The organism is Amycolatopsis albidoflavus (assembly GCF_039525725.1).
GTDB classification, from domain to species: Bacteria; Actinomycetota; Actinomycetes; order Mycobacteriales; family Pseudonocardiaceae; genus Amycolatopsis; species Amycolatopsis albidoflava.
In genome coordinates this window covers 56568-108620 of record NZ_BAAAHV010000022.1, presented here as the reverse complement: position 1 = coordinate 108620, position 52053 = coordinate 56568, and the positions used below count along the sequence as shown (strand labels likewise).

The window sequence follows — 52053 nt, the reverse complement described above, 5'->3', positions numbered from 1 at the left end:
AGTCGTGGTCGCTGTCGTAGAGGACCGTGACCGTGGTCGCGCCAGCCGGGACGTCCATCGGGCCCGGCCGGTTGGACACCCAGTCCCAATGGCCTCCGGCGTATCCGCCGCCGACGCCGGTTCCGTTCTGGTCCGCTCCGGTGTCGCCGTAGAAGAGGATGTCGTGGACGTGGACGGTGTGCCCGAAGCTGTCGTGAATGCGGAGCTTGCTGCAGCCGACGACAGCCATGTCGGCGTGCTCGTTGGTTCCTGCGGCGCAGGTGCGGCCGAACGCCATTTCGTCCTCCTGGTGTGGGATGGGTGCGGGTCCGGGGTCGATGCCCGGCCAGTGGTCGGCGACGCAGGTCAGGTCGTAGTGGCCGCCGCTGGCCGGGTCGTTGATGTACTGCTTCGCACAAGCGCCGGCGGGGATGTTCGCGACGCCGTCGTAGTGGGCCACCATGTAATGCGGCTCAGGGATGCCGGCCGCGGTGAACGCGGCGCGGACGGCCGGCCAGTCGGAGGTGCTGCAGTAGACGGACGGGTCGACGCCTGCGGCGCGGCGCATCGCGACCCAGCCGGGTGCTTCGTCCGGGGTGGCGTCGCCCTTTTCGACGTCGAGGACGTTGCCGTCGTTGACGTTGGCGCGGGTGGCGAAGCGGACGTGCACGGCGTTCGGGAACCGCGCCCAGTCGGCTGCGGACCAGGCGAACGTGCCGTTGACGTAGCCGCCGACAATCGTTGCGGTGGCGGGGATGTCGGCGGCGGTGATGCTGTCGTACATGGTGCGCACGGACGGCCTCCGTTCAGTGGTGGGTGAGCAGCTGGACGATGAGCAGGACGACGGAGCCGACGAACCCGGCTCCTCCGGCGGCGATCGCGCCTTTGACGGCGACGCGCATGCTCGACGCGTGCTGTGCGGCGGCGGCCCGGTCGGCGATCTTCTCGGCCTTGAGTTCGCGGATGTCCCGCTCGGCAGTGGTCATCCGCTCGACGGTCGACGCGAGGGTGAGTCCTTGGCCGTCGAGCTTGTCGTCCATGTGCCGGACCTGGTCGCCGAGCCCGTCGACGGACTTTTCGACGCGGCCTATCGCGCGGAGGATCTCGCCGCCGGTGGGCTGCTCTGGCAGCGGGGACACGGTCACGACTTCGGTCCGAGCTGCTGCCGGACCTCGTCGACCACGGTCGCGATGTGCACGAGGGCCTGGTGGTCGGCATCGGCTTTCGCCGCGCGCTGCAGGTCGGCTTGCGCCTGCCCCTTCTGCAGCACCGGCAACGCCCATGCCTGGAACCAGTTGCTGAACACCAACCCGACGATCAGTTTCGCGGTGTCGCTGGCCGGGATCACTGCGAGCGGCACGATGAAACAGGCGAGGAACACGAGGTTGTGGCCGAGCACCGAGGTCAGGACTCGGTTCATCCACGCCCAGAACTTCCGTTCGATGGCGAGGAATTCGGACGGGTGCGGGACTTTTGGGTGCGTCACGGGATACTCGCCTCCTATGTGGACGGTGTGAGGAACACTGCGGCGAGGTAGGTGCCGCCGTACGCGGTGTCGAGGGTGATCGCGCCGCCGGTCGTGGACTGCCAGGCGTTGAGGTACACCGTGGATCCGGCGGCGAGGTTCACGAGGCTGATGCACATCAGCGCGGTGCCGGCACCGATCGACGGCGGGATCTGCGCCTGCGTGCTGACCGCGTTCCCGGGCACGGCGGTGCCGTTGACGAGCAGCGAGGTCGTCACGGCCTCGGAGAGGCTGTTCGCGACCGCGCCGTACCGGGTTTGGCTGTACAGAAGGTAGATTCCGGCGTGCTGGATCGTCAGCTGGTTCGGCTGCGACGCGTTCCACATGTTGTCGGTGTTGACGGCCGCGGACTGGAAATTGACCAGCGTGTTCGTGGCGTTCGGGATCGACTGGCCCGTGGTTTGTTTCGCGATCACGCACGGCCGCTGGCTGGTGAAACCGGCGTTCAGGTAGTTGTAGAGGTTGGTGAGGTTGCTGCCCAAACCGTTGAGGTCGGCGGCGTGGACGATCTGCCCGTCGGTGAACGTCGGGATCGTCGGTGTGGGGACTGCCATGTCTGCCTTCCGTCCTCAGTAGACACACGTGGTCGTCGAGCCGAGCACGCCCTTGACGCTGTCGCCGAGCACCCACGCCTGAGACACGAACACGGGGCTGAGTTCGTAGTCGACGGTCCAGGTGGATGCTTCGGCGTTCGCATGGTGATCGATCTTCTCGATGTAGTAGTCGCCGGAAATCGTTACTCCGGCCGACGTTCGACGCTTCACCGTGATCCGGTCGCCGTAGTCGAGAGACAGCGCAGCCGTCCACAGAGCCGGGTTTGACGACGGGTCGATCGTCAGCTTCGTGATCCGCGGCGGCACGTTGGTGCCGGGCGCGCCAGCGGGTTTCGCGTACCGCTGCACGTAGAACTGTCCGGCCTGTTGCGCGTCCCAGTCGTTCGCGGTCTGCAGCGTCAGGGACAGGATCCGTTGCCCGTAGGCGGTTTGGCTTGCCGTGTTGACGATCGGCGGGAGTGTCGTGCCGGTTCCGGCGGACACGATGTTCGCCTGACTGTAGACGTATGTCGGGTCATAGTCCATTTCCGGGGCGGTCAGGTATGGAAGCTCTCCGGCAGCGGTGTTCTCCCCGAAGGTGAACTGCGATGTGACCGATTGCGTTGCTGTGTAGCGGGTTTCGCGCGAGTCCTGGTGCACGAACCCTGCCGTGTCGGCCCAGCAGGAACCGTGCTCGGTCTGTGCGATCTCCTGCAGGACGTCGAGCATGTACCGGCCGTTGTAGCTGTAGTCCTGCGCCATCATGGTTTTTCCGGCGTCGGTGACCACATTGCTGGACCAGTACTGCGTCAGCAGTCTCAGCGCGCGGGTGCCGGATTTCTCGCCGAGGTAGCCGATGCCGCGCTGATAATGGTTTCCGACCTGCGTGGTCGATAGCAATGTCGGGTAACACGCCAGGTTCGATATAGCGTAGTCGGTGGTCGGGTTCGTCCAGTAGGTTTGCGCTTCAAGGTAGAAGTTGTTGAGCTGCACAGACTGCGACGGCGAGAGCGTTACCACTCCGCCGATCACGTTGTCTACGATCGCGTTCAGTTGACTGCTGCCGATGAGGCGCACCACCAGGTAGTGCCATTTTCCGTCAGCGAAACCGCCCCACCCCGGAAGATATCCGCTAGCCCCTGTCCCGTTCGGGTCGCTGTAAAACCAGCCCAATTGCCCGGACAGAAACGTTTCCCAGCCAATTCCGAAACTCGGCCCGTATGGTTCGGTATTCAGGTTCTCGCCGTTCTTCAACGACGCTGCACCGAAATAGGGCATCCCCGCATTCAGCTTCACCCAGCACTCAATGGTGAACGCCTGCGGGTTCATCGTGATCTGCCCCTGCAGCGTCCCCTGGTAGGTGATCAGCGATCCGCTGTTCACCGCGCCGTTCAGGTTCTGCTGAAGCAGGGACACTGCTTCGCTGCCGTCGAGGAAGGTGTCGCCGCTGAAGTTGACCTGCCCGTTCGTGCCTAGCGACGTGTATCCGATGAACGGTTGCCCACCTTGCGGCAGCTGCACGGTCTGCGGTGAGGACTTGTCGTTGTACGGGATCACCAGGTTCGGGCTGTCCGCGGCGATCGTGGCCGCGTACGACTGGGTGATCTCGGTGCGGGACAACGGACTCAGCGCATCGACGCACTCCAGCGGCTTCAAACCGCGGAAGCCGGACATGTCCCAGCGTTGCGGGTACCGCTCGATGTACCCCGTGTAGAGCGGGTAGAACGTCGGGCCGGTGATCGTGAACGGCGATGCGGTGCTCGACAGCTCCAACTGGATCGCATCGACGTAGACCGTCGAGGGAAACGACCCGCTCGCCTGCTGGAACGAGCACACGCCGACGCACCCGGACGGGACGCCGGTCATGACGAGCCGCTGCCACGCGCCCGTCACGGTCGACGTCGCGGACGCGATCGTCGTGCCCAGCGCGCCCGGGAAGTTGCTGAACTTCGCCGTCACCGTCACGCCCGCCGGGACGTACACGTACGCCGACATGGTGTAGGTCTGGCCGGGCACCGTGAGGAACCCGAACCCCGGCAGGTCCGACGCGCCGGTGAACCCGATCGCGAGCGAATGCGTCTGGTCGAACGCCTGCGCGGTCGACTGCGTCAGACTCGGCGACCCGGACAGCGTGCCCACGAACCCGATGCCGCTCTCGAACGAACAGTAGTAGGGATTGAACGTGCCGCCGATGTTCGCGGAGTTCGTTGCGTTGAGGAGGTTTCCGGCGAGGTTCTGCGTCGCCGGGTTCCACCACGCTCCGATCTGGACGCACCGGTACGGCAGCAGCTGGTTCGAGCCAATGTTGAACGGAGATGTCGCATTGACCGGGTTCAGCCACTCCGGACTGTCCACCATGTCCAGTGACGCCATGCCGGCTTGCACGACATCCAGTTCGTACTGGCGTCCGCGCGACACCGACCAGCCGCGGACGTTCGTTCCCTTGCCCGCGACGGTCGGCAGCAACGACACCTGGTTGAGGCCCGGCAGATTCGGCGGCCCCGCGGTGAAGTCCGCGACGATCGACATCAGCGGGTAGGCGCGGGTCACGACGACACCGCCAGGCCGTTGGACGAGTTCCGCAGGTTGTAGCGCAGAATCCCGGTCTGCAGCCACGTTTGCACGTCGCGGGTGTTCATCTGAAACACCATCTGCTCGGGCATCGGGCGGACCAGCGATCCGGCCGGACCGGCGAGCGCGCCGTCGCCGATCGACACGTTCCCGCTGATGGCCGTGTTCCCGATGCCGGTCGTGAAGTCGTCGAGGTAGGACTGCACGCGGCGACCTCCGGCCTTCAGTCCCTCGTGCAAACCGTCCATGATCGCGTTACCGTGGGGCACCAGCAATTGACGGTCGTATTCGATCGGACCCTTGTGGTCGGAAATCCATTTACCAATTCCGCCAATAAATCCCGTGACGGCATTCCATGCTTTCTTGAGGCCATTTAGAAGGCCTTCTAGAATTGCTTTTCCGGCATTTATCAGCCATTCTCCGGCGTCGCCGAGGAAATTCTTCACTTTTTCCGGTAAAGATTTGAAGAACCCGATGACGTCGTCCCATCGGGCACTCACCCAGTGTACGAATTCGGTGATCCGATCGGAGCACCATTTCCATACGGTGTCCCAGACTTTGCGGACGACATCGAGGTGGGTCACGATGAGAACGATGATCGCGATCAGGGCAGTGATAATGAGGATCACGCCACCGATCGGGTTGGCGTCCATCGCGAAATTCAGCAGCCACTGTGCTGCCGTCATCGCGCCTTCCGCGACAGTCGACGCTACCACCGCGATTTTCTGCGCTATCCACGCCGCGCCCTGCGCAACCAATTCCACGGTAGCGGCGGCAGCAGCCTTCCCCATTGACCCCATCGCCACCGCACCGTCAATCAGCGCCGACCCGAACGCTTTGACACCAGCTACCGCGCCGCCCGCCAGCTTCGCCGTGAAATTCGCTACCGCGCCGCCCGCCGTCCCTTCCGCCGCGGTCGCGAAGTTCCTCAGGAACCCCACCGCGCTGATGACGGGCGTGGCGAGGTTCCTCGCCAGCGACGCGCCCAGCAAACCGAGTTTCCCGATCAGGCCCACGATTCCGCCGAGCGCGAGCACGCCGATAGCGGCAGCGAGGACGTCAGCGGCCACCTTGTTCTGGCTGAACCAGCTGGTTGCGCTGCCGAGCCAGTCGAGCAGCTTCGACGCGACCGGCAGCAGCCGTTCGCCGACGCTGATCGCCATCGCGCCGAGCCCGTCCTTGGCCTGGCTCATCTTCTGGTTGAACGTCGACTGGATCTCGCTCCAGCCTTTGACGTGGTTCCCGGCCTCGACCGCGGCCGACGACACCGTGTTGACGGCGTTCTTCGTGGTCTTGGTGTTCTCCCCCGTCAGCATCAACGCGACGTTCAGGCCGGTGGCGTCGCCGGTTGCCTTGTTCAGGGCCTGCCCGTAGTTCTGCATCACCTGGGCACCGGTCATCTGGGTGTTGCCGATCTGGTGCGTGGACGCGGCCAGCGTCGCGAAGCTCGCGGCCTGGTGCGCGGCGATCGGGTCCAAACCCTGTGCTGCCTTGGTGAACTCCTTCTGCGTGACGGTGCCCGCGATCAGCTTTTGCCCAAGGTCCTGGACGTCCTTCGGCAGGCTCTTCAGCGCCGTCCCGAGATCGAGGATCACCTTCTGCGAGCTCGGCCCCATCGACGCCTGGATCTTGTCCGAGATCTCTTGCAGCGTCCCGGAAATCCCCGCGCTCTTCAGCTTCGCGCCGAGGTCGGACGCGTTCATCCCGAGCAGCGCCAGCTCTTTCGACTGGACCTGCGTCGGAGACTGCATGTGCCGGATTACGTCGGTGAGGTTCTGCGCGGCCTGTTGCGCCGACATCCCGTGCACGGTCATCGACGCCAGCGACCCGAGAATGTCGTCGATCGACACCCCGGCCGCGGACGCGACCGGCAGCACCGCGGACATCGACCCGGCGAGCTCCTCGAACGTGGTCTTGCCCGCGCTGGTCGCGGCGACGAGCTTCGACGTCACCGACGCCGCGTCCTCGGCCTTCAGGTGGTAGTCCTGCAGCACGCTGGTGACCGCGTCCGCGACGGTCTTCAGCTCCGCGTTCTCGGTCTTCGCGCCCTCCGCTGCCGCGCGCAGCACCGTAAGCCCGTCCGCGCCGTGCTGGCCGCCGGACTCGATGGTGTACAGCGACTTGGACAGCTCCTCGGCCGTGTAGCCGACCTGGCCGGCCATGTCGAGGATCCCCTGCCGGACCTTCTCGAGGTTCGACTGTGTCTCCCCCGCCGACGTCACCAGCCGGGCAGTGCTCGACTCGAAATCCGCGGCCATCTTCACCGCGGCGCCGCCGACGACCGCGCCGGCCGCGCCGATCGTCATCAGCCGCTTGGACGCGCTCTCGACCTTCGCACCGAATCCGGTCGAGGTCGCGGCGACCTCGTCCAGCTTCGCGCCCATGGCCTCGGTGGAGGCGACTGCTTTCGCCTCGGCGGCTTCGAGGTCTGCGACCATTTTCTGTGTCGCGGCAGCCATTTTCGTCTGGTCGACGTACCACTGTTCGGCGGTGCGGTCGGCCTGCGCGGACAGCCGCGCCATGGACGCGAGGATCTTGTCGTTCGCCGCGGACGCTTCCTCGGCGGTGGTCATCGCGACCTTGCCGAACTCGTCGATCGTCACCCCGGCAGTGGTGAAGCCCTCGGAGACCTTCGCGCCCATCGCGTTGGCCTCGGCGCCCATTCCGCCGACGGTGGCCCCGAACTTCTCGATGTTCGCGGCGGCCTCGGTCATGTTGGCCACGAGGGTGATCGCGACCGGGGGCAGCATTTCCGCCACGGCAAGCCCCCTATCCGAAGATCGTCGCCCAGGCGGCGAGATAGGTGGATTCGATGATCGGGAACGTTTCGTGTGCCGCCGGGTCGGCGTACGGGCGCGGCGGCAGGTGGGCGGCGTGGTGGCGGCCGGTCATACCGCCGAGCTCCTGAATGCGGCCGTAGATCGCGGTGGGGCCGATCGACGCGCCCCACACGCCGAGGCCGCCGGTCGGGCCGCGCACCGCGATCGACCGCATCAGGTTCCCGGACACCAGGGCTGGCGGCTGGCCGGGCGACGACGGCGTCGGGGTGCCGCGTCGGTGGCTGGACTGCCGGAGCTTGTCCTTGACCGCGATCTCGACGAGCGACGCCGCCGCCGCGGTGGCTTCGCGGGTGACGGTGTCCATGCGTTCGACCGCGGCGGCCAGCGCGGCTTGCAGCTCGTCCACACCGGACAGCCGCATCTCGATCGACACCACGGCCGGGTCACCCCCGCTTCGCCTTGTCCGCTTCGACCTCGTCGGCCACGGCGGCGATGAAAGGCACCCGGTCGCGCGTGTTGAGCGGCAGCTTCGCGACCTGGTCGGGGGTGAGGTGGTAGCGGTCCAGCCACCACCAGTCGACGAACGCCGCGTCCCACAGCTCTTTCTCGACCGTGTCGGGTTCCGGGAGCTCACGGTCCCGGTAGAAGCCCGCGAGACGCGCCCTTACTCGCTCGCGGGCCCAGAAGGGGACGCCGGGTCGTCGACGTCGTCCGGTGACGGCTTCTGCGGCATCAGCACTGCCCGCGCCGGTTCGAGCAGCTGCTCCAGCGCCGCCGAATCCCCGGCGAGCAGTTCGTCGAGGATCGATACGTCGTTCTTCGGCAGCGTCCACGGCCGCGCCGTCTCCGTGCCGTCCTCGGCGACGACCGGTTCCGGCTCGTACGGCAACGACCAGCCCGTGATCATCAACGCGGCAATCTCGTTGATGGCATCGAAACCGAGGGTGAACTTGTCCCGCTGGTCGTTGTCGTCCGGCGTGATTTTCCGGATCAATGCCTGCCGGTCGCGGGCGCGGAGCCAGTTCGGGTCGCGGAGTTCGACCCAACCGCCCGAAGGGAGATCGTGCTTGCTGCTGAACTGCATATCCGTCCGTCCAATCCGGATTGATCAGTAGGTTTGCGGTGGCACGCTGTTGGTGAGCGTGACCTTCGTGGGGCTGTAGCCGCCCGACGCACCGGCGTTCGTGGTGTTCGCGATACCGGCGAACGTGACGTCGTACATCACGGCGGCCTTGCCCGCGTTGTACTTCGAGGCGTCGTAGGCGGCGAGCTGGCAGTCGACCTGCACCTGCACCAGGCCCGCGCCGGCCACGCCGTTGCCGAGGATCAGCTGCAGCTGCGGCTGAGTGTTGTTGATCATCGCGAGGTACGGGGACTCGTCCGCGGCGACGAAGTTCAGCTTCCCGGACACGGACACCGCACCGCGCTGGATGATGTACGGGTTCTGGCTGTTCTGCGCCGTGTACACCGGTTCGAGCGCGCGCTTGATCGCGATCTCGCCGTCGGTGATGTTCTTCAGCAGCGTGCCGCCGGACGCCGGACCGCCGATGCCGATCAGGCCGCGCCACGACGGGATCGGCGTGACCGTGGACGGCGCCGAAGTCGGGGCGACGCTCGCCGGGACGGACGGCCAGCAGTTTCCCTTGGCGTCGTAGGTGAACAACTGCGATTCGGCGTTGAACTTGAGCGTCAGCTCCGACAGGCAGCAGCCGGGATACTGGCGTGCCCCGCTCGTCGCGGTCGGCCCCTGGAAGTGCGTGAACGTGTGCGACGCGGGCTGTCCTTGCGCGGCGTTGTAGGTGGAGAACGCCGACGTGAACGGCGCGGTGACCGGCTGCACGGTTACGCCGCTGGCGTGGTTCTTCGCCACCGGCGCGGTGAGCGTCGCGTTCAGCGCGGCGATGGACAGCACCGTCACGTTCTCGGCGTTCCCGGCTGTGTCGAGCGTGAGCACGGTGCCCGCGATGATGCCGGTGGCGGAGGTCAGCGGGACGACGTTGGTAGTGCCCGCGGTGAGCGCGCCCGTGGTGGTGGTCGAGCTGCCCGCGTTGGTGCCGCCGCTGTAGGCGTTGTCTCCCAGGATGTTCGCGAGAAGCCAGCCGATGGTGTCGCCGAAAACCGGGCCGGACATGGAGAAATCCGCCTTGATCACGCCCTGCTGGCGGCCGTACTGCTCGACCATCGAGCCGCGGATGGCCTTGTCGTCCAGCCAGACCGGCTTGTCCTCGGGCTCGAACTTGTCGACGGGGATGGTGCCGACCATCGCGAGCGGGGTGCCCTGTGTGGCTTCCCGGGCGACGCCGACAAACTGCTTCGCGGACGCGAAAGTGTTGCCCACGGCTCACTCCTTGGGGATGTCAGACTCGGCCGGGGCCGGGCTCGGTGCGGGTTCGGTGGTGCTCGGCGCGGGGGTGAAGGCTTGGGCGCGGGCGGCGATCGCGTCGAGCTCGGCCCGCTCCTCGGCGGTGGGCGGCGCGGGCTCGCCGTGCGCGGGAACCCAGTGGCCGTCGGCGGGCGGGGTGTCCCAGTCGACGACGTCGCCAGGGCTCACGACGAGCGCGCGGTCGGCGTAGACGCGTTCCTCGGTCGAGGTGTAGCGGTAGTCCACTGTGGACGCTCCTTACGCTTGGATGTACTGGTCTGCAGCGAATTCGAGGACCATGTATGCCTTGGACAGATCCCGAGTGGTGGCGACAGGCGAAACGGTCCACTGCAGCCACGGTTCGCCGCCCTCGCCGACCTGGAACCCGACCCCGTACCCGGCCTCGAACCCGCCGGATCCGCATGTGCGGTCCGCTTCGATCAAGGCTCGCTCGGCGTCAAGCGTGTCGTAGACGACGTCCTGCAGATCCTCGGCAAACAGCGTGCTGGCACGGAAAAAATGGTGCATCCGGACTTGCCAGCTCACGTGCTTCAGGCCCGACGTCGCGCCCGCGACAGCGACCCGTTTCTCGACCCCGCGCTCGGCGACCGCCCACACGAGACACCCGGCCGACGAGCCGACCGCGCCGGACGCCTGGTAGTCGGTGTTGTGGTCGTCCCGTTTCGGCTCGGCCCGCCGGTACACCGGGCCGTCGAGGTTCGCGACCGTGATCCGCGGCGTCCGGTAGGTGTGGGTCGTCGCGTCGTACGCGCCGCCGAAATACGTGCAGAGCCCGTCCAGCAGCGTTTTCGCGGTGCTCATCGGACCCGCTTGTACTGGTCGAGCAGCCGTTCGGCCTCGACGACGAACCCGCTGCCGTCGTTCGCGGTCCCGACCCGGGTGTTCGGCTTCACCTGCGTGGACGGGAACGAGTCCTCGTGTTCCGAGTCCGGGCGTTGCAGCAGCGCGACCGCGTACAGGATCACCGCGAGGTGCACGTCCGACGGGATCGCGGACACGCCGATCGCGACCGAGGTCGGATCGTGCGGGAACTTCAGCACGCCGGCGAGCGGGATTGACGTCCCGGTGGTGTAGCCGGCGGCGACGGTCACGGCTTCCTCGTGGCCCGGATCCCAGATGCGGAGCACAGTCCCGGCGGCGATGCCGGTCGCGTCCGCGACGGTGATCGAGGACGCGCCGGACGCGACAGCCGCGCCGAGCAGGGTGTTGGCGTACCCGGCGATGTAGGTCCATTGCGTGTACAGCTCGCCGGTGACGACCGGCGACCCGAACTGCAGCGCGGCAAGGCCCGGCGAGGTTATGCCGCCGGGATAGCCGACGATCTGCCGTTGATCCTCAGGCCACAGGTTCGTCAGATCGGTGACCGCGGTCAGCTGATTCGGGGACATGCCGATCGACAACCCGGTCACTGCGGTCACCGGGTTGTGGTTGGTGTGGTAGGAGATCCGGCCGTCGCGCGCGACCCGGATCCGCGCGCGTTCGACCCGGGTGTGCGCGGAGAGCGTGCCGTCCCCGGCGGACATCCGCACGTAGCCGTCGGCCCACGCGGACGACTTGAGGAGGATGTTGTACAGCTCGGCGTCCTGGTCGGACAGGACCGGGTCGCCGGGCCGCAGGTTCATCACGTCCAGAAACGTCGGGTACGCCTTGAAGCTGGCGGTGGTGACGTACGGCAGCGTCAGCACGGGTCACCTCCGGCGGGTTCGATGTGGACGGTTCAGCGGGTGTATTCGCCGTGCTCGCAGTGCGCCTTGTCGTGGTCGTCGGGCCATCCGCCCGGCCAGCACAGCCCGCAGATCTCGCCGTCGGCGTCCTCGCCGGCGTCCGGTTGCGGGCCGGTGGTCGTCGGCTGTGCGGCGTCGTGCTCAAGCAGCCGGTCGACGAGCTCCGGCTTCGCACCGGACTTCGGCAGGCCGCGGGTCTCCAGCTCGGCGGCGAGGTCGCCGGCGGTGGCGGCTTCGTAGAGGGCACGGTTGTCGTCGGACACTTCAGGTCTCCTTGCTGCATGTGCCGCCGCACCGGCCGCACGTGGTGAACAGGGCGCCGAAACCGCAAGCGCCGCACCGGTATCCGGTGGAGCGTGCGGTGACGCCTGCGAGGGACGGCAGGAACCCGCCGTCGGCGAGCAGCGCTTTCGCGTCGCGCGGCGCCATGTCGAGGCGGCCGCGCTGGTCGGTGTCGTAGCGGCGTCCGGTGAGGCCGTCGACCTGCACGCAATGTCTGTCAGGGGTCATGACCTGCACGGGGCACCTCCGGGTGGGTACGGATCGGCCCGGCACTGTCGGGGCAGCGCCGGGCCGATTCGCGTTGGTGGGTCAGGAAAGGCCGAGCAGCAGCCCGGACCAGCCCGGGGCGTAGTGCACGAGCGTCCCGAACATGTACGTCGACTGGTCGTACGTGTACTGCACGACCGGCCAATCGACGGCCATGTAGTCCTGCACGTTGATCACCTCGGAGGTGTTCGACACCTCCGAGTCCGGAACCGGCAGGGCGCGGGACCGGATCATCGACGCGCCGACCGGCATGTACGGGTGGACCTCCAGGTCGACCAGGCGACCGGTGGTCTGGTTGGAGATCGCGGTGATCACCGAGCCGACGGTCGCGCCGCCGGCGGATTCGCCTTCGGTGAGAGCGATCCGGTAGGAGGTGTTGGAGGCGCCGAGCTTCAGGAAGTCGCCGAGGCTGCGGCGGATCGAGCCGTCGAGCCAGATTTCCTCCGGGTTGGCGAGCCGCTTGTCCTGCCCGGCGAGCGCGTTCGCGCCGTAGAGGGCGGTGAACGCGTCCTGCCACGGCGCGTCACCGAGCGACGTGGACGGACTCGCGGCGTTGTACACCTTGGCGTTGACGCGCTTGACGTACCCGGACTGGGCCGGGTCGGCGAGGACGGTGAGGAACCCGTCGTAGCCGTTCGCGTTCGCGGTCGAGTCGGCGCCCGGCATCGCCGCGCCGCCGGTCGCCGGGGTGGTCAGGATGGTGATGGTGTTGCCGGAGAACGACGTCACGAACGTTTCCGCGCCGGACGCGGTGCCGACGTAGAGGTTGTAGCCCAGTGCGCCGGTCGGCTCGGTCGACACGGTCACGGTGAACTGGTTCGTCGACCCGGTCAGTGCGCCCGTGTTGACCTCGTTGGACACCACGGACTCGCCGCCGCCCGCGCGGGCGGTGACCTTCACGTAGTAGGTGCCCGCGGCGACAGCGCCGCCGGTCGCCGACGACGCGATCGCGACCACCGGAGCGGCCACGGCACCGGCGTAGCCGTTGCCCGACCCGCCGCGGCCGAACAGCAGCGCGCGCTCTTCGGCGCCCATCGTCGCCCACAGCAGCGCGGTGTGCGACAGCTGTCGGATGTCCTCGAAACCCTGGCCGGCGAACTGCGCCTTCCAGGTCACCATGTCGGACAGGCCCTGCTCGACGTAGGTGACGGACTTGCTGTCCGAGGCGTACGCGATCTTGTTGCCGCGGCGCAGCGACAGCGGACCGAAGCTGTTCGACACGGACTCGGAGTTCATGAACGCCATCTGGTCGGCGACGCCGCCCGTGCCGGAGTTCGACCAGCCGAGGATCCGCTTGAACTGGCGGGCGGTGCCGACACCCTTGGAGCGGGCCAGCCGGTTCCGCAGCGGGGTTTCCCGGGGCACCAGCAGCTTCGCCGGGGCCTCCAGGTCGTAGGGCACCAGGCCGGTGCTGTTCGGGGAGAACAGCGACCAGTCCTTGTTCAGGTCGCCCTGCACGCTCTTGAGCGCGTCCAGCTCGCCCTGGATCGAGGCGAGCGCCTCGGCCGACAGCGACTTCGTGATCTGCTCGACGCGGGCGGAGATCTGCTCCGCCTGCCCGGCCTTCACGATCTCCTGGCCGTTGAACTGGACCTGGCCGGACTGGGATGCCTTGTGCGAGGCGGAAAGCGTGCTCTTGTACTGCTCGAACCGCTGTGCGACAGCGGTCGAGTCCTGCGTGTCGGAGAACATCTCCGACGGGGCGGGGGCCGCGTACGGCATGAGAGTTTTCCCTTCTACTTCAGCTTGAGCTCGGCGGCTGCCGCGAGCTTGAGGTAACCGTCACGGGTCAGCGGGTCGGTGATTTCCCCGGCCAGCGCCCGGTATTTGGCGACTTCGGCGACCAGCTCGTCACGAGCGGCGGCTTTCTCGGTGTCCCCCGCGGTGCGCGTGAGGACGGGACCACCGGGACGCGGAAGGGCACTCACCTTCGCCAGTTCGGACTCCAGCGCCTTCACGCGCTCCTGGGAGTCCTTCATGGCCTCTGCGACTGCCTGCTTCACCAGTTCGGTGAGATCCGGGCCGTCCGCCTTGGTGGCGGCCGGTTCCGGAGACTTGGGGCTGTCCGGCTCGGCGGACAGCGGGATGGTGATGGTGACGGCCTCGTCGGGCTCGTCCTCGACGGCTTCGTCGGCGGCCTCCGCGGCTTCGCCGCAGATGAACCAGCGCAGCGCGTCGATGGCGCACAGCAGGTCCTGGATGTCGCACGCCTCGCCGAGGTCGCCCGTGGCGAGGTCCCCGGCCTCGGAGATGATCAGTTGTGCGATGGCGGCGATCGCGGCCTGCGCGCCGGCGATGTCCTGCGCGGGGCTGGCCTTCACCACGTCCGGGTGCGAGGCCTTGTAGCGGGCGACGATCGCTTTCGCGTCAACCGGCTCCGGCTCGGCCGCCTTGGTCGCACCGGCTTCCCGGTCGTCGGGGCGCTCCTCGAAGTCCTCGACCTTGACCAGCATCCGCTCGGCGTCGAACGCGAACGCCTTCATCGTCGCGCCCGGCTTCGCGGCCTTCGCCAGCGACAGCAGCGCGGTCGGGTTGCACGGCCGGTCCACAAGGGACACCTCAACGATCTGGCCGTCGACGATCCGGCCGCCCGGTGCCGCGGCGTCCTTGATGACCCGCGGATTCGAGATGCCGATCGAGTAGCCCTTCAGGACCTTTTTCTCGACCTTCTCCGCCGAGCCCTTGTCCACGACCAGGGACGTCACCATCCACGAGTCGCCGTCCTGCGCCATCTCGGTGCCGACACCGGCCGCAATCGTGCTGTGCTGCTCGCGGATGTTCGCACCGGTGGAAAACCACTCCGGCATGGCCTTCCCGAGCCACACGGGGTCACAGATCTGCTGGTCGAGGTCGAGGTCCGGGCCGGTGGCCTTGCCGACGACGACCAGGTCCCCGTTTTCGTTGCGCTCGGCCTTGACGATGTCGGCGTACACCGTGGTGATGGTCATGTGACTGCTCCCGTCGGTTCGAGCGTCGGCCAAGCGATGTTGGCGATGGAGTCGACGACCGGGGCGAGCGCGCACCGGCATCGTGGGTGTCCCGGCGGCCCGGAAGCGCCGGAGGGGAAGGACTGTCCGATCGAGACCGGCCCCGCGGACTCGTTGTCCCGGCAGGCCGGGCACACGCGCTGGTCGGTCGCGGTCATCCACGTGTTCGCGGTGACCCCGATCCCGAGGTACCGGTCTTGTGTGGCCGCGGAGATCGCTCGCGCGGTCTCGGTTTCGGCGACCATCGACGCCCACGCCCGGTCGGTGAGGACGCCGTCGAGGTTTCGGGCGATCTCGGCCGGCGCGAGTCCGGCTTCGAGACCTTCGGCGAGCGTCTCGGCTAGCGCGTCCATCCGGCCTGGCACGACGGAACGGATCGTGACGTGCGCCTGGGCGAGCAGCCGGTCCAAGCCGCCGCCGAGCACGCGGCGGGCGGCTTCGGTGTCGCCCGGAGACCACGCACCCCAGTCGATCGACGCCGTCACCGTCGCGTGCCCGGCCGCTTCCGCCGGAAGCTGCTCTCCCGTGAGCTTCGCGGCGGCGACGATCGCCTCGCGCGCGGTCCAAACCGCGGCACGGTCGCCGACGTAGTAGCCGTCGGTCCAGACGCCGTCAAGGATGTGCTCGAGTTCCCGCCGAACCGTCCCTGCCACGTCCTGACCGCCGGACGCGGCCCGCGCCGACAGCCAGATCAGGGCATCGGCGATCACGGCCCGGTTCGGCTGCTCCGGCGCGGTGGTCTTCCCGATCCCGCGCGCCGAGGCCCACGCCTCAGCCAGCGCCGCCGTGTCGATCCCACTGAAACCCTGGGACAGGACGCCCGTCCAGTGCTCGGCGACCGCCTGGTCCTTCGTCCACCCGGCCCACGTCTGGCCGGACCGGGCTTTTGGGCCCGAACCACCAGCCTTGGTCAACTCGGCGACCTCGCCGGCCGTGTGGTGCTTCCACTCGAACGCCCGCGACCGCGACTTCCGCGACCAGCGCCGGTACGCGGCTTTCTCCGCGTCCTTCGCCGCCTGCGCGTCCTCGTCGTCCTCGGCTGGTTCCTGCTCGTCCGGCACCGGCTCGCCGCCAGGCTCCGGCGGCGCGTCCGGGTCGACGTTCGGGTTCGTCCCCGGCGGGGCCTTCGGCGGCTCGATCAGAATCCCCGGCGGCTCCGTCTCCGACGCTCCCTCAAGGAACACGACCCCGCCGCGCGACGACACAATCATCGGCATGTCGGCCTCGGGGAAGTTGTAGCGGGGCCGGCCGATCTCGTCACGCCACTCGTTCAGCGTGACCCCGGCCGCGGAGAACCGGTTCCGGTTGAGCTCGTCGGCGGCGGCCTGGTCCTCGTCGTCCAGCCCGAGCCACCGGAACTCCAGCTCGGCGGGCATCGCCAAGTGGGTGCGGGAAATGTCGGTGAGGACGCTCGCGATCCACGAGAGATCCGGGCGCGTGCCCTTGCGCTCCTGGACGTTCTCCTGGCCCTCGTGGTAGCCGGAGCTGCCGAGGCCCTTCGCTTCGGTGAACCCGAGTTCCGCGATGGACATGTCGAAATGCGCGACGACGAGCTTCAGCAAGTGCAGGTCGTAGTCGGGCTTGTATTTCTCGTCCGCGCCGTTGCGGCCCTCGACCGGGTCTACACCCGGCGGCAGGACACGGAACCGTTGCCGCTCCGTGGTTTGTCCCGAGTACAGGTCGTTGAACATCCGCTCGTATTCGAGCAGCTGCTGCGGAGTCCAGCCGTTCGCGCCGTCGTTCTTCATCCACCCGGCGGGCATGACGCCGTCGGTGTATTCGGCGCGCATCCACGCCATCCGCTTCATCCACAAGTCCACATCGGACAGCGACTGTTCGACAGCCGACAGCCCGTACGGGGTGTGGGTGCGGACCTCCCGACGCTGATAGATCAACTGATCCGAGTCATATCCGCCCGTGATCATCTGGCCCTGGTCGTCGGTGTCGGTGTCCGCGGTGAACTCGCCGCGCGGGAACCCGTACAGGATCTGCTGATACGCCGGGAACGGCGGCAGGGGCCGGCCGCCGCGGTGGTCGAGCAGCGGCTTGATAGTGGACCCGTCGAGCACTTCCAGGCTGTAGAGGTCGCCGCCGTGGGTGTAGCGCGGGTAGATCGCCCACGCGTCGAGCACCAGGTGCTCTTCAAGGGACTCGGTCATCCACGCACCGAACGAGAGACCGTTGCCGCGGTCGGGTTTCTCCCAGAAGTCTTTGATCCGCTGGCGGTCCGGGGCGAGCTTGTCCTGCAGGCCGCGTTCGATGTCCGCGCGCGCGGCGCTCGGGTCGTCGCGTTGCGCGGCCTCGACCGCGTCCTGTGTGAGCGCGATGTCCCAGCCGAGCGAGGTTACTTCGTTCTTGCGGATGCGGATGCAGTCGCGGATGACGCCGATGTTCGCGGCCTGCCGCAACACCCGCCATGGCACTAGCCGGTGCTGCTGGCCGGGCAGGTTCCACGAGACCGGGTATTCGTAGATCCGCGGTTCGGCGCGGCCGGTGTCGGCGCGGGTCGGGTCGAGCGGGGCCGGCAGCAGCGGCACGTTCGGGCCGAAGCTGTACGGGAACACGTCGCGGGGCATCGGGTTCTGCTCGCCGAGCACGCGGAGCTGCTGCGCGGCGTGCATCGCCGCGGACATGTCGCGGACGCCGCCGCCGAGGTTCCCGGCGAGCCCGGACGGCAGCGCTTTCTCGATGGCGGGTGCGGGGCGCTGCTTGCGGGTGACGGTGCGCGGGGTGAGACGGTTGGGGCGGCGCGCGGGCATCTCAGCGGCCTCCCATCTGTGCGTTCTTGGCGGCTTTCAGCCAGCCGAGCGAGTCGTGTGCCGCGCCGGGCGGCGTGTAGTAGGCGAGCAGCAGACTGTCGGCGTTGTCCGGGGAGCGGCCGAGCCGGATTTTGGTTTCGGCCTTGGGTTCGACCACGATCCGGCCGGAGCTGTCGAGGACGTATTTCGGTGCGGTCAGCTGCGTGAACAGCTTGTCCCGGTACGGGGTGTCCAGTGTCGAGAAGTCGATCGCCCGGTCCTCGGCGAGTTTCCGCCCGACTTCCCACCAGATCTGTGACCGGAGGTTCCGGTATTTCTCCGGCTGGGTCGAGGCTTCGGCCACGTTCACGCCGACGACCGCTGCCGTGATCTTGCCTTCGCCGGCGAGCTCGCGGAGCCGGCCGACGATGCCCCAGCCGATGCCGATCACGTCGACTTTCACCGCGGTGGCACCGGTTTCCCGGATCGCTTCCACGATTTTCCCGACGGCCTGCATGGAGTCGCGGGTGCGGGTGGTCCAGACTCGGCCGGCGACCATGCCGCGGCGTTCCTGGATGACGGTTTCGTCGCCGCCCGCGCCGAGGTCGACACCGAGTTCGACGGGCAGAAGCTCGGCGTCGGTGTGCGGCGGCGGTTCCGGGTGTGTGCAGGCGCGGAGCGAGCTGTACCGGACGACGCCGTCGTCCGCGTCGTCGGGGAACTCCCCCAAGACCTTCGCGATGTAGACCGGGGACTGCTCGCCATATTCGGTCCGCATGTCCTCCACATAGGACGGTCCGACGAGCGCTTCGGAGACTTCCTGCGGCACCCATTCGCCGGTGAAGTTCGGTGTCTCGAACGCCGAGATGGTGATCGTGTTCCAGTCCTCTTTCCCGCAGACCCTGCGGAACTCGCTGCCGGGGTCGTCGGGGTTGCCGATCGCGAGGATCCGGCAGTGCTCGCCAGTGGTGATCGCGCGGGCGGCGGTCCAGAAATGCTTCACAATGCCACAGGCTTCGTCGAGGATCACCAGGACGTAGCGGGCGTGAATCCCTTGGAACGCGTGCGGGTTGTAGTCGCTGGGCTTGCGCCCGAACGCGACGAGCTGCTTGCCGAGTTTCCACTCGGTTTCGTTGACCCTGCCGCGGAACGGCTCTCCGCGCGCTTCCGCGACACTGGCCGCGTTGTTGATCTCCGACCAGAGGATCGCCTTCACCTGGTCGCCGGTCGGCGCGGTCGTGACGACCCGCGCGGAACCGGCCGGGTGGGTTTCCATCCACCACGCGGCCGCGCGGCTGGCGACCCGCGACTTTCCCGGCCCGTGGCAGGCTTTCACTGCCGTGTACCGGTTGTCCCGCACGCTGTTGAGGATCTCGACCTGCTTGGACCACAGGTGTTCGCCGAGCCGCTCTTCCGTCCACGCCGCCCCGTCCCGCGACAGCCGGCGCGCGGTGTTCGCGGCCCGCATTTGCGCGGACGCCGACGAGAACGCGGCGACGTCAGCCGGCGACCAGGCTGAGGTGGCGGTCAAGGACATCGGGGGCCGCCTCCCTCTGCTGCTCGGTGAGCCCAAGATCGTCGAACACGGCGTTGAGCAGCTCGACCAGAAGCGCGCCCTGGCGCTCGGCCAGCTCGACCTGACGCTGCGCCAACCCGGCCGCAACCGCCTTCGCTGCGAAGCCCGCGCAGCGTTCCCGCTCGGCGGCTTCGAGCTGCGCCAGGCCGCGGATCTGCTCGCCGGTGGCGTAGATCCCGCCGGTTTTCGAGTCGTCGTAGGTGTGGCCGACCAGCGCGGCGACACCGCCGGTGTTGAAGATCCGTTCAAGATCCTTTTTCGCGGTCTGGACCTCGGCCCGGTCGCCGCCGTCGCCGTCGAACCCGTACTCGATCTCCGTGTCAGCGACCAGCTGCTCGGCCGCGTGCGCCTTCCGCAGCCGGTCCGCGGCCTCGTAGGCTTCCTGCAGCAGCCGGCCGTACAGCTCGACCCGGGCCGCGGACTGCGACACCAGCCGCAGCAGCACCTCGGCCGGGTCGGCGTGCGCGTCGCCGAGACCCCACCGCATCACCTCGGCGCGCACTGCGGCGTTCGCGGCGACCTGAGGCGCTTTCCCGCCGTGTGACGGGCAGACGGTGCCGCCCTGGATGGCGTCGTTCTTGCACGGCCGGGTCTGGACCTTGCCGTCGTCGTCGCGCAGCATCCGGCCGTCGTCGCCTTTCAGCGGGACACGGCCGGTGCACTTCGCCATCACGCGCCGCCGAACAACCCGGCCAGCGCGGCGGGCGCGCCGCCGAGAGTGCGCACGTCGAACGGTGTCCCGTCCGCGGCGACGAGGTCGGCGCGCTGGTAGTCGTCGCCGGTGGTGGTGCCGTCCGGCTGGCGCGCCGGGTAGGACACGGCCTGCACGGTGTAGTGCTGGTCGCCGACGCGCACAGGCGCGCCGACCTGCAGCGGGGCCTCCATCTGCGCCGCCGAGACCTGGGTGCCGGCGACGAACGCGCGGACGGGGCAGGTGGGGGTGCCGACGCGGACGGACATGGCCGCGGCGAGGTCGGGGCCGTCGTCGCGGATCGTCACGATCGTGAGGGTGCTGGCGGTGCCGTCCTCGGTGTTCTCGACGGCCTTGAGCACGTGGTGCAGGGCGGGGTCGAGGCCGGTGACATCGACGAGATGCCCGATCCACTCGGTGAAGCTGCTCGCCTGGAACGTGCCCGGGACGCCGGTGAGGCGCACGGTGTGTTCGATCATCGCTACCGCCAAATCCCGAACACGAAGTGCCCGATCAGCCATCCGAACAGGACGATCAGCGCGCCGCCGATGAGGATGTGCAGCGCGGACCACTGGTACCAGTGGTCACCGGGGAGGAACTTCTCCAGCCGCCACACGTTGTCGGACAGCGTGTTCTCGGGGTGGCCGGTGCCGAGTGCCCAGAACTCGGGGATCGCGAACGCGACGAACAGGACGCTCGCCCAGATCGTCCAGTACCACGACCAGCCGTTCACGTGTCCTCCCCTGCGCATGAAAAAAGCCCGAACCAGTGGTCCGGGCTTCGGAGACAGTGCTCCAACGTGATCGAATATACGTTCGCCCCTGGTCAGCGTCAACGAGGGGGCAGTTTCCGGCGCGCCTCCGGGTACCACGCGCATGCGGCTACCTCGATCTCCAGCAGGTCCGGTTGTGCCCGCAGGTGCTCGAACTCGGCTGCCTGCGCGGCTCGGAATGCGCGAGCGAAGCGCCGGAGTCCGACGCTCGCGGTGAGCATGCTGGCACCGAGGTTGAGGTCAGCGGCCGTCATCTTCATCTGAAGAGCACGGACGCGATCGCAAGCGTCTCTCAGTTGCTCCGGGGACAGGTCGTTCAAGATCGTTCTCCCTTCAGCTTCGCGACGCGCGCCCCGGCGGCGTCGATCTGGCGGCCAGCGTCCTCGACGTGGTCGAGGATGTCGTCGACGTCGACGCCGCGGTCTAGTGCGGCGTGGGCTTCGGCGCGGAGCCGTGCGAGATCGGTGAGTCGGCTCTCGATGTAGCGGTCGACGTTGTCGTGCGGGTCGTGGCCGTCTCCGGCGCGGGTGGCCGGCGTCGGGAGTTTCGCGTCGGGGTCGCCGGTGCGCCACCGCATGAAGTTGATCAGGTCTTTGGTGCGGTCGGTGCCGTCTGCGGCGGTCACGTTGCCGAAGAGGGTCCAGAGGTCCCGGGTGGTCCAGAAGTTCGCCTTGAAGGCGTCCTCTGCGCGCTGGTTCGCCATGCCCCCACCGTAGCACAGGTGTACGTACACATCAAATTCAGAAAACCATTGTGGGTGTACGTACACCCGTGCTATAGTTATTACATCAGCAAGAGAGAAACCCCGGAGGACAAAATGAACGAGATCACCTTCCCCCTCACCGAAGACCTCGCCGCCGCCATCGGACGCACCGCCGACACCGACCTCCGCATCGCCCGCAACCCCCGCCAGGACACCGACATCCGGGACCGCTCCGCCGCCGCCCACCAGCACTGGATGGACATCCTCCACCACGACGCCAGCCTCGAATACGCCATCGCCTGACGGGACAGGCCCCCGGCTCCGGCCGGGGGCACCCGCCCTGCCGGCAGACACCCAGGTTCGAGTCCTGGAAGGGCACGCGAAACATCCCCAATCCCACGGAGGTCCGCAATGGACGTCGCAACCGCACGCCTGCTCGGCCGCAACCTGGAGAAGTACAAGGCGGCCCTCGCCGACCCCGCCGCCACGGTCGACGTCCGCGCGTTCGCCGAACTCCGCATCCCCGCCATCACCGACGAGCTGTTCGTCGCCGCGTTCGACGAGCGCCTGCCGCGCGGCGGCATGCACGCCAGCCGCAACGCACGCCTGATCTGGGAGCAGATGTTCCCGGAGCGCGCCGCCGCGGAGAAGGCGGCAGGCCCGGTCCGCGGGAGTGTCCACCAGTCCTGGTTCTGAAACGATCTTGGCCCCCACCCGCGCTGGGTGGGGGCCAAGTCGTTCCTTGCCCTAACTAACTTTCGTGGCGCTGGCCGTTGGCCGGTGCGACACTGACACCCAGCAACGCTCGACCGTCTCCCCGCGTCCCGGAGGCTCACATGGACCCAACGGCACCGCTTTACGTGTCGTGGGGCGACTATCTCGCACGGACGACGCCACAGGAACGCCGCGCGTGGTGCCAGCGGAAAGCCAAGCGATCCAACCGGCCGCGGCTGATGAGCAATGCCGCGGAGAAACTCTCAGTTCAGGACGTCGTCGACGTGTTTGAGGCCGCGCAAGGCCGGTGCCGCTACTGCGGGTCGCTGGCGGTGGAGGGCCGCCCGTCGACCGCGAATGGCGGCCCGGCACCGTGGGAGCACATCGGGCGTCGCATCGGCAGTCTCGATCACCCGGTTTCGCTGGTCCTCGGCGGCCGCAACCACATCACGAACCTCGCGTGGTCGTGCCTGTGGTGCAACACATGGCCGAGTCTGCGGCTCCTCGGCGCAACCGATCACGGAGCGGTTCGCTAGGCCCCGTCGCGGGGCACCTTGTCGCAGTGCTCGTCGTGCAGTCTGACCGCCTCCTCCGGCGACTCCCGCACGTGTTTGGGCAGGCCGAGGTTGCCCTCGCAGCTGCACTGAGCCATTAGGTAATTACGGCCGCTGGTGGTTGCTATTTCGACGATGAGCCGGTGGCCTGGGATCGGTTCGTACTGCTCGTAGGTAGGCATGTATCCAGTGTCGGGCCTACCTCCGACAAGCTACGGCCGTTTGCCGAGTGATTCGCCGATCCGTCATCCTGCCTGGTCGAAGGTGAGGTCGCCACGCCGCTTCACGTAGCTGGCGAACACCTCGGCGCGCAGCCACAACGGCCGGCCCCGAGTGCCCGCGCGGTCCCAGCTGTCCTTGTGCGCCCACCGGCGGAGCGTGCCGACGGGGACGTCGAATTGCTCGCTGAAACTCGCGTAGTCGGCGCGGGCGTCGCCGAGCTCGTTCCAGCGGTCGCGGCCCCATTCGGTTTCGCAGTTCCGGCAGACGATCTTGGTCGCGCCGGGTCGGACGCGCAGCGAAGCACCGCACGGCAGGTGGATGTCGCCGTCCGCGCGAGGGATCACGACCACCGGCGTCGGGCACTTCCCCACCCGCGTGACCCGGTCCAGCTCGCCGCGCACCTGCCGCAGAGCCTGCGCCACCGACCGCATCGCCTCAGCGAACCACGGCACCTCCGGCGACGCCATGATCCAGTCCCAGTGGAACCGCAACGTGTCCAGCTCCCGCGCCATCGTGACCCGCCCGGCCGGGACAGTCGCGAGCATCTTCGCCGGTTCGACGTCGATGCTGCGTTCGGCGCGCACCCACCGCGCCCACGACTCGACCACCGCGAGCGCGCTGTCGTCCCGGCTGCGCGGGTCGGTGTGGGCGAGGATCGCGTCCACCGCCGGCGACCGCGGGCCCGGTACCCGGCGGACGCCATCACCGCCACGGCCGCCGGGGATGAGCTCGTCGAGCTCGGTCACCGCCCGGTAGGTGAGCGCGAGCTTCGACAGCACGCCGCGGAGTTGTTCGCTGCAGGGCGGGCACACGAGGGTGCCGGGTGCTGCTCGGCGCGGGCATACCCGTTCCCCGTCCCGGGTGTGGATGGGGAGCGCGCACGGGCGGGGCTGGTTCACGCTGCCCTCCGGAAGATCTTGAACCAGCCGCGGCGGGACGGCGGGTTGGGTGCCAGCTGGACGTCCGCCGGTGGCGGTTCCTCGATTTCATCCGGGCTTGCATTCTCGGCTGGGGTTTGAACGGTTTCGGGCTCTGGCGTTGATTCCGGTGTGGGCGCGGTGACCGGCTCGGGTTCGTTCTGCACGGGCCGGTCGAGTTTGAAGCGGCCCTCTTGGTATGGCCCGGTGTAGGCGGGTGCGTGCAACCGTTTCGGGCCCTCGCCGGGTTGCCAGTGGCGGACGCACTGGTCGTAGCCGACGATCGCCCAGGACGTGCAGGGGGTGCCGTCGTCTTCGGGCTGGTTGCACAGTGGCCGGGTCATCGTGCACCGTCCTTTCGGGACTGTTCGTCACGGCGGATGAGGTCTTCGAGGACTTCCTCGTCGGTGCGGGTGTCTTCCGGGTCAGCCATCGTTGTCCTCCAGCGCTTTTGTGATGGCTCGGACGGTGGCGCAGGGGTAGTCGCGATAGTCGCCGTAGGCGTCGAGGCATCCGGTGCAGCAGTACGTTTTCCCGGGGTCGACGTCCGGGTCGGTGTCCTCTGGCTTGTGGAGGTCGAGGACGGCGCGCAGTGCGTCGAACGCCTTCGGGGCTTCGTGCTCGCGGTCGTCGAGTAGGTCGCCTCGGTAGAAGTCGGTCTCGGCGGCGTAGGTGTCGATGAGTTCGCGCGGGTCGGTCATCACACACGCTCCGGCCAGTGCCAGGTACGGCCGTGCGGACCGTCCTCGTTGTGCGGCACGATGCTGTGCCGGGTGGTGTCGTGGTCGCTGAACACCGTGAGCGCGACCGCTTCGCAGCAGCCGTCGCCGTCGTCCCAGACGCGGGTGATGATCGCCGCGCGGCATTCGGCGCGGAGTTCGCTGCTGTCGCGTTGCGGTACCGGGTCGGTGAGGTAGTGCACGATCCGCCCGACGGCGGGTTTCTGCTCGGTCATGGTCATCCCCTTGCGTGGTAGTCGGCGGCGTCGTGGATGGCTTTCTCGACGTTCTGCAGCGCGCCGAGTACTTCCTCGAACTTCGCGGACGCGACGCCGATGCAGTTCGCGATCTCGTGTGTGCCGTTCGAGTCCCGGCCGAGAGTGTGCGCGACCTCGGCGATGATGTTCTGCAGGTTGCCCTGCATCTGCCGGACCATCCCGATGGGCAGGTGGTCGCTGGACGCGATCGCGCGCAGGGACTCGGCTTCTTCCTGGATGCTCACTGCTGCTGGGTCTCCTCGGTGATCGTGATGGTGATCCAGAGCCGTCGGGGTTGGCCTTGGCCGCGGTGGATGATCGGCATGATTTCGGTGACGTAGTCGTCGTTGTCGTCGCGGACGAGTCCGGCGTCGACGAGCCCGTCGATGGCCGGTTTCGAGGTGGCGGTGAGGTTGGGTGCGTCGCGGCGTTTGTTGTCGCCGGGCAGGTAGTGGAGTTGCACCGTGATGTGCCGGTGGTGGCCGAGCATCATCGCTTTCGCCTTCCATCCGACCGATTCCCGGATTTCCTTGGTGCGGCGTGCTTCTTCCTGGCGGTGTAGGCGCAGGTTGTGCGTGAGCGGCGGTTTTCCCTTGTGCAGGGGCACGTCGATTTCGATGGGGTCAGTCACCGGCGACCGCCTCGGGGTGTGTGGGCTGCCAGCCGTCAAGGTCGTGGGGGCCGAACGGCAGCAGCTCGCCGTCGACCCACCGGCCGGACCGGTCAGGCTGGGTGATGGCCGCGGTGGGCGTGCCGAGCAGCGCGGCGCGGGCCTCGTCCATCGTGGACGCTTCCAACGCCGTGTTGATGCGGCCCTGCAGCAGGTTCAGCTCGGCGACGGCTTTCCGGGCAAGGTTCGTGATCGAGTAGATGACCTGGCGCGTGTTGTACCGCGGGCCGAGCAGGTCGCACACGTCGCCGGCGGCTTCCTGCAGGGCGGCGAGCGCGATCTCTTCGGATTGGCGGCGGGCGGGGTTCTTTTCCGGCATGTACCGTTCCGCGTCGGCCGGCCATTCGGCGGGGATGAACCAGCCCCAGGCGTTGACGCTGCCGCCGCCGAGGACGCGGAAGCTGCCGTCGTGGTGCTTGAGGATCGCGCCGAGCGTGGGCGACCACCACAGGTTTTGGGTTTCAGCCACGGTCGGCCTCCTGCGCCTGGCGCTCGACAGACTGGCCGTGAGCGTGGGCATGGAGGAACTGTTCGATCCACGCGAGGTTGCCTTTGGCGGTCGTGGTGGAACAGTCGTCCTCCAGGGCCCACCGGCAAATGATGTGGACGTAGCTGCCGCCGTCGATGGTGAAGGCGATGTGGTCGGGCACGATCCAGCCGAGCAGCGTCCGCGGCTTCGTCTCGCCGGCCGGTTCCTCGCTGGGTGATACCGGAACGAGCTGGCATGGGTAACGGACGCCAAGTCCGCAGTTCGAGCAGCCGCGAGAGATCGAACGGGACTGCTTGCCGCACTGTTGGCACTTGATCACGTCGCCGAGCGCCGGTTCCTCGCTGGCAGGCCATGAGGTTGAGCCGTGGCCGTCGCCGTGCGTCCAATGCGGTCCGACGTGCGCCGGTGGGTTTTGGCAGCGAGCCGCGTTGTCGGACGGCAGCGGTTCGCCGCACGCCTCCGCCGGTTCCTCGCGGTCCGTGACGGGCTCGGCGAAGTAGGCCGCCGTCAGCGACCGCACCTGGTTGAGGATGCTGTGCGCGTCGGCGTGGTCGTGGCACGGGTCGTCGTCGCCGATCGTGTCGCTGATCTCGATCAGCGTCTGCCGGGCCTCGTCACGCTCGCGCTGGGCGCACACGTTGCCCGCTTGCTCGGCAATCGCCTTGCATCGGAGATCGCGACGTGCGGTCAAAGACCGATCGTAGGACCGCTGCAGCTCGGCGAGCTTCGCCTCCGCGGCTTTGCGCTCGTTGAGCGCGACGCCGTGGTTCAGCCACGCCTCGGCGGTGCTGGTTTCCAGACCGTTGATCCGGTCGTTGGCGAACCGCAGCTTCGCCTCCGCGGCATTGGCGCGGGCAGTCTCGTCCTTGGCCAGCTTGCTTGCCACGCGGAAATCCGAGCACCAGAACTTCGCTGCTTCCCACCACGACGCGGCACGCGCGGTGGCATCAGCGGCTGCGGCGACCGCTTCAGCGTTGATCTTCTCGACCTCGCCGGCCATTCCCTCGGCGAGCAATCGGGCGAGATCATCGAGACTCGGCCGCTCGCTGCCGGTGGCTTCACGGGTGGCCGGGGCCGACGGGTCAACTTCGGTGAGCGGCCCGTATTTCTTCGCGATCCGCTCCCAGGTCATGGGAATCGTGTCGGGTGTGGTCCAGATGTTTGAGCCGACGAGGACCCACTCACGGGTCCAAACGTCGCCCATGGCGTCGCGGATTTTGGTGACGTCGTTGGGTTGGGGGTCGTCTGCGTTCCAGACGCGGGGTTTGGTTTCAGGCACGGGTGTTCTCCTCGTGGGGGCCGAAGGTTTTGCGGCGGAGTTCGGTGGGTCGGAGCCAGGGTTTGCAGTCGAGGCAGGGGATGGCGGGGTCGGCGTCGCGGTCTATCCAGCCGGTGCCGTCGCAGCGTGGGTCGTGGGTGGGGATGGCCGGCCATTCGTCGGAAACCTCGAGGATTTCTTCGCCGGTGCGGTCGAGGGTCATGGTGTGCCGTCCCGGGTCCACTGGGCGATTTGTTCGCTTGTGGGTTCGAGCCAGTACCGGGTGCCGTGGGGGCAGGTGAACGAGTGCTCGCCGTAGGGGCTTTGGACGATCGGGGGTGCGGTCGAGGCGGTGACGTCGACGTCGAGTTTGGCCATGCCGTCGACGAGGAACTGGCGGCAGTCGGCGTGGTTCTCGGGGTGGGTCACGGTGCCTCCCGGACGATGTAGCGGGCGTGGTCGAGCTGGTGTCGCTGCCGGAGGTGCTCGTCGACGTTGGCTATGACGCGCTGGAAGGTGTCGGTGCGGAGTTCGCCGCGGCGCACTTGCGACCACGAGGAGACGCGGCCGCCGGTGTCGCAGCATGGGCAGTGCCAGCGGTATCCGGGGTGGCGGCCCCAACGGAGGCCGTTGGGGTTGCCGGGGCTGCGGCGGATGCGGATGCGGTTCATGGCGGGTCCTCCGTGGCGGGGAGTCCGCGGCGGCAGAGGGGGCAGGTGGGTTGGCCGGTGGCGTCGCGGTGGGCGGGGAGTCCGTGTGCGCAGTTCCTCGGCCGGAGTTCGATCGGGTTCGGGTCGGGTTCGCGCGCGGTCTGTGGTTGCGTTGGGTCGGGACTACAAGGTTGGTCGCTTTTAGGTGGTTGGTGTTCTTGATCTGGTAGTCGCTCGGAGCTGCGAGCGGTCAATCCGTCGTAGCGAGCGGTCAATCCATTCGAAACAGTGTTTTCCGAGCGGTCAATCGATTCCTGTTCATCGGTTTCACCGCTCTCCTGGGCGAGCGCTGAAGCCGGTTTGTCCACAGAGGACTGTCCACAATCACCGCTCCCCATGGCGAGCGGAGTTTCCGAGTTGTCCACAGGGGACGTTTCCGATTGACCGCTCCCCTGGGCGAGCGGTTCAGTGTTCGTTTCAGCGCTCTCCCTAGGGAGCGGTGCAGCGTCCGATTGAGCGCTCGCCATAGAGAGCGGCGAAACCTCGGACGGGGGCAGCAGAACGAGACTGTCCACATCGGCCGGCAGGGTCAGCCGGTACTCGGTCGCCTTGCCGTTCCCGGCCCGGCCGCCGCCGCGCGAAACCTGCTCGATCAGACCGCTCTCCCGCAACGCCGCCAACAACCGGCGCACCGTGCTCTCCCCTTGCCCCGTGACCGCGGCGAGAGCGTTCACGCCGGGCCGGACACGGCTGCCGTCCTTGTCCGCGTACGTGGCGAGCGTGAGCGCGACGAGCTTCAGTCGCATCGGCAGGCCCAGACGGCGCACGACGCGTTCCCACTCGAACCGGTCGCACGGCTCCAGCCCTGTCGCCATCGTGGTCAAGCTGCTGTTCCCTTCGTGATGGGCCGGACCGCCGATGCGAGTTCGGCGGCCTCGGCCGCTCCGACGCCCAAGGCGCGGAGCCGGCGGTACTCGTGCGGGTTGCTGCGCCAGCGGAGGAGGTCGTCGGCGGCGCGGTCGTCGGGGACCATCGCGGCGAGCAGGACGACGAGCGCGCGGGCGCCGGCGAGCGGGTCGCCGTAGGCCTGTTCGGCGTCGGCGAGCATGGCGGCGACGTGCATCGGATCGTCGCGGCGGACGGCGGCGACGAGTTTCTCGGCGGACGGGATGAGGGTTTCGAGGTAGCGGTCGCCGGTGTACGGATAGGCGGGCATGCTCACCTCCTCGGTGGGTTGAAGGGGATGGGGCCCGGCCGGATCGGGACCGGCCGGGCCACCGGATCAGGACTGCGCGCGGACCGGCTGCGGCGCCGAGCCGAGCAGCACCGGCACGCCGATCGCGTCGAGGCTGTCGAGCCCGTCGGCAATCTTGGTGCGGATCGCCGCGAACGCGTCCCGGCGGACCAAATCGGGCCGCACGAGCCGGAAACCGATCTGCAGGCCGTCCTTCTCGACGTTGAACCGCAGGCGCGCGGTCACCGCCACCGGATCCATGCCGAGGAACGGGGACAGCGCGACAACGAACTCGCGCGGCACCTCGATCTGGCCGGCCTTCGGCGCGGTTTTCGCCGTGGTCTGCTCGGTGTACTGGAACGACACGTCGCCGGTTTCCAGGTCGACCGCGGACTCGAACTCGGCCTTGCGGTGGGCCTTGAAATTCATCGCGACTTCCAGCAGCGTCGCGCCGTCCGGCCGCAGGATCGACGGCGCGTAGTCCTGGAGGAATTCGGCGAAGTCGACCTGATTCATGTACCGGCCGGAGCGCTGCACGAACGCGTTCCACTCCGGGTCGTCCTGCAGCTGCAGGACCGCGGTGTGGTCGCGCCATCCGGGGTCGTGCGGGGTCTCGTGGTCGTTGAAGACGGCGGTGAAGCTGTTCGCGGCTTCGTTGCCCCACACGGTGGTTTCGGCGCTGCCGAGCCGGTCGACGTACTCGACGAAGTTCTCCGGGTCGAACAGCACAGCCGTGCCCCGGTTACGGTTCGGTGCGTCCTGCCAGCCTTCGAGGCTGAGTCGTTCGATCCGCTCGTCCTCGCGCATCACGCGCACGACGTTCGGACCTTCGCTGTCGAGCTGGTAGCCGACCGGCGGCGACTGGTAGCTCGACCGTCGGGTCAGATCCTCGATGCGCGCGCCGTCGGTCTCGACGGTGGCGGCTTCCTCGGTCACGGTTTCTCCTTGGTGTCGCGGTGTTTCAGGGATGGTTGGTCAGTAGAGGGCGTGCTGACGCGGGTCGTCGCGGACGAGATCACCGTCCTCGGTGGCGTAGAAGATCGCGCCCTGCTGGTCGAACACGGGCGCGGCCGCCTTGCTGGCCTCGGTCACGATCACCGCGCCGGGGACGTTCTTCTGCGGCTTGACGTTGATCGTGAGCGTCACCTTCCCGGGCTTGCCGGTTTTGGTCACCGCGGCGACGACCTCGCGCAACTCGTCGGACAGCCGACGATTCGTCTTGCCCTTGCCGAGCTGGGCGAGCGTGACCGCGAAGTCCATCTGGTCCGCGTCGGTCTGGTCCGCGTCGGTCTCGGGTTTGATGTCCGTCATCCCTTTTCCTTTCGTGGTGGGGAAATTGGTGTGTCGGCGGGGCCGTGGTCCTCAGGCGGCGCGGCCCCGCCGACAAGCTCAGGCGAGCTGGGATTGCAGGGCCGCGCGGATCTCGTCGAGCACTTCGTCGGTGACCGCGCTGCGTCCGTCGAGCGCTTCGAGCTTGCTGATTACGGCGAACAATGCGTCGCGGAGCTTCAACGGGTCGGTGTCAACGAGGCGATCAACGAGACTGTGCGCGGTTTCGGCGTCCACGGGCTCCTCCAGCGGCAGCGGGATCTGGTCGGGGTTGACGGTGCGCTCGGCCGCCGGAATGCGTGGTGCGGCAGGGTTGTGGCGTCGCCAGCAGACAGGCCCCATGCCGCGCCGTCTCGACTCCTCGCTCGTGAGGGGCCGGTTGCACGTCGGGACCTGGCAGCGGTTGGTCATGCCGGCCTCCGCAGGGCGTTGTCGATCGTTTTCACGTGGACCCCGAACCGTTGCGCCACCGACTGCGGGGATTGCTGGGTCAGCAGCCACCGCAGCTCATCTGGAGGCGGCAGCTTCCGCTGCCCGCCCGGCTTGCGTTTGGGTTCCTCGACGCCGGCCGGTTCCGCTGCCGGGTCGTCGATCTCGTCGTCGTCCCACGCCAGCGGCGGTACCCAGCCCTGCTGCTGCGCGTACCGACGGGATTTCCGCGCGAGCGCGTTGTCGGCGGGCGGCTTGTCCCACAGTTCGTCGTAAAGCTCTGTTACCGCGCGACGGCGCGCGGCGGTGATGTTCGGCTGTCCGTGAACCAATGGCCCGAAGTTGTTCGGGGTCAACCCGAGCCGTTCGGCCAGCTGGGTTTGCGACCATCCGATCGCGACAAGCGCACGGAGTCGGCGCCGGGTGCCCGTCGCGTCGACAACCGCGTGGGCAGCCATCCCGTCGGCGTTGATCTCGACCGCGAGAATCTTCGCCGCTGTGGCCGCGCGGATGCGTTGCGACGGTGCACGTCCCGACCGTCCGTAGAGGAGCTTGCTCACCACCGACGTCGACAGGCCAGCGAGTTCGGCAGCGCGGCGCCATCCGATCCCGGCTTCGCCGAGCGCGCGGAGGTGCGCGCGGGCGGGCTCGGCGTCGACGTACGCGGCGCGCCCGTAGGCACGCTGTCGTTTCCGGTTGCGGTTGTAGGCGTTGTTCGCCTCCCGGCAGACGTCGCAGGGGCACTTCTCCATCACGTATTTCGCGCGCCCGTGCGGACGTTCCCCGCGCGTCATCGGATCCACCCGGCCAATGCGTCGCGGGCGCGGACCCGGGTCGCGGCGTGGTGGGTGCAATACCGGTGCTCGTAGCCGGCGACTTCCCACCGGCCGGGTTCCTCGCACGCGGGCCACGCGGGTTGCGGGATCCCGCCGCCGCAGACCGCGCCGACGACCGACGATGGCCGCGTGCGCGGACTGGCCTCGCACACCTTCCGGTCGGCTGATACCGGCGGCGCGGGCCGCGGAATGGTCAGGCGGACGGTCATCAGAACGGCCCCGGATCGTCGTCGCACTCCCCGCTGTGTCCCTCTGCGAGGAGACAGCGGTTGCTGGCGTTGCCGGTGTGGTTTCCGCAGTGCGCGAACGACGAACCCCAACCGATCGCGCGACCAAATGCGGTGATCTGGTCGTCGACGCCCATGAGCCGGGCGACGGTCGGCATCGCCTGCGCGGCAGCGAGGGCAAGCGTCGCGTGTACCTGCGCGCGAGTAGCGATCGACAGCGCCGCCATTTCGTCAAGCCGTACGCCGTCCCGCAGAGCACCGTCCTCGATGTAGCCGAGCAACTGCTCTGCTTCGCGGTAGTGGTCCGGCCCGTTCACCGCGCCGCGCCTTCCTGCGCGGGCAGCGCGAGGTCCGGGTCGTCCGGCAACGTCGGGTCGTCGTCGCCGCCGACAATGTCGTTCGCCGTGATGACGTCCGGCTCGAACTCCTGGTGCACCTGGACTTCGCCGTTCGCGATCGATCGGCCGATGACGGTCAGCTGTGCGACGTCGTGCTCGGTCCACGCGTTCGAGCCGCGGCGCTGCTTGCGCTCCAGCTGTTCGCGGGTCACGCCGAGCTCGGCGAACCGGGCGATGATGTCGGCGATCCGCTTCGGCAGCGGCACTCCGCCGCCGTCCTTGAGGGTGGCGTTGCACAGTTCCTTGGCCTGGTCGACGAACCACGGCGGCAGGATCGAATAGATGCACTCGCGCACGCGGCGCGCACCCGAGTTGGCGTTGTTCTCGTAGATGTCGCGCATGTCGACGAGCTTTTCCGGGCCGGTCTTCTTGTCGCGCATGTGCGGCACGATGAACTTCGTCTCGACCCGCGTGTTCGTCTGTACGTCCCACGCGAACGCGAGCATCTCGGACTGGCCGTGCTCGTCGTCGCGGCGCAGCTCCGCCACGCCGTACTGCACGTTGCCCCAGCAGCGCGCGAGCTCGCGGGCGAGGTAGACGGACGCGCCGGACACCGTCGCTCCGGAGCGCGGGAACCGGAAGAACGCCTTCTGCGCCAAGTACATCTGGCCGCAGGATTCCTTCATCGCCAGCGTTGCGGCGGCGACGTTGCGCGGGCACTGCTGGGCGACGACGATCGCGCCCTGGACTTCGGCGATCGCGCGGGCCTGCTCGACCGCGGTCGCCTGTCCGACCCGTTCGGGCGCGGCGACAGCGGCCGGGACCTGGGCAGCAACTTCCTTGCCAGCCATGGCTTACTTCTCCTTGATGTCGTAGTCGCCGCGCTCGCGCGCGTCCTCGTATTGGCGTTCGGCCCAGCCGGGCAGCGCGGCGAGCACGATCTCGTCGCTGTAGCCCGGCCACACGCCGGTGCGCTGGCACTGCGCAAAAAGGTCGACGGCAGTGCGGTTCAGCACGCCGCCCCAGAACATCGCCGATTCCGTCGGCTGCACCACCGTCACCACGTACGGCGGCGTTTTCTCCTGCGCCACAAGCAAGGGCACGACCTCGGAGCCGAGCCCGAGCTCCAGCACGCCGTCCTTATAGAAGTCGAGCTGCTGGTGATAGCCGCGTTCGTGGATCGCTTTCTCGAACTTGGCCGGTTCGGAGGAGGCGGCGGTCTTGTAGTCGACGATCAGGACCCGGCCGCGCCGGTCCTTCGTGAGCTTGTCCAGCCGGGCGCGGCGCATCACGCCTGTGGGCACATCCCGCCACACCAACGTGAGCTCCGTGCGGCCGGTGCCGGGCCGGAGCAGCGCCGACGCGATCGGGTGCGCGCGCAGAGCCGCGGCCATCGCCTCGACCTGCTCCATCTCGAACGGCAGCAACGGAACCGCGCCCTCGGCCAATGCCTCGTCTCGCGTGTTCTGCGCTTTCTTGGTGCGCCAGTTCTCGGCCTCGACGACGACCAACTCGGGGCCGATGCCGAGGACGAGCTTGTGGGCGGCGTGCCCGAGGTTGAACTCGGGCACGTTGTCGCGCGGGTGGTCCTGCTCCCAGCGGAATTTCGCGGGACAGGACGGCGGGAGCAACCGGCGGGCACCGGTTGAGGACAGCGAGCCGCCCTCGACCGGGTCCGCGTGGTACACCTCGTCCGGGACGTCGTCGTAGACGCCCGGCTCGGTGATCTTCTCGGCAACGGCAGTCACGGGGCCACCGGCTCGCGGTCGTCGAGCAGTTCCGGGTCGGCGAGCTTCGCCAGCTGGGTGCGGGTGAACGAGGCTTCCTTGACGTACCCGGTTTCCTTGACCAGCTCCGTGAACTCGGTGCCGCGCAGAACAATGCGCACCTCGACCGGAGCACCGTTTGCGAGGACTCCGGTGGCGCGCATCTGATAGCCGCCGCCGTAGATGCACCCGGTGATCTCAACGGTGTCGCCGAGGCTGTCGATCCATTGCAGGAACGGCGACAGCCCAACGCCCTCGTGAGTCCACAGCGTCACGCTGGTTTTGAACATGATGTCCACAGAGGACGTTGCGGGCAGATCGTGCCTGGAGATGTGGAACGCGACCGCAGTCAACCGGTCCACGTCAGTCGTCTCGTTCATCGGGTCGCCTCCGGGGCGGAAGTGATGCGGCGGAAGGGAATCGAGTTGATGTCGTCGACCCAGGCTTTGAGCATCCGACCGAGCAGCTCACCAGCGCGGTCCGCGACGTCGGCGCGCTCCGGCTTCTCCGGGGCTTCCGGCTTCGTCTTCGCCTCGGGCTTCGGCTGAGGCTTCGGGCGCGGGGCCTCTTCCTCGACGACGTTCTCGATCCAGCGCGCGCCGTCCCGCAGCTTGCGGACGATCCCCATCAGAACCACCGTGCCCACGGCGACCAGCGGCCGTCCTTGCCGAGGTGCTCGACCTTGACTTCCCGGCCGTTGAACGACTCCCGATCGGCGCGCGCCACCAGGCCCTCGACACCGGCGCGGCCCCAGATGCAGCAGTGGCAGCCCTCGACCTCTTCGTCCAGCACACCCGGCGGCGGGAACTCGTCCGGGTTCGGCGAGAACCGCCACCGCACCACGTGCCCCTCCAGCTGGCACCACTTGCACGGCTCCTGAAGCTCCGTCGTGCGCATCACCGTCTCGATCTGGTTCCAGCCGGTCTCGGTGTAGATGGCCGGCGGCTTCACGATCGGCGCGCCGGACAGCACCACGCGCTCAGGCGCGGCGGTCACCGGGCCACCGCCCACACGCCGCCCACGACCATGACGACCGCGACCGACAGCAGCAGCGCGGAGACACGCGCACGGGTCAAGTTCCGGCGCACCCACCCGGCCAGCGACACCGGCGCGCCGATCGCCTCCAGCTCCGCCGTGTGCTCGACCGCGGCCTCCGGGAACGAGTCGACGAACTCCTCCGCGCGGTGACGACCCGACGGCTTCGCCGCCAGCACCCGACGCAACAGGTCCTCCCGCGTCGCGTCGACGTGCGCCAGCTCGACCACGAGCGCCCGGCCAGCGGCGGTCAACTGCTCGCCGTGCGACGGGTCCCAGCTCAAGAGCCCGACCCGCTCCAGATCCCGCAACGCCTGGGTGTCGTAGATCAGCTCCGACGCGCGTTCCGGGGTGTCGCAGTCCAGCGCGAGCAGCGTCTCCAGCGCCGCACGCTGGGGCGCGGGGAGATCCGTGAGATACTTGCTGTCGATCATGAGAGCCCTTTCTCTCTGGTCGCTGCCCGTCTCGTGTGCCTGCACGAGGCGGGCGTTTTCGTTGTGGTTAAGCGGTCTCGTGCGTGAGGTTCTCGGCGAGGTACCGCTGCACCTCGGATTCCGGCACGACGTGCAGACGGCCTTCCGGGATTGAGCCGAGGCGTCCCTCGCGGATGAGCCTCAAAACCTCGAGGTACGACAGGCCGGTCATCTCGGCGACCTCGCGCGGCCGCCAGGCGATCCGCGCGGGCTGCTTCGCGGCCTTCTCCAACCGGGCGATCCGCGCGGTCAGCTTCTCGACGGCCTCGACGAGCTCGCGGCTCATGCCGGTATCGGCTCGGACGCGCGCTTCGGGCCGGTCGTCTTCTCCTGCTCCTGGCGGCGCGTCGGGTGCGTCTTCTCCGGCTGCGTCTCGTCGCCAGCCTCGGCGTCGAGGTCGACGATGTCGCCGACCTCGACGCCGAGTTCCCGAGCGACGAGGTTCGCCAGCTCGATCGACATCACGGCGTGGCCGCTTTCGCAGTTGGCGAGGTGCTGCACCTTGAGGCCGTCGATGCGAGCGGCCAGGTGGCTGATCTTGAGTCCCTTCGCGCGGCGGGCCGCTCGGAGGGCTGGCTTCACAGTGGGCATGGTGGAAACAGTAGGACCCAAAGGGAAGCAAAGTCAAGCAGAAGGAAGGAATATGCCTAGGGCTTGCGCGTGACCTGGTGACTACGGCATGCTGTGACCCATGGAAAGGAAGGAAAGTGAAGAGACGGGAAATCAGAGTGAGGCCGCGTCCCTACAGGCGGGGGGTTCCTCTTTCTTCCCCCAGGTTCCTCCGGCACTCTGTGCGCATGGAAGACCGCGCACGCCTCGGCAGGTACGTCATGGCCGCCCGCAAGCGGAAGTACCCAGGGGCAACCCGCAAGGAGTGGTCCGCGGTCATCGGCATCAGCGACAAGACGCTCGGCAAGCTGGAACGCGGCGAATACGTCGGCCCCGACACGCTCGCCGACGTCGAGATCGACCTCGGCTGGGCGCCAGGCAGCTGCCAAGCGATCATGCACGGCGGCGAGCCCACCGGGACCGACAACTCGACCCCCGCAGTAGCCGGCCTGCGCGAGGTCCCGCTCGGCGACGGCGTCACCTTCACGATCACCAAAGAAGACCGCCTGCGCTGGCGAACGATGACACCCGAGCAGATCATCGACGAGGGCAACATGATCGGCCGGACGATCGGGCTGGCCGCCCGCGCTGCTTACCTCCGCGCCGCTGGCGACGCTCAACACGAAGACGACGTTCCGCGCAAGGATTGAGCACAATAGACACTCACCCTGAGTGATTGCAACTACGTCGCCGAACTGCCGCCGAGTCGCTCACACGTTCGGCCCAACTTCAACAAAACCGCTGTTCAGCGCCTAACGCAAGAACACTGTCCAACGACGTCCCCCAAGCGAACTACTACCCACACAACGGGGGACGGGAGTCAACGAATGACCACGCAGCGTATGGGAGCACCCCTCATCCCATCACCTGATGCACTAACCGGCGTCCTCTTCACCAGCGCGACGGTCCTGACCATCGTCGTCGGCGTGCTCGCGCTCGTCGGCGCTGTCGACAGCTGGCCCCCGACGCCAGTGAACTACGGCCTCGCACTGATGATCATCACCTGGATCGGCGCGTTCGAGCGGCGCCGGCACATCCACGAACGCACGCGTCGCCAGCTGCTCGCCGAAATCGACGCGATGGAGAAGTACCTCATCAACAACCCCTGATCCTGGGGCGCAAATGCGTTGACCGCTTCCCCCGGTCCGCATCGCAACAGATCTCGTAAAACTGCGGGGGGGGGCGTCCTAAGCGTCTTTTCCCCCACCCCTCCGCGCGCAAAAAACGCAAGGGAGGATGATGGCCAGACTACCCACGGAAATCGGCACGTACGGCAAGATCCATATAAAAGAGATCGAGCCCGGCGTGTTCGAGGCCCGCGCACGCTTCCGCAAACGCAACGGGAAAATCGCTCGCCCGCGCCGCCGCGGCAAATCCGCGACCGCCGCCGAGCGTGCGCTCAAGAAGGCAATGACGGACCTTGTCGACGACGTCGCCAGCAAAGCGCTCAATCGCAAGAGCAAGTTCGGGCGCGCCATCGACCTGTTCATCGCCGGTTTCAAAGAAAAGGTCGAACTTGGCCTGCGCCAGGAAAAATCCCTCTACGACTACGAGGACAGCGCCGAGCAGATCCGCAAATACATGGGCGAGTTGACGTGCGGCGAGGCCGAGAACGCGGGCCTGTGCGACGAGACGCTGAAGTCGATCCGCAAGGACGCGGCCAAGAGCAAGCGTTCCAAGCGGAGCAAGGGGTATTCGGCCGCGAAGCGCGCGCGGACCGTGATGTCCGGTGTTTGCGAGCTCGCGGTGCGGTACGGCGCGATGTCGAGCAACCCGGCGAGATCGGTGGAGGTGATCGAGAACCCGGATCAGGAAGATGTGCGCGCGCTCGAACCGGAGGACCGGCAGGACTTCCGGATGAAATTCCGCGCCGAGTGCGAGCGGCGGGCGGCGGAATTCAACGGTTCTCCCCGGGGGCGCGTGTGGACCGACATGCCTGACGCTGTCGACGTGATCTTCGCGACCGGTGCCCGCCCGGGAGAGGTCCTGGCGCTGGACGGGCCAGGGGTCAACCCCAAGAAACAGACGGTCCTGATCGATCACCATCTCGTCCGGGTCGAGGGTCAGGGCATCGTGCGGAAACCGCGCAGGAAGGGCCCTCGGGGTCACGGCGGCACGCCGGTCAACCCGATGTACCCGAACTGGTCGGCACCGACGTTCCTGCGAGTGAAGGTCGCCGCGGGCCCGGGACCGCTGTTTCCGACCTGGAACGGTCAGTGGATGGATCCGGGGAACTTCCAGAAGAGGTTCCGGTCGGTGTGCGACGCGATCGGCTACTCGTGGGTGTACGCCCGGATCGCGCGGCACACGGTCGGCACGCACATCGTCGACCAGGGCGGCACGAACGAAGACGCGGCGGATCAGTTGGGCAATTCGCCCGACGTAGTCCAGAGCAACTACCGGCGGCAGCGGAAGACAAACCCCGCCAACGCGGCGCGGCTTGAGTCGCTGTTCGACGCCCCGGACACGGGCTCATGATCGGGACGTTGGTCCGTTTACGGTCCATAAACAACGCGAAACAACAGAATCCAATTAGGTCACTCTGACGGCAGTGACCTAGGAAAACAAACTAACTGGAGACAACGTGCACACCGTTCTGCGACTCTCTAGGTCGCAGGTTCGAGTCCTGCCGGGGGCACAAACTGCCTGGTCAGGGGAATCCCTGACCAGGCACAGCTTCTACCCGGGTGGTCGAACCGTCCGCAAACCCGCGACAGTGGCGAGCGCGCCCAGTCGTCTTGAGACAAGGCCGCGGCGCGCGGCGGCACCTCTGCCCCGCTCCGGCCGTACGGCGCCGCCACCCGCCATCACGACGCCTCAACCAGGCCGAAACGCATTCGTGATCTTGCCCTCAGCCAGCCAGCACCCGCCAGGAACGTCTATGCCCGACCAACCGCACGCCGGCGGACGGTCGCGGAACGGAGCCGCCCGAGCTCTCTTCGAGGAAGCCCGCCGCGCCGGACTCGTCCAACGGCACCTGCGCAAACTCCATCACCTCGCCCGGCATCCAGGCTCACCGACAGCAAGCACACCGCCACCAGATGCAGCCCCACCGGCTGTCGATGCAGCGCACTCGGCCACCGCCCCAACACACCAGCCACCCCGGGCACGCCGACGAAGACGCCCACCAGCACAGCAACTCTCGCTCGGCATCGACCTCGCCCACCGGCCGACACCGCCGCCGCGCCGACCGTCCACAGAGGCCGCCTCATCAGACGAAGCCGCCTAGCCGCCAACCAAAACAGAACCGTTCATTTCGAGCCCGGCGAGGTCTCACCCCTCCCGGCTTCGGCGAGGCACCCGCAGGCACCCGATGCCGCCTCCGGACACGGACCCGGCCTGACGGACTTCCGCGTGCCCGAACCCGGCCGAATCCCGCGGACCAGCCCGGCCAAGGCCGGTCAGGCAAAGGCACGCGGGCCAAGCCGGGCTCGGGATCAAGGGCATGCATCTTCACCAGCCGAAGTCTTCACCGAACCACCTAGCCGACCCACGACGCGAAGGCACCAGCGAACGCCGCCCCGCCAGTGGCACGGCCGCGGTGCGCGCCGGGCAAGCCCTGCGTCTCACAGCGCGAGGCACCGGGCCGACGACGCACTGGACAACGCGCCAGCCCCGTACCGACTTCCTTGTCCTGGCGAGCTTTCGCTCGAACAGCACTGGCCTCAGTCGCATATTTCCTTCGCCCGAGCCAGCGCCTCTCGCCTGATTCGCTTCGTGGCCCCCGCGGAAGCTAGATATTCGAGCACCTGCCGGTGAGAAGAAAGTTTCGCGGCACGTAACTGCAGCCAGTGCGACCAGTTTTCCATCAAGTCCGGTTCGACAGCGTCGCTCGATCCCGAAAGCAGCTCCTCGAGCACCGACAGCTCCGCCATTCTCGCCCGAGCGAAATCTTGTGAAGCACCAACAGGAAGTACGCCTACCACTCTCTCGCGAAGCGACCTTGGACCTTGCTCCAGCAAGCTCAAGACAACCGAAGTCACCAAGACCCTGTCTGGCTCGCGGCCAATCAATGCGATCAGCTGATCGATCTCGATGTCAAGTCGCATTGCCCGGCAATACATATCCCAGCGGATGTTTCCGCTTTCGAATGAACTTGCTTCAGCCCCTATCTCGTGCGCGAACTCCCGCAGATCGCGCACGAAAGTTTCGTCGAGCATCAGCAATCTCCCGGAACACCAGGGCAACGAACCGTCATGTTCTCACCGACAAGATACCCAACGGCTGCAGCGTCCCCGACCACTGCTCTCCGCCAGTCCGCGACCATCCTCTCCGCAGGCCACGTCGTCACGGCCGTCCGAAAGAAAACCGTCATTGTCGACACGATCGGAGAGCCTCTTCCCACAATCGAGCGAAATCCGCGGCATCGATGACCCTCGGGAAAAACTCAGCTAGCGCTTGGATCTCCTCAAATGGAGGGACTTCCCCCTCCCCGAGCGCCGTATAGCCGGTCGGCCGGTCCGCAACAGCATGCACAACCGGCTCTTCTTCGAGATCGTGGATCCACTCGACTCTCAGGTACAGCACATCGACCCCCTCGCCCGCCGACGATTCACGAGGACGGGTCACAGCTTGGAACGAATTCGGCAGGAAGCCCAGCCGCCCGATCCGATCGGCCGGAGAAAGCCGCACAACCGGCCAGTACGGCTCTCCCGCTGCCGATCCTCACCCCAAAGCCTTGAGCAGGCCCATCACTGGATCTCGTAGGACAACTCTCCTCCGCCGTCGCTGCCACGGGAGCGACCGAGCAGCTGGTCAATCGTCGGAGCCGCTGCCGAAACCGGCTCCGCCAACCGGTCGAGGACAGTCAGGAAAGCATCTTCCGATACCACCGGAACGCCGAGTTCACGAGCCTTGCGCGCCTTGCCCGACAACGAGTCCGGGTCAGCGGCCACGACCACACGAGTCTGCCGGCTGACGCTGCCGATCACTCGCACACCCGCGGACGCAGCCTGCGCGACGATCTCTTCGCGTCCGCGCGCCATGCTCCCGGTCAACACCACCTTGTCCCCTGGTCTCAACGCGAGCCCGCCGAGTCGGCCCGCGGAAGACGCCGTGGGAAAGGCCGCGGCCGCGGTGCGTTCCTCGTCGAGGATTTGGTCCACCACCGCGTGATCGAGTGCGAGAAGCGTCGCGACAGTGCGTAAGTCGTGTCGCTCCTCGTCGGTGACAACCTCGTCGGCCCACGCCTCCCGGGCAAGATCGCGTACATAGCTCAAATGCAGTGCGACCAATTCGTTCCGGCGCAAGCCGAGATCATGCGCGAGATCGACGAGCATGTCCCCCTCCGTCGACGAGATGGCCCGATCGAGCAGCGCCGCGTCGAGCATCGCTAGATACGCGTCGGCGACAGGCTCTTCATCGCGCGGCATCCGCTCGACCAGTCGCGCGAGAAAATGCGGTTCCGCGTGTCCTGGTTCGCTGCGCATCACCGCTTCCGCAGTGCCAACCGGAATGCGCGGCCAGTCCCACAGCGCAGCGCCCATATGTGCCTTGGTGAGCGCCACCGCGTCCGGCGCGTACCGGATGAAATACCCCAGAAGCTCGGCTGCCGCCATCGCGTCGTCACGCGCGCTGTGCCACGAACGTTCGGGCACGCCTGCCGCCGCGCAGCAGTCGGCCAGAGAACGTCTAGAACCCAGCCGGACCCGGCCTGCCGCGCGCATGGTGCACACGCCCGCCGAAGGTTCGAACGGAGTATCGATGCCCAGGCGGTCGAATTCGGATCGCAGGTGCATGGCGTCGAACGACCAGTTGTGCGCGACCGGCACTCGCCCGCGCAATCGCGCGACGAGATCGCCGGCCAGTTCTCCGAACAACGGGGCACGCCGCGCGTCGACGGCGCGGATGCCATGCACGTTCTGCGGCCCCAGATCACGTTCCGGATTGACCAAGGTCGACCACTCGCCGGTGATCGTGCCGTCCGGGCTGACGTGGACAACGGCGATCTCAGCGATCCGGTGCCGCCATCCGCCGGTGAGGATTCCGGTGGTCTCGGTGTCGACGACGGCGTAGCCGTGCATGGCCTTCACCGCGGCACCCGCGTCGCACTGGCGACCTGCACGGCACTCAGCCAGCTCGGCGGCAAGAGTTCCTCCCGTACATCCCGTACATAACGACGGCGGTTCTTCGCCTTCTCAGACTCGGCCCACACAGACACCAACCACCTCAACGTCCGCGCGATCGTCAACTCCTTCAGCACCACCAGGGTCCTCTCCGCGGGGCGAACCCCGGCGACCCACCGCAGATCCTCGAGGCCGCCAGCCTCAACGTTGTCCGGCAATTCGTGTCCCCACTCCAGATCGACAATCGCCTTGCCCCGTGCAGGTTCCTCTACGACGGTGTCCGCGTACCGCGGCCAACGCTCGACGATTTCCCTGAACGCTCCATCCGACGCGACTTCACGGGGTTTCCACCAGCCATACACGGCGGCGACAGCGCGGCGCTCGAGAAACAACAGGAAGCGCCGTGCCGCTACACGGTCCCCCACTTCGTCAGTCACCACACCGGCCATCGAACCTCCTCTTCCGACAACAACAGGTCGTCGCCGCGGAGAATCCGTTACAGGCCACGGTCACGGAGCAATCACGCCGCTCGGATTCCGCCGCTCAACCGAGCGCCGATTTTCCCGCGACACAGCCATTACGAGCGAGGCACAATGAGTCTCACGTTACGACCACGGAGGAAACCACGTGTCTGGTCAGTTCATCCCCAACCAGCTTCGCGACCTGAGGACCCAAGCTGGCCTGACCCAAGCAGAACTCGCGGAGAGAGTCAGCACCGACGTCAGCCAGATCAGCAGCTACGAAAAGGGCGAAGAGATACCAAGTCACGAAGCGGTCGTCCGCCTCGCCGAGGCCCTCAACACGACTGTCGAGCAGCTCGTCACCAGCAACGGGACAGCCGGGACAACGAACGCCCCACCGTCATCGTCACCCCTCGCTTCGTCGCCGGCGAACCATCGGTCGAGCGCTCCGCGACGTGACGTGCGGGCCAGCTTCACCGACGAGACCATCACCGTTTACCAGGCCTACTCGCGGCAAATAGCCGACGTGGCAGTCGAATCCCAGGCGTTCGCGGCGCCGTTCAAGCGCGAGCGGATGACCTGGATCAAGCCCTCGTTCCTGTGGATGATGTACCGGTCCGGGTGGGCGACCAAACCTGGCCAGGAACGCGTCCTGGAAATCCAGCTCACCAGGGCCGGCTTCGAATGGGCGCTCGCCAACGCCGCCCTCAGCAGCTACGAATCCGGCACCTACGCCAGCCAGCGGCAATGGGTTGAGCGCAAGGACGCCAGCCCGGTCCGCGTCCAGTGGGATCCTGACCGGTCGGCGAACCTCGCTCCGCTCAACCGGCGCGCCATTCAGATCGGGCTGTCCGGCGAGGCGGTCGATCGCTACGTCGACCAGTGGATCACCAGCATCACGGACATCACCCCGCTCGTCGCACGTGTCCACCGCTATGTCAGCTCGGGGCGTCTCGACGCCGCCCAGGAAGAACTGCCGATCGAACGAATTTATCCCTTGCCCGCGGCTGTTCTCGGCACCATCGGGGCCAGCGACCCTGAGCCACGTCGATCAGTCCAGAGCGTCTAGAGCTGTCGGCCAGCCCGATAGCTCGGTGTCGAGGGCGCGACACACCTCTGGGTTCAGCGACGACGGAGTCGCGGTCCGATGTAGACGGCGCGAGGCCGTATTCGCGACGGCCGCTCGTAGGCTTCGGCTGCGTGGGCGAGCCAGCCTGCGGTCCTGGCCACGACTGCCAAACCCAGTGAAGCTTCCTCGGGCCAGCCGTGGAGCCAGGTCAGGGCGCCGAGCGCGAAGTCGATATTGGGTCTCGGCAGGCCGCGCCTACTAGCCGATTCCAATACTGCCTGCACGAGGTCCAGCCGGGCGTTCCCGGCGTGGACGCGCTCGAGAGCAGCCAGCAGATGCGGAGCGCGCGGGTCGAAGTCGGTGTAGACCGGGTGTCCGAATCCCGGCAGCGCAACGGCGGGTCGAACAGAAAACTCCACAGTGGACAGTGCTTGCAGCATTCGGTGGACATCGCGGGCGGTCCCGCCGTGATCGACGGCTCGCATGGTCTGGATTCCGATGTCCACGGCGGCATAGGGATCCGCGCCGGTGGTGGCGGCTATCCGGGATGCGAAGGTGGACGCCGCGAGTTCGTGGTCGGCCAGCAGGCACAGGGCCAGGTCGACCGGCGCGGAGGGCAGGGTGTCGGCACGGGTGAGCCTGTCGGCGATGACGGACGCAACCGATCCTGACGCCGGGTGCGGATCCGCGTGCGCCGAGATCGCTGAGGCCATGGCCGGGATGAGCCGCCTGCCGACGTCGGCGACAGCGGCCGGTTCGAGGTCAGGTCGTGCCGGATCCAGCATGCCCAGTACCGATACGACCGTGCTCATCCGGTCGAGCACCCCTGCTGTCTCGGGAAGCGCGGTGAGCACGCGGGTGGTCTCCGACCGATTCGTGTTTGGCCAGAAAACCGGGTCGGCGGGCAGATCCGCGGTCCAGAGCAGTTCCGCGACGTTCTCGAAACTCTGGTCCAGCAGGTCTTCGATCGGGTAGCCGCGAAAAGCCAGCGAGCCCGCCGGTTTGAGGTCGGTGACGGCGGTCTCGACGCGGATCTCGACTTGACCGGCCCGTTCGCGTTTCGCCGTCCTCGCGGCGAGGGCCTCGACCTGCGCCCGTTCGTACTGGGAACGACGGCCGCCACTGCCGCGCACGGGTCGCGAAGTCAGGACGCCACGGCTCGCGTAGGCGTAGAGGGTGCGCGTGGTGACGCCTAGCCGGTCCGCAGCCTCGGCTGCAGTCATCCACTCGCCGTCCATGCCGGGACCATAGTGAACTCAATCAACGTTGACAACGTTGATTATCGCTGGTCAGAGTGACCTCATGGCCACAGCGAACGGGGGCGCGCGACGGGCGCGCGGGGGCGGGCTCGGGCCGCGGTTCCTTGGCCTGTGGTGTTCGACCGCGCTTTCCGACACCGGCAACGGCATTTTCCTTGTCGGCGCGACGCTCCTCGCCATCCACGCCTTGGAAAGCCCTGCCCTCGTCGGGGTTCTGCTCACTTTGGCGACCATTCCGTGGCTGGTCGCGGCCATCCCAGCGGGAATCGTCGTGGATCGCATGGACGGGCACCGCGTGATCCAGGTCGCCAATCTCGCCCGCGCGGGGACCATGCTTGCCGTCGGCGTCATCAGCGCCGCTGGGCACATTTCCGCTGTGATTCTCGTCGTGGCGGTCTTTGTTTCGGGGGTACTCCAGACTTTCGTCGACGGTGCGGCAGAAGCACTTGTCCCCGAACTCGTCGACCGCGGCCGGCTTTCGGACGCGAACGGCGCGCTGTCGGTGTCGACGCGGGTCTTCTACCAGTTCCTCGGGCCCCCGATCGCGGGTCTGGCCTACACGCTCTGGCCATCGGCATCGTCGCTGCTCTCCGGCGCGCTCTGCGGGATATCGACGTTGTGCATAGCCGCGGTACGGCAGCCGTGGCCTCCCCGACGTGGCGACCGGGGCAGGGTCGACTTTCGACGCGGCCTGAGGATCGTGGGCCGAAGCCAGATTCTCAAAGCCGCGATCGCCATCAGTTGCCTCACCAGCGTCGCCAACGGCATCTATCTGACCGTCTTCGCGGTCTACGCCAATACCGGCCTCGGACTCACACCGACGACCTACGGTGTGCTCACCGGCCTCGTCGGTGTCGGAGCGGGAGCGGGGGCTTACCTCACGAGCCGGGCGGAGCGGCTATTCGGAGAGGTCGTCACCATGCGGCTCACCCGGGTCGGCTGGGCGTTGCTGTTTCTCAGCCCATTGCTGCGCTCGCCCTGGCTCATCGCGCCCGCAATGGTCGTGGGAAGCACGTTCGGGGCAATGTGGGCCGTCCAGGCGATGAACCTGCGTCAACGCGCCACGAGCCCTGGCCAGCGAGCCCAAGTCCTGGGAGTCTTTCGAGCCCTGGCCTACGGAGCCACCCCGCTCGGGAGCCTCACCGCCGCCGCCTTTCAGAACACCGTCAGCAGTCAGATCCTGCTCGGCTCGGCAGCGGCTCTCACTGTTGCCACCATCGCGCTTGTCCCTACGCGCGAAAGCCTTTCTGGGCACGACCGCCGCGCCGCATCGTGAGATGCGGCGCGGCTGAAGGTATCGCCTCGGGTCAGGCGCCGGAGACAGCCACCACTCCGGTCATGGTGCCGACGTAGGCGTGGTCACCGGACAGGGTGGGAGAGGCGAAGTGCGGAACGGTGCCCAGATTGATCTGGCTCCGCACCGTGCCATCGGCCGGGGACAGTGCGTACAGGTCGCCGGTGTTGTAGTCCACCACCCACACCGCGCCGCCGCCCACCGTCGGGGAGCCGTTCGCGGAGGCCGCGGCGCGCCAGACCACGGTGGGGGTGCCGTTCGCGTCGACGCGCACTGCGGCCGGGCCGTCGGTGCAGGGCAGGTACGCGGTGTCTCCGCTGGTCGCGCTGCCGCCGAAGGACTGGCAGAGGTCGGCCGTCGCCAGTTGCCCGCCGATGCCGCCGAGCTTGTCGTGGTTCAGCACGTATCCGGTTCCCCGTTTGCCGACCGCGATCACGTGATCGCCGAGCAGGGTCGGGCTGGACGAGCCGAGATCGAGGTCTTGCGCGTTGTCGTCGGCCCAGGTGTCCGGGGCGAACAGGTCCACCCGCTGCAGGTCGGGCGACAGCGCTAGCACGGAATCGCTGTCGTCGTAGGTCATCGTGGATTCGCCGTTGCCCACTGAATAGAGCAGCCGCTGCCCGTCGACGACGCCGCCGCCCGGCGCCCAGATCCCGGCTTCCCTGGTAGTCGGCACGGCGTAGCTGATCGGGTCGGTACCAGCGGTGGTCGCCGACACCACGGAGCCGATGTAGTTCGCGCAGTCGCCCGCCAGTCCGCCGTAGGGCACGTAAACGCGGCCGTTGAACAAGGTCAGCGCCGCTCGCTGCTGATGGGCGATTCGGTCTCCCCGCGGCGGCTCCAGTTCCGTTCGCACTTCCACGGCACCGGTTCCCGCGTTCACCCCGACTAGCACGTGTTGCCCGCCGGTGAGTTCGGCCAGTGCGTAGACCCGCGAGGTGGCCTGGTCGTACACCATGGTGCTGGTGATGCCGAGCGGGTCGATGTTCCCGCACGGCAGCTCGGACCGGCGCGCCGGCTCGCCGAGGTGGGCCGACCAGCGGGTCGCGCCGGTGGCCGGGTCGAGCGCGTACACGGTGTTGTTCTCCGTGGCGGCCAGGATTTGCCCGCCGACCACCAGCGGCTGGCCGTACACCGCACCATCCAAAGTGGACTGCCACGCGGTGGCTAGCGTGCCCAGCGGGGCGAGATCGGCGGCGTCGCCGGTGCGCGCGTTGTCGCGGTGATAGGTCGGCCAGTCGCTCGCGGCCGCCTGCCGGGGATGACCGGCGGCCACCGCGCCCGGTGAACCGATGATCAGCACGGCGGCCGTGCTCGCGATCACTGTGCGGAAGCCAGTTCCATTCATCACGCATCACTTCCCGAAGAGGGGGACGATGAATCCAGTGACACCGCAGTATCCCGCGCGGCTCCCCCACGCGACAGCGACGAGCGACGCGGGCCGTCCAGGCTAACCAGCAACGCCACCCGCCACCGGCCGGGCGTCTCATCGGCACCTTGACCCCGGCCCCGAGCGCCGTGCCACGAACAGGTTCGCCAGCCCAGGCGAGGACGACTGCCGACGGGGAAGGAATCCGCCGCGGGCGCAGCCTGCCGGATGTCTCGCGACCGTCCTCAATGGACTCTTTGTCGCAAGTTCTCTAAGCCTCCGCGGGGATTCTTCTTCTGACGCAAGCGGCCTTTCACGGCGAAAACGACGCCAAGCCCGGATCAGCGGCAGTGAACGGACCACCGGCGGGCAGGCGCTCGACCAGGTCCGGATTGGAGACGAACAGGGTGCCGAACGCGAGGACGTCGGCGAGTCCGTCTTCGATCAGGCGCAACTGGCCGACCGGCGTAGAATCGTGACGCGGCAAGGGAAGGAAGCGAATCGGGATGACCGACAGCAGCGAGCGGCGGCCGCTGAACCCGCGACAGCTCAAATGGGGCGCGCGCCGGAAGCTGCGCGAGGCCCGTCGCGAAGGGCGCACGGGAATGCTGGCTTACTCGGTCATTCCGTCGAACAACCGGAACGGGTACCGGTACTTCCGCTCGGTCGTGGTCCGCGAAGGATCGCGTGAATTGTACCGGGGGAATCCGGACGACCGCTCGGTGCGCTGGGTCGACCTCGCGCCCGGAAGACATCGGCTCAGCTTCGTGGTCAGCGACATGGGCAAGGAGGTCGCGCTGAGCCAGGAGTTCGTTCTCCAGCCCCGGCAGATCATCGCGGCGTGGTGCGCTACGACCTATTCCCTGAAGCCGTTCGACCGTTCTCCGCGGCCTAATCGGTGGCACATCGGCGTGCTGGACGGTGCGACGCGCCGGCAGTGAGAGCCTCTCCCCCGCGGAGGCCCTCACCACGTTTCCGGTGCGTCAGTGCGTGACGAACAGTTCGAGGTCGTTGTGTCCGTCGCAGAAGACGTAGGGGAATTCCTGGTTGACCAGTTCGTGCCAGTAGTTGTTGGTGTCCAGTCCCCAGATGCCGTATCTGTTGGTGGCCACGCACTTCTGCCGCCCGGGCGGGGTGTTCGGCGTGGTCACCGTCAAGATCAGGCTGGTGAGGTCCTTCCAGTGCAGGTGCTGCCCCGGTTTCGGGCCGCCGAGGAGGTTGACCTTGCTGTTGGTGAACTGGAAGTCGCCGTACTTCTGCAGGTGCTCGATGTCGGGCTCGCAGCCGTTGCTGGTGGTCCGGACGAGCCTCGTCCAGGTGTCGCTGCCCGACGCCGGGTCCCGGTAGCGGGCGGTCACCCAGGACGGGATGCATTCGTTGGTGTTGGACAGTTCGCCGACGTCGAACCACATCGTGAATTCTTTGAAGTCCTCGTCGCCGGCGGCGCTGGCGGTCGCCGAGGGCGCCGCGGACACTCCGGTCGCCGCGATCGCGACGGCCGCCAGCACGGTGGCCGATCGTTTCGGCATTCTCATGCGGAATCCTTTCTCCGACGGTCGTCCCGGTCCGATCGGGCCGGGTGCCGATCACCACTGTCGCGTGAATCCGGGCCCGGTCGAATACCGGATGTTGAGGGTTGACTTCGGTCGCGCTGGCTCAGCCGTTCAGGGCGGCGACTAGGTGGTCGCGTCCTTCGGCTCCGGTTTTGCGGTAGACGGATTTGAGGTGTTCGTTGACGGTGTGCACGGACACGGTGAGGTGCCGGGCGATCTGTTTCGCCGCTGTTCCTTGGCACAGCTGGGAAACGACCTGCCGTTCGCGGGCGGTTAGGCCGTGCCAGTCGCCGAAATAGGGCAGCAGCAGGTCGCCGGTGGCCTGCTGGAAGACGACGGCGACGTCCCCGGTGCTGTCCCCGTCGAGAGCCTGTGCCTGGGCTGCCACCCAGTGCCCGTAGCTCGCGGCCGGTCCCACGAACAGCGGTGCCGCGGTGCGCGGATTGTCGCCGCGGGCGCGGGCCTCTTTCGCCAGGATGGAGAGTCCGGCGTCGAGCGCCCAGTCCGGGCCCGCGTCGCGTTGGTGGAGCTGGTCGCGCCAGTCGCGGCCGTCCGGGGTGGCTGCCCGGATCCGGTCGTCCGCGCCGAGGATGAGCACCCCGGCGGGCCGGGCCGGCTGAGCCGGAGTCAACGGTTCGATGACGACGTGCCGCCGCAGCACGCCGACCAGCGCGGTCGTGAGCATCGCGACGGAGGCGGTGTCGTGCTCGGTGAAGGGTTGCGTGTGTTCCGCGCGCAGGAGGGCGATCGTTCCCCACATGCCGCGTGCGGTGCGCAACACCACCCGCAACTCGCACCCGACGCCGTAGCTGCCGAACATCCGCCGAGTCGCCCGGTGCCGCGGTTCGTCGCTGCCTGCCACGCAACCGGGGATCGGCCGCCGCTGGAAAACGCTCAGCGGGCAGGGATCGGCTCCGGTCCAGAGACCGCGGTAGAGCGCCCGCCCGAAATCCGGCTCGTAGCCGTGCACGAACCCGAACGAACCCAGGCCGATCGGCGTGCTCGGCGAGAATCCCAAGAGCCGGAGCGCATCGTGCGCCACCAGCGGCGCCATAGCCCGCGACAGCGCTTCTCCCAGTTCGCTCGCCCGGAGTCCCGGTCTGGGCAGCGCCGCGAGTTCCCGCTCCACCCGCTCCGTCGACCGCGCCACCCTTCCAGGATCCTCCGCTCCGCCGAACCCGACAACGCGCTGGCCGACTGTCGAGTACCAGCCACGGCATCCGGTTCAACGATTCGCCAGCGCCGCGAGTTCGCGCACCACCCGCTCCGTCGACCGCGCCACCCTTCCAGGGTCCTCCGCTCCGCCGAACCCGACAACGCACTGGCCGACTGTCGAGTACCGGCCACGGCATCCGGTTCAACGATTCGCCAGCGCCGCGAGTTCGCGCACCACCCGCTCCGTCGACCGCGCCACCCTTCCAGGATCCTCCGCTCCGCCGAACCCGACAACGCTCTGGCCAACTGTCGAGTACCGGCCACGGCATCCGGTTCAACGATTCGCCAGCCCCGCCTACGAATTCCGCACAGAACGCGTCCCGGCGGCATCGGCAATGGCTTGTCCTCGGCCGCGGCCGAAGGAAATGACGTCGCACTCGCGGCGGAACCGCCAGCGGCTGCGGGACTTTCGGCCGCTCGGCGCTGGTCCGGCAGGTGTGCCCGTGCCACACTGAGCGAGCCTTCCGGCGAACTGGAATATGCGTTCCCCGCTGGCGAAAAGGAAAGATCAATGACACGTCCGCGAACACGTTCGACGACGCTGACGACGGTCGCGGCGTATTCCCTGGCGCACCAAGAAATCCGCCGACAAGGAGGAACCCGTGCCGACAAGCCGACCGCGGAGAAACCTGGCGAGAACGGTCGCGGTGCTCGCCGCGGGGGCGTTGCTTCCGCTGCCCGCGACGCAACTTCCTGCGAAACCGTTGCCCGCCACCACGTCTGCCGCCGCGGCCCGAGACCAGCGACAAGTCGGCCCGGCGACGCGCAGGCCGGGAGCCGCCACGGTCACCAACTTCACCTCGCGGAACTGGTCTGGGTATTTCACCACCAACGCGGCCCACACGACCGATTCCCGGTCCGTGCACGCGCGATGGATCCAGCCCAAGGTCACCTGTCCGGAGAACAAAGACGCCTGGGTCGTCTCCTGGGTGGGCATGGACGGCTGGTGGAACGACGTCGTCGAGCAGGGCGGTTCTTCGGCCCGCTGCGTCAACGGCGTCCCGCGATACGCGCTCTGGTGGGAGATGTTCCCGCACAACGACATCCAGCTCGCGAACCCGATCAAGCCGGGAGACCTGATCGACGCCACCGTCACCTACGAGGCCGCCGCCAAGAAATTCCGCATCGTCGTCAAGGACCAGTCGACCGGGCAGACGCTGATCCAGGTCCAGCCCTGCTATCCGGAGATGGGCGGCTGTCCCCGGGTCAACGCCGAGGTGATCACCGAGACGCCGCTGGGCGGTAACGCGGGCGACGGCGTCTTCTTTCTCCCCAATTACGGGGCCGTGAGATACGACCTGGTGTCCGTGACCGACACCAGGGGGCACGTCGGCTCGCTCGACAACGCCCATTGGGATCTCGGGCACGTCAACCAGGTCAGCCCGACGAGCGGCGTCACCAAGCAGACCGCATTGCCGCTCGGGCCGCGCGGCGCGTCCTTCAATACTGTATGGGTGCACGAATAACGGCACGTGCGGGCACCTCCAGGCGAGTCCGGCGGTGCCCCGTTACGTCAGACCAGCAATACCC

The 52053-nt window shown here is 67.7% G+C and carries 71 protein-coding genes (2 of these 71 running past the window's edge); 10 read left to right on the top strand and 61 right to left on the bottom strand.

All coding sequences use genetic code 11. From position 1 onward, the window contains the following. From ABD156_RS33575 to ABD156_RS33465, 23 genes are all read right to left on the bottom strand, one after another. Nucleotides 1–763, bottom strand: the 5' portion of a protein-coding gene (locus tag ABD156_RS33575; protein ID WP_344285272.1) for a hypothetical protein. The gene continues 26 nt to the left of window position 1, outside the view; 763 of the gene's 789 nt are visible here — the first part of the coding sequence; it begins with the start codon at nt 761–763; its stop codon lies off the left edge, out of view. 22 nt (nt 764–785) lie between these two features. Then, a complete protein-coding gene (locus tag ABD156_RS33570) occupies nt 786–1118 on the bottom strand; it encodes a hypothetical protein (protein WP_344283278.1) in 333 nt (110 codons plus the stop codon). Nucleotides 1119–1120: 2 nt separating this feature from the next. Further along, the gene (locus ABD156_RS33565; protein WP_344283275.1) at nt 1121–1465 is read right to left on the bottom strand and encodes a hypothetical protein; all 345 of its coding nucleotides are present in this window, start codon (nt 1463–1465) and stop codon (nt 1121–1123) included. Nucleotides 1466–1479: 14 nt separating this feature from the next. After that, complete coding sequence (locus ABD156_RS33560) at nt 1480–2058, bottom strand: TNF domain-containing protein (protein WP_344283272.1); 579 nt, start codon at nt 2056–2058, stop codon at nt 1480–1482. A 15-nt stretch (nt 2059–2073) separates the two neighbouring features. Next, complete coding sequence (locus ABD156_RS33555) at nt 2074–4587, bottom strand: LamG-like jellyroll fold domain-containing protein (RefSeq protein ID WP_344283268.1); 2514 nt, start codon at nt 4585–4587, stop codon at nt 2074–2076. Further along, on the bottom strand, nt 4584–7358 hold the full coding sequence (locus ABD156_RS33550; protein WP_344285269.1) for a phage tail tape measure protein: 2775 nt from the start codon (nt 7356–7358) through the stop codon (nt 4584–4586). The genes ABD156_RS33555 and ABD156_RS33550 overlap by 4 nt, the downstream gene beginning before the upstream one ends. 19 nt (nt 7359–7377) lie before the next feature. Beyond that, on the bottom strand, nt 7378–7824 hold the full coding sequence (locus ABD156_RS33545) for a phage virion morphogenesis protein (RefSeq protein ID WP_344283265.1): 447 nt from the start codon (nt 7822–7824) through the stop codon (nt 7378–7380). 228 nt (nt 7825–8052) lie between these two features. Continuing rightward, nucleotides 8053–8472 carry a hypothetical protein gene (locus ABD156_RS33540; RefSeq protein ID WP_344283262.1) on the bottom strand — a complete coding sequence of 140 codons (420 nt, stop codon included), beginning with the start codon at nt 8470–8472 and terminating at the stop codon, nt 8053–8055. Nucleotides 8473–8496: 24 nt separating this feature from the next. Beyond that, on the bottom strand, nt 8497–9726 hold the full coding sequence (locus ABD156_RS33535) for a phage tail tube protein (protein ID WP_344283259.1): 1230 nt from the start codon (nt 9724–9726) through the stop codon (nt 8497–8499). A 3-nt stretch (nt 9727–9729) separates the two neighbouring features. Continuing rightward, nucleotides 9730–9996: a hypothetical protein gene (locus tag ABD156_RS33530; RefSeq protein WP_344283256.1), complete on the bottom strand. Its 267-nt coding sequence runs from the start codon at nt 9994–9996 to the stop codon at nt 9730–9732. A 12-nt stretch (nt 9997–10008) separates the two neighbouring features. Beyond that, on the bottom strand, nt 10009–10572 hold the full coding sequence (locus ABD156_RS33525; RefSeq protein ID WP_344283253.1) for a hypothetical protein: 564 nt from the start codon (nt 10570–10572) through the stop codon (nt 10009–10011). Beyond that, the gene (locus ABD156_RS33520; protein WP_344283251.1) at nt 10569–11456 is read right to left on the bottom strand and encodes a hypothetical protein; all 888 of its coding nucleotides are present in this window, start codon (nt 11454–11456) and stop codon (nt 10569–10571) included. The genes ABD156_RS33525 and ABD156_RS33520 overlap by 4 nt, the downstream gene beginning before the upstream one ends. A 32-nt stretch (nt 11457–11488) precedes the next feature. Beyond that, complete coding sequence (locus ABD156_RS33515; protein WP_344283248.1) at nt 11489–11758, bottom strand: SAP domain-containing protein; 270 nt, start codon at nt 11756–11758, stop codon at nt 11489–11491. 1 nt (nt 11759) lies between these two features. Continuing rightward, nucleotides 11760–12005, bottom strand: coding sequence for a hypothetical protein (locus ABD156_RS33510; protein ID WP_344283245.1), 246 nt, complete (start codon nt 12003–12005; stop codon nt 11760–11762). Between the two features lie 81 nt (nt 12006–12086). Further along, nucleotides 12087–13766 carry a hypothetical protein gene (locus ABD156_RS33505; RefSeq protein WP_344283242.1) on the bottom strand — a complete coding sequence of 560 codons (1680 nt, stop codon included), beginning with the start codon at nt 13764–13766 and terminating at the stop codon, nt 12087–12089. 14 nt (nt 13767–13780) lie between these two features. Then, nucleotides 13781–14992, bottom strand: coding sequence for a hypothetical protein (locus ABD156_RS33500; RefSeq protein WP_344283239.1), 1212 nt, complete (start codon nt 14990–14992; stop codon nt 13781–13783). Then, complete coding sequence (locus ABD156_RS33495) at nt 14989–17790, bottom strand: minor capsid protein (protein ID WP_344283236.1); 2802 nt, start codon at nt 17788–17790, stop codon at nt 14989–14991. The genes ABD156_RS33500 and ABD156_RS33495 overlap by 4 nt, the downstream gene beginning before the upstream one ends. 1 nt (nt 17791) lies before the next feature. Further along, the gene (locus ABD156_RS33490; protein ID WP_344283233.1) at nt 17792–19306 is read right to left on the bottom strand and encodes a hypothetical protein; all 1515 of its coding nucleotides are present in this window, start codon (nt 19304–19306) and stop codon (nt 17792–17794) included. Beyond that, nucleotides 19269–20015, bottom strand: coding sequence for a hypothetical protein (locus ABD156_RS33485; protein ID WP_344283230.1), 747 nt, complete (start codon nt 20013–20015; stop codon nt 19269–19271). The genes ABD156_RS33490 and ABD156_RS33485 overlap by 38 nt, the downstream gene beginning before the upstream one ends. After that, entirely contained in the window at nt 20015–20515 is a 501-nt protein-coding gene (locus ABD156_RS33480; RefSeq protein ID WP_344283227.1) for a hypothetical protein, read from the bottom strand. Before ABD156_RS33480 ends, ABD156_RS33485 begins: the two co-directional genes overlap by 1 nt. A gap of 2 nt (nt 20516–20517) precedes the next feature. Beyond that, nucleotides 20518–20769: a hypothetical protein gene (locus ABD156_RS33475; protein WP_344283224.1), complete on the bottom strand. Its 252-nt coding sequence runs from the start codon at nt 20767–20769 to the stop codon at nt 20518–20520. A gap of 98 nt (nt 20770–20867) precedes the next feature. Further along, nucleotides 20868–21068 carry a hypothetical protein gene (locus ABD156_RS33470; protein WP_344283222.1) on the bottom strand — a complete coding sequence of 67 codons (201 nt, stop codon included), beginning with the start codon at nt 21066–21068 and terminating at the stop codon, nt 20868–20870. Nucleotides 21069–21124: 56 nt separating this feature from the next. After that, nucleotides 21125–21511: a hypothetical protein gene (locus tag ABD156_RS33465; protein WP_344283220.1), complete on the bottom strand. Its 387-nt coding sequence runs from the start codon at nt 21509–21511 to the stop codon at nt 21125–21127. A 114-nt stretch (nt 21512–21625) separates the two neighbouring features. Here ABD156_RS33465 and ABD156_RS33460 point away from each other — a divergent pair, with 114 nt between their 5' ends. The 3 genes from ABD156_RS33460 to ABD156_RS33450 all read left to right on the top strand — a co-directional run bounded on the left by ABD156_RS33460 (nt 21626) and on the right by ABD156_RS33450 (nt 22761). Beyond that, nucleotides 21626–21814 (top strand): hypothetical protein, encoded by a 189-nt coding sequence (locus tag ABD156_RS33460; RefSeq protein ID WP_344283217.1) that lies wholly within the window; start codon nt 21626–21628, stop codon nt 21812–21814. 108 nt (nt 21815–21922) lie between these two features. Next, on the top strand, nt 21923–22207 hold the full coding sequence (locus tag ABD156_RS33455; RefSeq protein ID WP_344283214.1) for a hypothetical protein: 285 nt from the start codon (nt 21923–21925) through the stop codon (nt 22205–22207). A gap of 140 nt (nt 22208–22347) precedes the next feature. Further along, nucleotides 22348–22761: an HNH endonuclease gene (locus ABD156_RS33450; RefSeq protein WP_344283211.1), complete on the top strand. Its 414-nt coding sequence runs from the start codon at nt 22348–22350 to the stop codon at nt 22759–22761. On the opposite strand, the gene ABD156_RS33445 is transcribed toward ABD156_RS33450, so the two are convergent. The 28 genes from ABD156_RS33445 to ABD156_RS33310 all read right to left on the bottom strand — a co-directional run bounded on the left by ABD156_RS33445 (nt 22758) and on the right by ABD156_RS33310 (nt 36220). Beyond that, nucleotides 22758–22961 (bottom strand): hypothetical protein, encoded by a 204-nt coding sequence (locus ABD156_RS33445; RefSeq protein WP_344283208.1) that lies wholly within the window; start codon nt 22959–22961, stop codon nt 22758–22760. The two genes, ABD156_RS33450 and ABD156_RS33445, sit on opposite strands and share 4 nt — an antisense overlap. A gap of 63 nt (nt 22962–23024) precedes the next feature. Then, a complete protein-coding gene (locus ABD156_RS33440) occupies nt 23025–23900 on the bottom strand; it encodes a hypothetical protein (RefSeq protein ID WP_344283205.1) in 876 nt (291 codons plus the stop codon). Then, nucleotides 23897–24262, bottom strand: a complete 366-nt coding sequence (locus tag ABD156_RS33435; protein ID WP_344283202.1) for a hypothetical protein — start codon at nt 24260–24262, stop codon at nt 23897–23899. The genes ABD156_RS33440 and ABD156_RS33435 overlap by 4 nt, the downstream gene beginning before the upstream one ends. Before the next feature lie 81 nt (nt 24263–24343). Further along, nucleotides 24344–24619 (bottom strand): hypothetical protein, encoded by a 276-nt coding sequence (locus ABD156_RS33430; RefSeq protein ID WP_344283198.1) that lies wholly within the window; start codon nt 24617–24619, stop codon nt 24344–24346. Next, nucleotides 24619–24873: a hypothetical protein gene (locus ABD156_RS33425; protein ID WP_344283195.1), complete on the bottom strand. Its 255-nt coding sequence runs from the start codon at nt 24871–24873 to the stop codon at nt 24619–24621. Before ABD156_RS33425 ends, ABD156_RS33430 begins: the two co-directional genes overlap by 1 nt. A 2-nt stretch (nt 24874–24875) precedes the next feature. Continuing rightward, complete coding sequence (locus tag ABD156_RS33420) at nt 24876–25139, bottom strand: hypothetical protein (protein WP_344283192.1); 264 nt, start codon at nt 25137–25139, stop codon at nt 24876–24878. Beyond that, entirely contained in the window at nt 25136–25525 is a 390-nt protein-coding gene (locus ABD156_RS33415) for a RusA family crossover junction endodeoxyribonuclease (RefSeq protein WP_344283189.1), read from the bottom strand. The genes ABD156_RS33420 and ABD156_RS33415 overlap by 4 nt, the downstream gene beginning before the upstream one ends. Next, on the bottom strand, nt 25518–26033 hold the full coding sequence (locus tag ABD156_RS33410) for a hypothetical protein (RefSeq protein WP_344283186.1): 516 nt from the start codon (nt 26031–26033) through the stop codon (nt 25518–25520). Before ABD156_RS33410 ends, ABD156_RS33415 begins: the two co-directional genes overlap by 8 nt. After that, nucleotides 26026–27333: a hypothetical protein gene (locus tag ABD156_RS33405; RefSeq protein ID WP_344283183.1), complete on the bottom strand. Its 1308-nt coding sequence runs from the start codon at nt 27331–27333 to the stop codon at nt 26026–26028. The genes ABD156_RS33410 and ABD156_RS33405 overlap by 8 nt, the downstream gene beginning before the upstream one ends. After that, nucleotides 27326–27535, bottom strand: coding sequence for a hypothetical protein (locus ABD156_RS33400; protein WP_344283180.1), 210 nt, complete (start codon nt 27533–27535; stop codon nt 27326–27328). Before ABD156_RS33400 ends, ABD156_RS33405 begins: the two co-directional genes overlap by 8 nt. After that, nucleotides 27532–27741 carry a hypothetical protein gene (locus tag ABD156_RS33395; protein WP_344283177.1) on the bottom strand — a complete coding sequence of 70 codons (210 nt, stop codon included), beginning with the start codon at nt 27739–27741 and terminating at the stop codon, nt 27532–27534. Before ABD156_RS33395 ends, ABD156_RS33400 begins: the two co-directional genes overlap by 4 nt. Then, entirely contained in the window at nt 27738–27983 is a 246-nt protein-coding gene (locus ABD156_RS33390) for a hypothetical protein (RefSeq protein ID WP_344283174.1), read from the bottom strand. Before ABD156_RS33390 ends, ABD156_RS33395 begins: the two co-directional genes overlap by 4 nt. Beyond that, the gene (locus ABD156_RS33385; RefSeq protein WP_344285267.1) at nt 27980–28837 is read right to left on the bottom strand and encodes a helix-turn-helix domain-containing protein; all 858 of its coding nucleotides are present in this window, start codon (nt 28835–28837) and stop codon (nt 27980–27982) included. The genes ABD156_RS33390 and ABD156_RS33385 overlap by 4 nt, the downstream gene beginning before the upstream one ends. Nucleotides 28838–28842: 5 nt before the next feature. Next, nucleotides 28843–29178 (bottom strand): hypothetical protein, encoded by a 336-nt coding sequence (locus tag ABD156_RS33380; protein ID WP_344283171.1) that lies wholly within the window; start codon nt 29176–29178, stop codon nt 28843–28845. 66 nt (nt 29179–29244) lie between these two features. Continuing rightward, complete coding sequence (locus ABD156_RS33375) at nt 29245–30132, bottom strand: DUF2303 family protein (protein ID WP_344283168.1); 888 nt, start codon at nt 30130–30132, stop codon at nt 29245–29247. A 39-nt stretch (nt 30133–30171) separates the two neighbouring features. Continuing rightward, complete coding sequence (locus ABD156_RS33370; protein ID WP_344283165.1) at nt 30172–30507, bottom strand: hypothetical protein; 336 nt, start codon at nt 30505–30507, stop codon at nt 30172–30174. 78 nt (nt 30508–30585) lie between these two features. Continuing rightward, complete coding sequence (locus ABD156_RS33365; RefSeq protein ID WP_344283162.1) at nt 30586–30936, bottom strand: DUF6011 domain-containing protein; 351 nt, start codon at nt 30934–30936, stop codon at nt 30586–30588. Further along, a complete protein-coding gene (locus tag ABD156_RS33360; RefSeq protein WP_344283159.1) occupies nt 30933–31748 on the bottom strand; it encodes a hypothetical protein in 816 nt (271 codons plus the stop codon). The genes ABD156_RS33365 and ABD156_RS33360 overlap by 4 nt, the downstream gene beginning before the upstream one ends. Next, nucleotides 31745–31999 carry a hypothetical protein gene (locus ABD156_RS33355; RefSeq protein ID WP_344283156.1) on the bottom strand — a complete coding sequence of 85 codons (255 nt, stop codon included), beginning with the start codon at nt 31997–31999 and terminating at the stop codon, nt 31745–31747. The genes ABD156_RS33360 and ABD156_RS33355 overlap by 4 nt, the downstream gene beginning before the upstream one ends. Further along, nucleotides 31999–32334: a hypothetical protein gene (locus ABD156_RS33350; protein WP_344283153.1), complete on the bottom strand. Its 336-nt coding sequence runs from the start codon at nt 32332–32334 to the stop codon at nt 31999–32001. The genes ABD156_RS33355 and ABD156_RS33350 overlap by 1 nt, the downstream gene beginning before the upstream one ends. Then, complete coding sequence (locus ABD156_RS33345) at nt 32331–33206, bottom strand: hypothetical protein (RefSeq protein ID WP_344283150.1); 876 nt, start codon at nt 33204–33206, stop codon at nt 32331–32333. Before ABD156_RS33345 ends, ABD156_RS33350 begins: the two co-directional genes overlap by 4 nt. A 3-nt stretch (nt 33207–33209) precedes the next feature. Then, complete coding sequence (locus ABD156_RS33340) at nt 33210–34103, bottom strand: PD-(D/E)XK nuclease-like domain-containing protein (RefSeq protein ID WP_344283147.1); 894 nt, start codon at nt 34101–34103, stop codon at nt 33210–33212. After that, on the bottom strand, nt 34100–34501 hold the full coding sequence (locus tag ABD156_RS33335) for a hypothetical protein (protein ID WP_344283144.1): 402 nt from the start codon (nt 34499–34501) through the stop codon (nt 34100–34102). Before ABD156_RS33335 ends, ABD156_RS33340 begins: the two co-directional genes overlap by 4 nt. Continuing rightward, nucleotides 34498–34749 (bottom strand): hypothetical protein, encoded by a 252-nt coding sequence (locus tag ABD156_RS33330; RefSeq protein ID WP_344283141.1) that lies wholly within the window; start codon nt 34747–34749, stop codon nt 34498–34500. Before ABD156_RS33330 ends, ABD156_RS33335 begins: the two co-directional genes overlap by 4 nt. After that, nucleotides 34749–35117 carry a hypothetical protein gene (locus ABD156_RS33325; protein WP_344283138.1) on the bottom strand — a complete coding sequence of 123 codons (369 nt, stop codon included), beginning with the start codon at nt 35115–35117 and terminating at the stop codon, nt 34749–34751. Before ABD156_RS33325 ends, ABD156_RS33330 begins: the two co-directional genes overlap by 1 nt. Further along, nucleotides 35114–35590: a hypothetical protein gene (locus tag ABD156_RS33320; RefSeq protein ID WP_344283135.1), complete on the bottom strand. Its 477-nt coding sequence runs from the start codon at nt 35588–35590 to the stop codon at nt 35114–35116. The genes ABD156_RS33325 and ABD156_RS33320 overlap by 4 nt, the downstream gene beginning before the upstream one ends. 67 nt (nt 35591–35657) lie before the next feature. Then, the gene (locus tag ABD156_RS33315; RefSeq protein WP_344283132.1) at nt 35658–35915 is read right to left on the bottom strand and encodes a helix-turn-helix domain-containing protein; all 258 of its coding nucleotides are present in this window, start codon (nt 35913–35915) and stop codon (nt 35658–35660) included. Then, complete coding sequence (locus tag ABD156_RS33310; protein WP_344283129.1) at nt 35912–36220, bottom strand: helix-turn-helix domain-containing protein; 309 nt, start codon at nt 36218–36220, stop codon at nt 35912–35914. Before ABD156_RS33310 ends, ABD156_RS33315 begins: the two co-directional genes overlap by 4 nt. Nucleotides 36221–36426: 206 nt before the next feature. Between ABD156_RS33310 and ABD156_RS33305 the strand changes: the two genes are divergently transcribed. The 3 genes from ABD156_RS33305 to ABD156_RS33295 all read left to right on the top strand — a co-directional run bounded on the left by ABD156_RS33305 (nt 36427) and on the right by ABD156_RS33295 (nt 38716). Next, complete coding sequence (locus ABD156_RS33305; protein ID WP_344283126.1) at nt 36427–36888, top strand: helix-turn-helix domain-containing protein; 462 nt, start codon at nt 36427–36429, stop codon at nt 36886–36888. A 177-nt stretch (nt 36889–37065) separates the two neighbouring features. Continuing rightward, entirely contained in the window at nt 37066–37347 is a 282-nt protein-coding gene (locus tag ABD156_RS33300) for a hypothetical protein (protein ID WP_344283123.1), read from the top strand. Nucleotides 37348–37477: 130 nt separating this feature from the next. After that, complete coding sequence (locus ABD156_RS33295) at nt 37478–38716, top strand: site-specific integrase (protein WP_344283120.1); 1239 nt, start codon at nt 37478–37480, stop codon at nt 38714–38716. 1187 nt (nt 38717–39903) lie between these two features. Here the strand turns inward: ABD156_RS33295 and ABD156_RS33290 are convergent. The 4 genes from ABD156_RS33290 to ABD156_RS33280 all read right to left on the bottom strand — a co-directional run bounded on the left by ABD156_RS33290 (nt 39904) and on the right by ABD156_RS33280 (nt 42752). Continuing rightward, entirely contained in the window at nt 39904–40398 is a 495-nt protein-coding gene (locus tag ABD156_RS33290; RefSeq protein ID WP_344283117.1) for a hypothetical protein, read from the bottom strand. 151 nt (nt 40399–40549) lie between these two features. Continuing rightward, nucleotides 40550–40714, bottom strand: coding sequence for a DUF6881 domain-containing protein (locus ABD156_RS47890; protein WP_350539998.1), 165 nt, complete (start codon nt 40712–40714; stop codon nt 40550–40552). Between the two features lie 215 nt (nt 40715–40929). After that, nucleotides 40930–42261, bottom strand: coding sequence for an exonuclease domain-containing protein (locus ABD156_RS33285; protein WP_344283114.1), 1332 nt, complete (start codon nt 42259–42261; stop codon nt 40930–40932). Between the two features lie 5 nt (nt 42262–42266). Beyond that, complete coding sequence (locus ABD156_RS33280; protein WP_344283111.1) at nt 42267–42752, bottom strand: DUF6218 family protein; 486 nt, start codon at nt 42750–42752, stop codon at nt 42267–42269. Between the two features lie 178 nt (nt 42753–42930). On the opposite strand from ABD156_RS33280, the gene ABD156_RS33275 reads away from it, so the two are divergent. Further along, nucleotides 42931–43833, top strand: a complete 903-nt coding sequence (locus ABD156_RS33275) for a DUF4291 family protein (protein ID WP_344283108.1) — start codon at nt 42931–42933, stop codon at nt 43831–43833. A 53-nt stretch (nt 43834–43886) separates the two neighbouring features. On the opposite strand, the gene ABD156_RS33270 is transcribed toward ABD156_RS33275, so the two are convergent. Continuing rightward, nucleotides 43887–45071 (bottom strand): citrate/2-methylcitrate synthase, encoded by a 1185-nt coding sequence (locus ABD156_RS33270; protein WP_344283105.1) that lies wholly within the window; start codon nt 45069–45071, stop codon nt 43887–43889. A 64-nt stretch (nt 45072–45135) separates the two neighbouring features. On the opposite strand from ABD156_RS33270, the gene ABD156_RS33265 reads away from it, so the two are divergent. Beyond that, a complete protein-coding gene (locus tag ABD156_RS33265) occupies nt 45136–46368 on the top strand; it encodes an MFS transporter (protein ID WP_344283101.1) in 1233 nt (410 codons plus the stop codon). Between the two features lie 31 nt (nt 46369–46399). Here ABD156_RS33265 and ABD156_RS33260 read toward each other — a convergent pair whose 3' ends face one another. Then, nucleotides 46400–47734, bottom strand: coding sequence for an outer membrane protein assembly factor BamB family protein (locus ABD156_RS33260; RefSeq protein ID WP_344283098.1), 1335 nt, complete (start codon nt 47732–47734; stop codon nt 46400–46402). Between the two features lie 334 nt (nt 47735–48068). Further along, on the bottom strand, nt 48069–48242 hold the full coding sequence (locus ABD156_RS33255) for a hypothetical protein (RefSeq protein WP_344283095.1): 174 nt from the start codon (nt 48240–48242) through the stop codon (nt 48069–48071). 19 nt (nt 48243–48261) lie between these two features. Here ABD156_RS33255 and ABD156_RS33250 point away from each other — a divergent pair, with 19 nt between their 5' ends. Continuing rightward, nucleotides 48262–48696 (top strand): hypothetical protein, encoded by a 435-nt coding sequence (locus tag ABD156_RS33250; RefSeq protein ID WP_344283092.1) that lies wholly within the window; start codon nt 48262–48264, stop codon nt 48694–48696. 42 nt (nt 48697–48738) lie between these two features. Here the strand turns inward: ABD156_RS33250 and ABD156_RS33245 are convergent, their stop codons facing one another. Both ABD156_RS33245 and ABD156_RS33240 read right to left on the bottom strand, forming a co-directional pair. Continuing rightward, nucleotides 48739–49284, bottom strand: a complete 546-nt coding sequence (locus ABD156_RS33245) for a hypothetical protein (RefSeq protein WP_344283089.1) — start codon at nt 49282–49284, stop codon at nt 48739–48741. 127 nt (nt 49285–49411) lie between these two features. After that, on the bottom strand, nt 49412–50458 hold the full coding sequence (locus ABD156_RS33240) for a helix-turn-helix transcriptional regulator (RefSeq protein ID WP_344283086.1): 1047 nt from the start codon (nt 50456–50458) through the stop codon (nt 49412–49414). A gap of 667 nt (nt 50459–51125) precedes the next feature. On the opposite strand from ABD156_RS33240, the gene ABD156_RS33235 reads away from it, so the two are divergent. After that, a complete protein-coding gene (locus ABD156_RS33235) occupies nt 51126–51989 on the top strand; it encodes a G1 family glutamic endopeptidase (protein WP_344283083.1) in 864 nt (287 codons plus the stop codon). Nucleotides 51990–52036: 47 nt separating this feature from the next. On the opposite strand, the gene ABD156_RS33230 is transcribed toward ABD156_RS33235, so the two are convergent. Further along, on the bottom strand, nt 52037–52053 hold the 3' end of the coding sequence (locus ABD156_RS33230; RefSeq protein ID WP_344283080.1) for an NADP-dependent oxidoreductase. 877 nt of this gene lie beyond the right edge of the window; only the last 17 of its 894 coding nucleotides appear in the window; its start codon lies beyond the right edge, outside the window — the gene reads right to left on this strand; the stop codon is at nt 52037–52039.

What these genes read in the sequence shown, in the direction of transcription:
- ABD156_RS33365 (WP_344283162.1), bottom strand. Translation starts at nt 30,936, where the DNA reads ATGACCAACCGCTGCCAGGTCCCGACGTGCAACCGGCCCCTCACGAGC.
- ABD156_RS33480 (WP_344283227.1), bottom strand. Translation starts at nt 20,515, where the DNA reads ATGATCGAACACACCGTGCGCCTCACCGGCGTCCCGGGCACGTTCCAG.
- ABD156_RS33500 (WP_344283239.1), bottom strand. Translation starts at nt 14,992, where the DNA reads ATGACCATCACCACGGTGTACGCCGACATCGTCAAGGCCGAGCGCAAC.
- ABD156_RS33305 (WP_344283126.1), top strand. Translation starts at nt 36,427, where the DNA reads ATGGAAGACCGCGCACGCCTCGGCAGGTACGTCATGGCCGCCCGCAAG.
- ABD156_RS33460 (WP_344283217.1), top strand. Translation starts at nt 21,626, where the DNA reads ATGAACGAGATCACCTTCCCCCTCACCGAAGACCTCGCCGCCGCCATC.
- ABD156_RS33315 (WP_344283132.1), bottom strand. Translation starts at nt 35,915, where the DNA reads ATGAGCCGCGAGCTCGTCGAGGCCGTCGAGAAGCTGACCGCGCGGATC.
- ABD156_RS33330 (WP_344283141.1), bottom strand. Translation starts at nt 34,749, where the DNA reads ATGGGGATCGTCCGCAAGCTGCGGGACGGCGCGCGCTGGATCGAGAAC.
- ABD156_RS33270 (WP_344283105.1), bottom strand. Translation starts at nt 45,071, where the DNA reads ATGGACGGCGAGTGGATGACTGCAGCCGAGGCTGCGGACCGGCTAGGC.
- ABD156_RS33505 (WP_344283242.1), bottom strand. Translation starts at nt 13,766, where the DNA reads ATGCCGTACGCGGCCCCCGCCCCGTCGGAGATGTTCTCCGACACGCAG.
- ABD156_RS33540 (WP_344283262.1), bottom strand. Translation starts at nt 8,472, where the DNA reads ATGCAGTTCAGCAGCAAGCACGATCTCCCTTCGGGCGGTTGGGTCGAA.
- ABD156_RS33425 (WP_344283195.1), bottom strand. Translation starts at nt 24,873, where the DNA reads ATGACCGAGCAGAAACCCGCCGTCGGGCGGATCGTGCACTACCTCACC.
- ABD156_RS33345 (WP_344283150.1), bottom strand. Translation starts at nt 33,206, where the DNA reads ATGGCTGGCAAGGAAGTTGCTGCCCAGGTCCCGGCCGCTGTCGCCGCG.
- ABD156_RS33470 (WP_344283222.1), bottom strand. Translation starts at nt 21,068, where the DNA reads ATGAAGATGACGGCCGCTGACCTCAACCTCGGTGCCAGCATGCTCACC.
- ABD156_RS33550 (WP_344285269.1), bottom strand. Translation starts at nt 7,358, where the DNA reads ATGCTGCCCCCGGTCGCGATCACCCTCGTGGCCAACATGACCGAGGCC.
- ABD156_RS33280 (WP_344283111.1), bottom strand. Translation starts at nt 42,752, where the DNA reads ATGGCCGGTGTGGTGACTGACGAAGTGGGGGACCGTGTAGCGGCACGG.
- ABD156_RS33450 (WP_344283211.1), top strand. Translation starts at nt 22,348, where the DNA reads ATGGACCCAACGGCACCGCTTTACGTGTCGTGGGGCGACTATCTCGCA.
- ABD156_RS33510 (WP_344283245.1), bottom strand. Translation starts at nt 12,005, where the DNA reads ATGACCCCTGACAGACATTGCGTGCAGGTCGACGGCCTCACCGGACGC.
- ABD156_RS33385 (WP_344285267.1), bottom strand. Translation starts at nt 28,837, where the DNA reads ATGGCGACAGGGCTGGAGCCGTGCGACCGGTTCGAGTGGGAACGCGTC.
- ABD156_RS33435 (WP_344283202.1), bottom strand. Translation starts at nt 24,262, where the DNA reads ATGACCCGGCCACTGTGCAACCAGCCCGAAGACGACGGCACCCCCTGC.
- ABD156_RS33245 (WP_344283089.1), bottom strand. Translation starts at nt 49,284, where the DNA reads ATGCCGAAACGATCGGCCACCGTGCTGGCGGCCGTCGCGATCGCGGCG.
- ABD156_RS33380 (WP_344283171.1), bottom strand. Translation starts at nt 29,178, where the DNA reads ATGCCCGCCTATCCGTACACCGGCGACCGCTACCTCGAAACCCTCATC.
- ABD156_RS33295 (WP_344283120.1), top strand. Translation starts at nt 37,478, where the DNA reads ATGGCCAGACTACCCACGGAAATCGGCACGTACGGCAAGATCCATATA.
- ABD156_RS33355 (WP_344283156.1), bottom strand. Translation starts at nt 31,999, where the DNA reads ATGACCGTCCGCCTGACCATTCCGCGGCCCGCGCCGCCGGTATCAGCC.
- ABD156_RS33265 (WP_344283101.1), top strand. Translation starts at nt 45,136, where the DNA reads ATGGCCACAGCGAACGGGGGCGCGCGACGGGCGCGCGGGGGCGGGCTC.
- ABD156_RS33400 (WP_344283180.1), bottom strand. Translation starts at nt 27,535, where the DNA reads ATGACCCTCGACCGCACCGGCGAAGAAATCCTCGAGGTTTCCGACGAA.
- ABD156_RS33390 (WP_344283174.1), bottom strand. Translation starts at nt 27,983, where the DNA reads ATGAACCGCATCCGCATCCGCCGCAGCCCCGGCAACCCCAACGGCCTC.
- ABD156_RS33250 (WP_344283092.1), top strand. Translation starts at nt 48,262, where the DNA reads ATGACCGACAGCAGCGAGCGGCGGCCGCTGAACCCGCGACAGCTCAAA.
- ABD156_RS33525 (WP_344283253.1), bottom strand. Translation starts at nt 10,572, where the DNA reads ATGAGCACCGCGAAAACGCTGCTGGACGGGCTCTGCACGTATTTCGGC.
- ABD156_RS33320 (WP_344283135.1), bottom strand. Translation starts at nt 35,590, where the DNA reads ATGATCGACAGCAAGTATCTCACGGATCTCCCCGCGCCCCAGCGTGCG.
- ABD156_RS33430 (WP_344283198.1), bottom strand. Translation starts at nt 24,619, where the DNA reads ATGACCGACCCGCGCGAACTCATCGACACCTACGCCGCCGAGACCGAC.
- ABD156_RS33485 (WP_344283230.1), bottom strand. Translation starts at nt 20,015, where the DNA reads ATGGCGAAGTGCACCGGCCGTGTCCCGCTGAAAGGCGACGACGGCCGG.
- ABD156_RS33300 (WP_344283123.1), top strand. Translation starts at nt 37,066, where the DNA reads ATGACCACGCAGCGTATGGGAGCACCCCTCATCCCATCACCTGATGCA.
- ABD156_RS33490 (WP_344283233.1), bottom strand. Translation starts at nt 19,306, where the DNA reads ATGTCCTTGACCGCCACCTCAGCCTGGTCGCCGGCTGACGTCGCCGCG.
- ABD156_RS33310 (WP_344283129.1), bottom strand. Translation starts at nt 36,220, where the DNA reads ATGCCCACTGTGAAGCCAGCCCTCCGAGCGGCCCGCCGCGCGAAGGGA.
- ABD156_RS33455 (WP_344283214.1), top strand. Translation starts at nt 21,923, where the DNA reads ATGGACGTCGCAACCGCACGCCTGCTCGGCCGCAACCTGGAGAAGTAC.
- ABD156_RS33260 (WP_344283098.1), bottom strand. Translation starts at nt 47,734, where the DNA reads ATGAATGGAACTGGCTTCCGCACAGTGATCGCGAGCACGGCCGCCGTG.
- ABD156_RS33560 (WP_344283272.1), bottom strand. Translation starts at nt 2,058, where the DNA reads ATGGCAGTCCCCACACCGACGATCCCGACGTTCACCGACGGGCAGATC.
- ABD156_RS33290 (WP_344283117.1), bottom strand. Translation starts at nt 40,398, where the DNA reads ATGCTCGACGAAACTTTCGTGCGCGATCTGCGGGAGTTCGCGCACGAG.
- ABD156_RS33465 (WP_344283220.1), bottom strand. Translation starts at nt 21,511, where the DNA reads ATGGCGAACCAGCGCGCAGAGGACGCCTTCAAGGCGAACTTCTGGACC.
- ABD156_RS33495 (WP_344283236.1), bottom strand. Translation starts at nt 17,790, where the DNA reads ATGCCCGCGCGCCGCCCCAACCGTCTCACCCCGCGCACCGTCACCCGC.
- ABD156_RS33335 (WP_344283144.1), bottom strand. Translation starts at nt 34,501, where the DNA reads ATGAACGAGACGACTGACGTGGACCGGTTGACTGCGGTCGCGTTCCAC.
- ABD156_RS33370 (WP_344283165.1), bottom strand. Translation starts at nt 30,507, where the DNA reads ATGACGGACATCAAACCCGAGACCGACGCGGACCAGACCGACGCGGAC.
- ABD156_RS33360 (WP_344283159.1), bottom strand. Translation starts at nt 31,748, where the DNA reads ATGACGCGCGGGGAACGTCCGCACGGGCGCGCGAAATACGTGATGGAG.
- ABD156_RS33445 (WP_344283208.1), bottom strand. Translation starts at nt 22,961, where the DNA reads ATGCCTACCTACGAGCAGTACGAACCGATCCCAGGCCACCGGCTCATC.
- ABD156_RS33285 (WP_344283114.1), bottom strand. Translation starts at nt 42,261, where the DNA reads ATGCACGGCTACGCCGTCGTCGACACCGAGACCACCGGAATCCTCACC.